Source organism: Actinoplanes sp. NPDC051346 (assembly GCF_040682215.1).
Classification (GTDB): Bacteria; Actinomycetota; Actinomycetes; order Mycobacteriales; family Micromonosporaceae; genus Actinoplanes.
Map to the genome: position 1 here is coordinate 60,824 of NZ_JBFBAJ010000004.1, position 56,447 is coordinate 117,270.

General features: G+C 71.8%; 55 protein-coding genes (1 of these 55 cut by a window edge). 33 read left to right on the top strand and 22 right to left on the bottom strand.

Annotation, left to right across the window (positions count from 1 at the left end; translation table 11 throughout):
* Positions 1–577: 577 nt before the first annotated feature.
* Together AB0M36_RS11590 and AB0M36_RS11595 are read right to left on the bottom strand one after the other, a co-directional pair.
* Positions 578–769: a DUF5703 family protein gene (locus tag AB0M36_RS11590; RefSeq protein WP_364155518.1), complete on the bottom strand. Its 192-nt coding sequence runs from the start codon at positions 767–769 to the stop codon at positions 578–580.
* Positions 770–773: 4 nt separating this feature from the next.
* Positions 774–1,790 carry an aldo/keto reductase gene (locus AB0M36_RS11595; protein WP_364155520.1) on the bottom strand — a complete coding sequence of 339 codons (1,017 nt, stop codon included), beginning with the start codon at positions 1,788–1,790 and terminating at the stop codon, positions 774–776.
* 166 nt (positions 1,791–1,956) lie between these two features.
* On the opposite strand from AB0M36_RS11595, the gene AB0M36_RS11600 reads away from it, so the two are divergent.
* The 5 genes from AB0M36_RS11600 to mshC all read left to right on the top strand — a co-directional run bounded on the left by AB0M36_RS11600 (position 1,957) and on the right by mshC (position 6,593).
* Positions 1,957–3,009 (top strand): LLM class F420-dependent oxidoreductase, encoded by a 1,053-nt coding sequence (locus tag AB0M36_RS11600; protein ID WP_364155522.1) that lies wholly within the window; start codon positions 1,957–1,959, stop codon positions 3,007–3,009.
* Positions 3,010–3,011: 2 nt separating this feature from the next.
* Positions 3,012–3,713, top strand: coding sequence for an MSMEG_4193 family putative phosphomutase (locus AB0M36_RS11605; RefSeq protein ID WP_364155523.1), 702 nt, complete (start codon positions 3,012–3,014; stop codon positions 3,711–3,713).
* Between the two features lie 150 nt (positions 3,714–3,863).
* Positions 3,864–4,460, top strand: a complete 597-nt coding sequence (locus tag AB0M36_RS11610; RefSeq protein ID WP_364155525.1) for a DUF3090 domain-containing protein — start codon at positions 3,864–3,866, stop codon at positions 4,458–4,460.
* A gap of 17 nt (positions 4,461–4,477) precedes the next feature.
* The gene (locus AB0M36_RS11615; protein ID WP_364155527.1) at positions 4,478–5,272 is read left to right on the top strand and encodes an SCO1664 family protein; all 795 of its coding nucleotides are present in this window, start codon (positions 4,478–4,480) and stop codon (positions 5,270–5,272) included.
* An 82-nt stretch (positions 5,273–5,354) separates the two neighbouring features.
* Complete coding sequence (gene mshC / locus AB0M36_RS11620; RefSeq protein ID WP_364155528.1) at positions 5,355–6,593, top strand: cysteine--1-D-myo-inosityl 2-amino-2-deoxy-alpha-D-glucopyranoside ligase; 1,239 nt, start codon at positions 5,355–5,357, stop codon at positions 6,591–6,593.
* Positions 6,594–6,783: 190 nt separating this feature from the next.
* Here mshC and AB0M36_RS11625 read toward each other — a convergent pair whose 3' ends face one another.
* Positions 6,784–7,575, bottom strand: a complete 792-nt coding sequence (locus AB0M36_RS11625; RefSeq protein WP_364155530.1) for a GntR family transcriptional regulator — start codon at positions 7,573–7,575, stop codon at positions 6,784–6,786.
* A 305-nt stretch (positions 7,576–7,880) separates the two neighbouring features.
* On the opposite strand from AB0M36_RS11625, the gene AB0M36_RS11630 reads away from it, so the two are divergent.
* Positions 7,881–8,234 (top strand): hypothetical protein, encoded by a 354-nt coding sequence (locus AB0M36_RS11630; RefSeq protein ID WP_364155532.1) that lies wholly within the window; start codon positions 7,881–7,883, stop codon positions 8,232–8,234.
* A gap of 51 nt (positions 8,235–8,285) precedes the next feature.
* Here AB0M36_RS11630 and AB0M36_RS11635 read toward each other — a convergent pair whose 3' ends face one another.
* Positions 8,286–9,155, bottom strand: a complete 870-nt coding sequence (locus AB0M36_RS11635) for a PAC2 family protein (RefSeq protein WP_364155534.1) — start codon at positions 9,153–9,155, stop codon at positions 8,286–8,288.
* A gap of 251 nt (positions 9,156–9,406) precedes the next feature.
* On the bottom strand, positions 9,407–9,955 hold the full coding sequence (gene hpt, locus AB0M36_RS11640) for a hypoxanthine phosphoribosyltransferase (RefSeq protein WP_364155536.1): 549 nt from the start codon (positions 9,953–9,955) through the stop codon (positions 9,407–9,409).
* A 439-nt stretch (positions 9,956–10,394) separates the two neighbouring features.
* On the opposite strand from hpt, the gene AB0M36_RS11645 reads away from it, so the two are divergent.
* From AB0M36_RS11645 to AB0M36_RS11655, 3 genes are all read left to right on the top strand, one after another.
* Positions 10,395–11,411, top strand: coding sequence for a CDP-alcohol phosphatidyltransferase family protein (locus AB0M36_RS11645; protein ID WP_364155538.1), 1,017 nt, complete (start codon positions 10,395–10,397; stop codon positions 11,409–11,411).
* A gap of 176 nt (positions 11,412–11,587) precedes the next feature.
* The gene (locus AB0M36_RS11650; RefSeq protein ID WP_364155540.1) at positions 11,588–12,295 is read left to right on the top strand and encodes a hypothetical protein; all 708 of its coding nucleotides are present in this window, start codon (positions 11,588–11,590) and stop codon (positions 12,293–12,295) included.
* An 8-nt stretch (positions 12,296–12,303) separates the two neighbouring features.
* Positions 12,304–12,849, top strand: coding sequence for a hypothetical protein (locus AB0M36_RS11655; protein ID WP_364155542.1), 546 nt, complete (start codon positions 12,304–12,306; stop codon positions 12,847–12,849).
* A 93-nt stretch (positions 12,850–12,942) separates the two neighbouring features.
* Here the strand turns inward: AB0M36_RS11655 and AB0M36_RS11660 are convergent, their stop codons facing one another.
* Positions 12,943–13,695: a DUF2071 domain-containing protein gene (locus AB0M36_RS11660; protein WP_364155543.1), complete on the bottom strand. Its 753-nt coding sequence runs from the start codon at positions 13,693–13,695 to the stop codon at positions 12,943–12,945.
* Positions 13,696–13,785: 90 nt separating this feature from the next.
* Between AB0M36_RS11660 and AB0M36_RS11665 the strand changes: the two genes are divergently transcribed.
* Together AB0M36_RS11665 and AB0M36_RS11670 are read left to right on the top strand one after the other, a co-directional pair.
* Positions 13,786–14,517: a neutral zinc metallopeptidase gene (locus AB0M36_RS11665; protein WP_364155545.1), complete on the top strand. Its 732-nt coding sequence runs from the start codon at positions 13,786–13,788 to the stop codon at positions 14,515–14,517.
* Positions 14,518–14,647: 130 nt separating this feature from the next.
* Positions 14,648–15,295: an HAD family phosphatase gene (locus AB0M36_RS11670; protein WP_364155547.1), complete on the top strand. Its 648-nt coding sequence runs from the start codon at positions 14,648–14,650 to the stop codon at positions 15,293–15,295.
* A gap of 201 nt (positions 15,296–15,496) precedes the next feature.
* Here the strand turns inward: AB0M36_RS11670 and AB0M36_RS11675 are convergent, their stop codons facing one another.
* The 4 genes from AB0M36_RS11675 to AB0M36_RS11690 form a co-directional block, all read right to left on the bottom strand.
* Entirely contained in the window at positions 15,497–18,043 is a 2,547-nt protein-coding gene (locus AB0M36_RS11675; RefSeq protein ID WP_364155548.1) for an ABC transporter permease, read from the bottom strand.
* Positions 18,043–18,828 (bottom strand): ABC transporter ATP-binding protein, encoded by a 786-nt coding sequence (locus AB0M36_RS11680; RefSeq protein WP_364155549.1) that lies wholly within the window; start codon positions 18,826–18,828, stop codon positions 18,043–18,045. The genes AB0M36_RS11675 and AB0M36_RS11680 overlap by 1 nt, the downstream gene beginning before the upstream one ends.
* Positions 18,829–19,041: 213 nt before the next feature.
* Positions 19,042–19,755: a response regulator transcription factor gene (locus tag AB0M36_RS11685; RefSeq protein WP_364155551.1), complete on the bottom strand. Its 714-nt coding sequence runs from the start codon at positions 19,753–19,755 to the stop codon at positions 19,042–19,044.
* 159 nt (positions 19,756–19,914) lie between these two features.
* Positions 19,915–21,057, bottom strand: a complete 1,143-nt coding sequence (locus AB0M36_RS11690) for a PD-(D/E)XK nuclease family protein (RefSeq protein ID WP_364155553.1) — start codon at positions 21,055–21,057, stop codon at positions 19,915–19,917.
* A gap of 77 nt (positions 21,058–21,134) precedes the next feature.
* On the opposite strand from AB0M36_RS11690, the gene AB0M36_RS11695 reads away from it, so the two are divergent.
* The 3 genes from AB0M36_RS11695 (at position 21,135) to AB0M36_RS11705 (ending at position 23,904) form a co-directional block, all read left to right on the top strand.
* Complete coding sequence (locus AB0M36_RS11695; protein WP_364155555.1) at positions 21,135–22,289, top strand: site-2 protease family protein; 1,155 nt, start codon at positions 21,135–21,137, stop codon at positions 22,287–22,289.
* Between the two features lie 15 nt (positions 22,290–22,304).
* Positions 22,305–23,243, top strand: a complete 939-nt coding sequence (locus AB0M36_RS11700) for a tRNA (adenine-N1)-methyltransferase (RefSeq protein ID WP_364155557.1) — start codon at positions 22,305–22,307, stop codon at positions 23,241–23,243.
* A gap of 70 nt (positions 23,244–23,313) precedes the next feature.
* Positions 23,314–23,904: a hypothetical protein gene (locus AB0M36_RS11705; RefSeq protein ID WP_170148562.1), complete on the top strand. Its 591-nt coding sequence runs from the start codon at positions 23,314–23,316 to the stop codon at positions 23,902–23,904.
* Between the two features lie 60 nt (positions 23,905–23,964).
* Here AB0M36_RS11705 and AB0M36_RS11710 read toward each other — a convergent pair whose 3' ends face one another.
* A complete protein-coding gene (locus AB0M36_RS11710) occupies positions 23,965–24,258 on the bottom strand; it encodes a ferredoxin (protein ID WP_364155558.1) in 294 nt (97 codons plus the stop codon).
* Positions 24,259–24,432: 174 nt separating this feature from the next.
* Here AB0M36_RS11710 and arc point away from each other — a divergent pair, with 174 nt between their 5' ends.
* The 8 genes from arc (at position 24,433) to AB0M36_RS11750 (ending at position 32,827) form a co-directional block, all read left to right on the top strand.
* On the top strand, positions 24,433–26,214 hold the full coding sequence (arc, locus tag AB0M36_RS11715; protein WP_364155560.1) for a proteasome ATPase: 1,782 nt from the start codon (positions 24,433–24,435) through the stop codon (positions 26,212–26,214).
* Between the two features lie 251 nt (positions 26,215–26,465).
* Positions 26,466–27,983 carry a depupylase/deamidase Dop gene (gene dop / locus AB0M36_RS11720; protein WP_364155561.1) on the top strand — a complete coding sequence of 506 codons (1,518 nt, stop codon included), beginning with the start codon at positions 26,466–26,468 and terminating at the stop codon, positions 27,981–27,983.
* A 105-nt stretch (positions 27,984–28,088) separates the two neighbouring features.
* Positions 28,089–28,304 (top strand): ubiquitin-like protein Pup, encoded by a 216-nt coding sequence (locus AB0M36_RS11725; RefSeq protein WP_023364349.1) that lies wholly within the window; start codon positions 28,089–28,091, stop codon positions 28,302–28,304.
* 168 nt (positions 28,305–28,472) lie between these two features.
* The gene (gene prcB / locus AB0M36_RS11730; protein ID WP_364155563.1) at positions 28,473–29,312 is read left to right on the top strand and encodes a proteasome subunit beta; all 840 of its coding nucleotides are present in this window, start codon (positions 28,473–28,475) and stop codon (positions 29,310–29,312) included.
* Between the two features lie 60 nt (positions 29,313–29,372).
* A complete protein-coding gene (gene prcA / locus AB0M36_RS11735; protein ID WP_364155564.1) occupies positions 29,373–30,206 on the top strand; it encodes a proteasome subunit alpha in 834 nt (277 codons plus the stop codon).
* A 329-nt stretch (positions 30,207–30,535) separates the two neighbouring features.
* On the top strand, positions 30,536–31,894 hold the full coding sequence (gene pafA / locus AB0M36_RS11740; protein WP_364155565.1) for a Pup--protein ligase: 1,359 nt from the start codon (positions 30,536–30,538) through the stop codon (positions 31,892–31,894).
* A gap of 26 nt (positions 31,895–31,920) precedes the next feature.
* On the top strand, positions 31,921–32,142 hold the full coding sequence (locus AB0M36_RS11745) for a hypothetical protein (RefSeq protein WP_364156639.1): 222 nt from the start codon (positions 31,921–31,923) through the stop codon (positions 32,140–32,142).
* Positions 32,143–32,176: 34 nt separating this feature from the next.
* Positions 32,177–32,827, top strand: a complete 651-nt coding sequence (locus AB0M36_RS11750) for a class I SAM-dependent methyltransferase (RefSeq protein WP_364155567.1) — start codon at positions 32,177–32,179, stop codon at positions 32,825–32,827.
* Here the strand turns inward: AB0M36_RS11750 and AB0M36_RS11755 are convergent.
* A complete protein-coding gene (locus AB0M36_RS11755) occupies positions 32,824–33,906 on the bottom strand; it encodes a DUF3866 family protein (RefSeq protein ID WP_364155568.1) in 1,083 nt (360 codons plus the stop codon). The two genes, AB0M36_RS11750 and AB0M36_RS11755, sit on opposite strands and share 4 nt — an antisense overlap.
* Positions 33,907–33,995: 89 nt before the next feature.
* On the opposite strand from AB0M36_RS11755, the gene AB0M36_RS11760 reads away from it, so the two are divergent.
* The 7 genes from AB0M36_RS11760 to AB0M36_RS11790 all read left to right on the top strand — a co-directional run bounded on the left by AB0M36_RS11760 (position 33,996) and on the right by AB0M36_RS11790 (position 38,919).
* Positions 33,996–34,991 (top strand): WYL domain-containing protein, encoded by a 996-nt coding sequence (locus tag AB0M36_RS11760; protein WP_364155570.1) that lies wholly within the window; start codon positions 33,996–33,998, stop codon positions 34,989–34,991.
* Complete coding sequence (locus AB0M36_RS11765) at positions 34,988–35,974, top strand: YafY family protein (protein ID WP_364155572.1); 987 nt, start codon at positions 34,988–34,990, stop codon at positions 35,972–35,974. Before AB0M36_RS11760 ends, AB0M36_RS11765 begins: the two co-directional genes overlap by 4 nt.
* Before the next feature lie 30 nt (positions 35,975–36,004).
* The gene (locus tag AB0M36_RS11770) at positions 36,005–36,256 is read left to right on the top strand and encodes a hypothetical protein (protein WP_364155573.1); all 252 of its coding nucleotides are present in this window, start codon (positions 36,005–36,007) and stop codon (positions 36,254–36,256) included.
* A 167-nt stretch (positions 36,257–36,423) separates the two neighbouring features.
* Positions 36,424–36,765 (top strand): Sec-independent protein translocase subunit TatA, encoded by a 342-nt coding sequence (gene tatA / locus AB0M36_RS11775; protein ID WP_364155575.1) that lies wholly within the window; start codon positions 36,424–36,426, stop codon positions 36,763–36,765.
* Between the two features lie 6 nt (positions 36,766–36,771).
* On the top strand, positions 36,772–37,722 hold the full coding sequence (gene tatC / locus AB0M36_RS11780) for a twin-arginine translocase subunit TatC (RefSeq protein WP_364155577.1): 951 nt from the start codon (positions 36,772–36,774) through the stop codon (positions 37,720–37,722).
* Positions 37,723–37,749: 27 nt separating this feature from the next.
* Positions 37,750–38,652, top strand: coding sequence for a diacylglycerol kinase family protein (locus AB0M36_RS11785; RefSeq protein WP_364155579.1), 903 nt, complete (start codon positions 37,750–37,752; stop codon positions 38,650–38,652).
* Positions 38,653–38,724: 72 nt separating this feature from the next.
* Positions 38,725–38,919 carry a hypothetical protein gene (locus AB0M36_RS11790; RefSeq protein WP_364155581.1) on the top strand — a complete coding sequence of 65 codons (195 nt, stop codon included), beginning with the start codon at positions 38,725–38,727 and terminating at the stop codon, positions 38,917–38,919.
* Between the two features lie 4 nt (positions 38,920–38,923).
* Here the strand turns inward: AB0M36_RS11790 and AB0M36_RS11795 are convergent, their stop codons facing one another.
* On the bottom strand, positions 38,924–39,661 hold the full coding sequence (locus AB0M36_RS11795; protein ID WP_364155583.1) for an HAD-IA family hydrolase: 738 nt from the start codon (positions 39,659–39,661) through the stop codon (positions 38,924–38,926).
* A gap of 98 nt (positions 39,662–39,759) precedes the next feature.
* Here AB0M36_RS11795 and AB0M36_RS11800 point away from each other — a divergent pair, with 98 nt between their 5' ends.
* The 4 genes from AB0M36_RS11800 to AB0M36_RS11815 all read left to right on the top strand — a co-directional run bounded on the left by AB0M36_RS11800 (position 39,760) and on the right by AB0M36_RS11815 (position 46,570).
* On the top strand, positions 39,760–42,543 hold the full coding sequence (locus AB0M36_RS11800; RefSeq protein ID WP_364155585.1) for a DEAD/DEAH box helicase: 2,784 nt from the start codon (positions 39,760–39,762) through the stop codon (positions 42,541–42,543).
* A 525-nt stretch (positions 42,544–43,068) separates the two neighbouring features.
* Positions 43,069–43,410 carry a hypothetical protein gene (locus AB0M36_RS11805; RefSeq protein ID WP_364155587.1) on the top strand — a complete coding sequence of 114 codons (342 nt, stop codon included), beginning with the start codon at positions 43,069–43,071 and terminating at the stop codon, positions 43,408–43,410.
* A 529-nt stretch (positions 43,411–43,939) separates the two neighbouring features.
* Entirely contained in the window at positions 43,940–45,892 is a 1,953-nt protein-coding gene (locus AB0M36_RS11810; protein ID WP_364155588.1) for an alpha amylase C-terminal domain-containing protein, read from the top strand.
* A 9-nt stretch (positions 45,893–45,901) separates the two neighbouring features.
* A complete protein-coding gene (locus AB0M36_RS11815) occupies positions 45,902–46,570 on the top strand; it encodes a GNAT family N-acetyltransferase (RefSeq protein ID WP_364155590.1) in 669 nt (222 codons plus the stop codon).
* A gap of 28 nt (positions 46,571–46,598) precedes the next feature.
* On the opposite strand, the gene AB0M36_RS11820 is transcribed toward AB0M36_RS11815, so the two are convergent.
* The 9 genes from AB0M36_RS11820 to AB0M36_RS11860 all read right to left on the bottom strand — a co-directional run.
* A complete protein-coding gene (locus tag AB0M36_RS11820; protein WP_364155592.1) occupies positions 46,599–47,039 on the bottom strand; it encodes a DUF1707 domain-containing protein in 441 nt (146 codons plus the stop codon).
* 57 nt (positions 47,040–47,096) lie between these two features.
* Complete coding sequence (locus AB0M36_RS11825) at positions 47,097–47,729, bottom strand: FHA domain-containing protein (RefSeq protein ID WP_364155593.1); 633 nt, start codon at positions 47,727–47,729, stop codon at positions 47,097–47,099.
* Positions 47,726–48,991 carry a VWA domain-containing protein gene (locus AB0M36_RS11830; RefSeq protein ID WP_364155595.1) on the bottom strand — a complete coding sequence of 422 codons (1,266 nt, stop codon included), beginning with the start codon at positions 48,989–48,991 and terminating at the stop codon, positions 47,726–47,728. Before AB0M36_RS11830 ends, AB0M36_RS11825 begins: the two co-directional genes overlap by 4 nt.
* A 10-nt stretch (positions 48,992–49,001) precedes the next feature.
* Positions 49,002–49,979: a PP2C family serine/threonine-protein phosphatase gene (locus tag AB0M36_RS11835; protein ID WP_364155597.1), complete on the bottom strand. Its 978-nt coding sequence runs from the start codon at positions 49,977–49,979 to the stop codon at positions 49,002–49,004.
* A complete protein-coding gene (locus AB0M36_RS11840; RefSeq protein WP_364155599.1) occupies positions 49,976–52,216 on the bottom strand; it encodes a tetratricopeptide repeat protein in 2,241 nt (746 codons plus the stop codon). Before AB0M36_RS11840 ends, AB0M36_RS11835 begins: the two co-directional genes overlap by 4 nt.
* A complete protein-coding gene (locus AB0M36_RS11845) occupies positions 52,217–53,383 on the bottom strand; it encodes a hypothetical protein (RefSeq protein ID WP_364155600.1) in 1,167 nt (388 codons plus the stop codon).
* Between the two features lie 4 nt (positions 53,384–53,387).
* A complete protein-coding gene (locus tag AB0M36_RS11850; RefSeq protein WP_364155602.1) occupies positions 53,388–54,344 on the bottom strand; it encodes a glutamate ABC transporter substrate-binding protein in 957 nt (318 codons plus the stop codon).
* The gene (locus AB0M36_RS11855) at positions 54,344–55,645 is read right to left on the bottom strand and encodes a hypothetical protein (protein WP_364155603.1); all 1,302 of its coding nucleotides are present in this window, start codon (positions 55,643–55,645) and stop codon (positions 54,344–54,346) included. The genes AB0M36_RS11850 and AB0M36_RS11855 overlap by 1 nt, the downstream gene beginning before the upstream one ends.
* A 150-nt stretch (positions 55,646–55,795) precedes the next feature.
* A protein-coding gene (locus AB0M36_RS11860) for a long-chain fatty acid--CoA ligase (RefSeq protein ID WP_364155605.1) crosses the window boundary here: on the bottom strand, positions 55,796–56,447 show its 3' portion. It continues 896 nt past the right edge of the window; the window shows 652 of its 1,548 coding nt (coding positions 897–1,548); its start codon lies off the right edge, out of view; it ends in the stop codon at positions 55,796–55,798.

A 56,447-nucleotide genomic window follows, 5' to 3' on the forward strand; every position in this document is an offset into this window, starting at 1 on the left:
CTGTCGGGCCACGTCCCTGTCGGGCCACGTCCCTGTCGGGCCACGTCCCTGTCGGGCCACGTCCCTGTCGGGCCACGTCCCTGTCGGGCCACGTCCCTGTCGGGCCACGTCCTTCTCGGCCGTGACGGCCCAATCACCTGATAACGGCCTCAACCCAAACCTGGTCTAACCGCAACCAAAGTCGCACTGCGCCCGTCGGTGTCGAGGGCGCCAAAACAGACAAGGCGTCCTTTGCCGTGGTCTGTTTTGGTGTCCTCGACACCGACCTGCCTTTGGGCGCAGTGCCGCCGTAGCGAAGCGGAGGCCAGCAGCTCAGCAGCCGCATGCAACCACCGCAACCCACGGGGGGCTTGGGCCACGGGGGGCTTGGGCCACGGGGGGCTTGGGCCACGGGGGGCTTGGGCCACGGGGGGCTTGGGCCACGGGGGGCTTGGGCCACGGGGGGCTTGGGCCACGGGGGCCTTGACCCACGGGGGCCTGACCCCACGGGGGGCTTGACCCACGGGGGCCTGACCCCACGGGGGGCTTGACCCCACGGGGGGATTGACCCCACGGGGGGCTTGACCCGCATGGGCTCCTATAAGAAGAGACCCGGCTGGGAAGATGTTCCGACCTTGCGGCGGAGCATCACCTGCCGGGTTCCGTCTCGGAAGAGCTGGACTCGTGCCAGCTCCCATCCGGAGAATTCCGCTGTGATGGCCAGTTGCGCCGTGGCGGCTAGGCGATCGACGTTCGACGGCAACCGGAGCGGCGCGTACTCGTAGTCCATGGTCCTAATATGCTTCAGCGCCGGGTGTGCCACCAGTCCCCGGGCCGGTCAGTCCCTCGCGTTCTGGGTAGCCGATCGGTACGGCGGAGACGTCGTCGAGGGCCGCGGCGATTTCGGCGGGCAGGGTGAGTTGTTCGCTGAGCAGCGCGCCTTGGAGTTGGCCGGCGGTGCGGGCGCCGAGGATGGGTGCGGCTACGCCGGGTCGGTCGCGGATCCAGGCGAGGGCTACTTCGAGGGGTTCGACGCCGAGTCCGGAGGCGGCGGTCACTACGGCTTCGACGATGCTGGAGCTGCGGGGTTCGAGGTAGGTCCGTACGAATGGTGCCAGGTGTTCGGTGGCGGCGCGGGAGTCGAGGGGCCGGCCGTTGCGGTATTTGCCGGTGAGGACGCCGCGGCCGAGGGGTGACCAGGGGAGTACGCCGATGCCGAGGGCTGCCGCGGCGGGTAGGACTTCGCGTTCGATGCCGCGTTCGAGGAGTGAGTATTCGACCTGGGTCGCCACGATGGGGGTGCGGCCGGGGAATGCCCGTTGCCAGGTGGCGACTTGGGCGGTCTGCCATCCGGCGAGGTTTGATACGCCGACGTAGCGGACCCGGCCGGTGTGTACCGCGTGGTCGAGTGCGGCGAGGGTTTCCTCGAGCGGGGTGTGCGGGTCGTAGCCGTGTAGTTGCCACAGGTCCACATAGTCGGTGCCGAGGCGGCGTAGCGACGCGTCGAGGGTGCGGAGCAGGTGTCCGCGGGAGCTGTCGCGGCGGCGGTGGGGCGTGTGGCCGAGTCCGGCCTTGGTGGCGATCAGCACCTGGTCGCGGGGCACGAGGGCGCCGAGCAGTGAGCCGATCACCGTTTCGGCGTCGCCGTCGCCGTACACATCGGCGGTGTCGATCAGGGTGCCGCCCGCGTCCAGGTAGAGCTTGAGTTGGGCGGCGGCGTCGTCGGGGTCGGTGTCGCGTCCCCAGGTCATGGTGCCGAGGGCGAGCCGGGAGACCGCCAGCCCGCTTCGGCCGAGCGGTCGTTGTTGCATGCATGAACCTTATTCAGGCTGGACCGTCGGCGAAACGTCTGTGGCAGGTCAGCGGGCTCGGTTTGCGTCGGGTAAGCGACCAAGTCTGGCGAAGATCACTGAGTGTGTTCGCCTAGGCTGGCTACCGCGGAGTATCGGTGCTCCGGCAGCAGGAACGGGAGGATCCGTGCGGCTCGGACTGAACCTCGGCTACCAGACCTCGTGGACCACACCCGCCGATCATCTGGCGATGGCTCAGGAGGCCGACCGGCTCGGCTATTCGGTGGTGTGGACGGCGGAGGCTTACGGCTCGGATTCGCCCAGCATGCTGGCGTGGATCGCCGGGCAGACCGAGCGGATCGAGCTCGGTGCCGCGGTCATGCAGATTCCGGCTCGTACGCCGGCGATGACCGCGATGACCGCCGCGACGATCGACTCGCTTTCCGGCGGCCGGTTCCGGCTCGGCCTGGGCGTTTCCGGCCCGCAGGTTTCCGAGGGCTGGCATGGCGTGCGGTTCGCCAAGCCGTTGGCTCGCACCCGCGAGTACGTCGATATCGTCAAGCTCGCCATCGCGCGTAAGCCCGTCGCCTATGACGGCGAGCACTACCAACTCCCGCTGCCCGACGGTGCCGGGAAGGCGTTGCGGCTGGGTTTTCATCCGCCTCGTAAGGCCGTACCCATCTATCTCGCGGCCGTGGGTCCCAGGAACCTGGAGTTGGCCGGCGAGATCTCCGACGGCTGGCTGGCGATTTTCTTCGCTCCTGACGCCGCGGAGGAGAGCCTGCAGCACATCCGGCGCGGGCGCGAGAAGGTCGGTGCGGGGCTCGAGGGCTTCGACGTCTGCGCCAGCGTGCCCGTCATGATCGGCGACGATGTGGCCTCGTGTGCCGATGTGATCCGCTTCTATGCGGCGCTCTATGTCGGTGGCATGGGCAGCCGTGAGCAGAATTTCTACAACAAGCTGGCCGTGCGGATGGGCTACGCGGATGAGGCCAGGACGGTTCAGGATCTCTATCTGGCCGGCAATCACCGTGAGGCGGCCGAGGCCGTGCCGCAGGAGTTCATCGAGCGTACGTCTCTGATCGGCCCGAAAGAGCGGATCACAGAGCGCATTCGTGAGTACGCCGCGGCGGGCGTGACCACGCTCTCGGTCAGCCCGTTCGTGCCCGATCGGGAGAGCGCTATCGAGAATCTGCGGGTGCTCGCCGAGGCTTTCGAGGCGTCCGGCGTGGCCGGGTAGCCGTGGCCACCGTCCTGCTTCTGCGCCATGGGCGTACCACCGCGAACGCGGCGGGCGGGCTCGCCGGCCGGCTGCCGGTCGAGCTCGACGACGCCGGCCGTGAGCAGGCCGTACGGGTCGGGGAGCGGCTGCGCAAGCTGCCGCTCGCCGCGGTGGTGACCAGTCCGCTGATCCGCTGCCGGCAGACCCTGGAGCTGGCTCTGCCCGACGCGGTTGCCGAGGTCGACGACGGGTTCATCGAGTGCGGGTACGGCGACTGGGAGGGCCGGCCGCTGACGGAGCTGGCCAAGGAGCCGCTCTGGCCGGTGGTGCAGCAGCACCCGAGCGCCGTCGTGTTTCCCCGGGGCGAGGCGATGGCGGCCATGTCGGCGCGCGCGGTGGCGGCGGTCCGGCGCTGGGACGCCCGGGTGACCGCCGAGCACGGCCCTGACGCGCTTTGGCTCGCCTGTAGTCACGGTGATGTGATCAAGGCGATCGTGGCCGATGCGATGGGGCTGCATCTGGACGAGTTCCAGCGCATCGTGGCGGATCCGGCGTCGCTGAGCGTGATCCGCTACACGGCTACCCGACCGTTCCTGGTGCGGCTCAACGACACCGCGGACCTGGCCGGGCTGGTGCCTCCCCAGCGCGCGGACGGCCAGCCGGTGGATCCGGCGGCGCAGTCCGACGCCGCTGTGGGCGGGGGTGCCGGCGGGGGAGTCTGAGCACCCGGCGTGATCGACGGGGCGCCGTCGTCCGGGGTTAGGCACCCAGCGTGATCGGCCTGTCACCGCCGGAGATGCTCGCGTTGCGCCCTCGGCGAACCGGCCCGGTGCGCTGCGCGCTCGCGCGCGCGGACGGATAGGGTCGTTGTCATGACCCACCAGGTGCATGCCTTCGAGCCGCCGGAGCGGTTCGTCGCCGGGACGGTGGGCGAGCCGGGCGACCGGACATTCTTCCTTCAGGCCCGTGGCGGCGGTCGGGTGGTCAGCGTGGCCCTGGAGAAGGTCCAGGTGACGCTGCTCGCCGAGAAACTCGAAGAGCTGCTGACCGAGGCCAGCCGGCGCTTCGGCGTGGAGCTGCCCGAGACGTCGCCGCTGTCGGCCAACGACAACGAGCCCCTCGACACCCCGGTCGACGAGGAATTCCGCGTCGGCACCCTCGGCCTCGCCTTCGACGTCGACACCACCACCGTCGTCATCGAGGCGATCGAGGCCGGCGAGGGCGACGCGGAGGCCGAGCTCAGCGGTGACGAGGACGACGAGGCACCGCTCGACGACGACGATGACGACGACGAGCCCGACGACGACCTCGACCGCCTGCGCGTGCGCCTCACCCCCGAGGCGACCCGGGCGTTCATCGACCGCGCCCGGCGTGTCGTCGCCGCCGGCCGGCCGCCGTGCCCGCTCTGCGGCCAGCCGCTCGACCCGGCGGGCCATCTCTGCCCCCGGCACAACGGCTATCACCGGTGACGACGGAGTCCACATCCGTGCTCGCCGTCCAGGACGCCCTCGAGCTGCTTACCCGAGGAACCATGGAGGTGGAGGGCCGGCTGGTCGACGCCTCCAACACGACGCTGCGGGCCGAGATCACCCTCGACGGTCTCACCCGCCGCTGTGTCTACAAGCCGGTGCAGGGCGAGCGTCCGCTGTGGGATTTTCCGGACGGCACCCTCGCCGGCCGTGAGGTGGCGGCGTTCCTGGTCTCCCAGGCCACCGGCTGGGGACTCGTGCCGCCCACGATCCTGCGCGACGGGCCGCTCGGCACCGGCGCCTGCCAGCTCTGGATCGACGAGCCGGCGGACGCGGAGGCGCTGATCGGCTTCGTCCCGGCGTATGACGTGCCGCAGGGCTGGTTCCCGGTCGCCGCGGCCCGCGACGAGGACGGCGACGCGTACGCGCTGGCCCACGCCGACGACCCCCGCCTGTCCCGCCTGGCCCTGCTCGACGCGGTGATCAACAACGCTGACCGTAAAGGCGGTCACGTCCTCTACGCCGCCGACGGCGGCGTCCACGGCGTCGACCACGGAGTGTCCTTCCACGTGGAGAACAAACTGCGCACGGTGCTGTGGGGCTGGACCGGCCAGCCGGTCCCGCCGGAGTCCCTCGAGGTGCTGCGACGACTGGGCGATGAGCTCGACGCGGAGCTGGGGGAGCGGCTCGAGGAGCATTTGACGGTCTCCGAGGTGCAGCACACGCGGTTGCGGGTTCGCAGGCTGGTGCGGTCGGGACGGTTTCCGACGCCGCCGCAGGAGTGGCCGGCCGTGCCGTGGCCGCCGATCTGAGCGCTCCCTCGCCCGTTTGAGGCGCTGAGTCTTTACTCACGCCTGTGCGGAAGTGTCGGGGGCGCTCGATAGGCTTTTGACCATGGACGCTTGGACCGGGCACGACGTGCCGACCCTGCCGGGAGAAGCCGCTCCGCCGGCCCTGTTCGACTCGGCCCGCCAGGAGATCGCCCCCACCACACCGGGCGACACGGCCACGATGTATGTCTGCGGCATCACGCCCTATGACGCCACGCACCTGGGTCACGCCGCCACGATGATCACATTCGACCTGATCCAGCGCGGTTGGCGCGACGCCGGCCTCGACGTGCGCTACGTGCAGAACGTCACCGACATCGACGATCCGCTGCTCGAGCGCGCCACCCGCGACGGCGAAGACTGGATCGTGCTGGCGATGCGCGAGACCGCCCTGTTCCGCGAGGACATGGAGGCGCTGCGGATCATCCCGCCCGCCCACTACGTCGGCGCGGTGGAGTCCATCCCGGCGATCGCCGAGCACGTGCGGGAGCTGGTCGCCGGCGGTGCGGCGTACACGCTCGACGACGGCACCGGCGACGTCTACTTCGCCGTCGAGGCGGCGCCGTCCTTCGGCTACGAGTCCCACCTGTCGCGCGACGAGATGCTCAAGCTGTCCGCCGAGCGCGGCGGCGACCCGGAACGCCCCGGCAAGCGCGACCCCCTCGACCCGCTGCTGTGGCGCGGCGCCCGCGACGGCGAGCCGGCCTGGGACGGCGGCGATCTCGGTCCGGGCCGGCCCGGCTGGCACATCGAATGCGCCACCATCGCCCTCGGTCTGCTCGGCACCACCATCGACGTCCAGGGCGGCGGCAACGACCTGCTCTACCCCCACCACGAATGCTCCGCGGCCCACGCCGAGCGCCTCACCGGCGCGGCCCCGTTCGCCGCGCATTACGTCCACGCGGGCATGATCGGCCTCCACGGCGAGAAGATGTCCAAGTCCAAGGGCAACCTCGTCTTCGTGTCCCGCCTCCGCGGCGACGGCGTCGACCCCATGGCGGTGCGCCTCGGCCTCATGGCCGACCACTACCGCACCAACCGCCAGTGGACCGACGACGTCCTCAAGCTCGGCCAGTTCCGCCTGTCCCGCTGGCGCATGGCGGCGGCCGCGTCGTCCGGCCCGTCGGGCGACGGCCTGCTCGCATCGGTCCGCGAAGCCCTCCACAACGACCTCGACACCCCGGCGGCGCTGGCATTGGTCGACGCGTGGGCCGAGGCGGCCCTGTCGGGCACCGGCGACGACCCGGGTGCGCCGGCACTCATGGCGAAGACGGTCGACGCGTTGCTTGGGGTTCGTCTGTAGCCGCGCTTTCGCGGTTGCGTGGCCGGGTGGGGCCTGGGTCGGGCCTTCGCGGTTGGGCGATGAGTCGGGCTTTCGCGGCGGTGCGGCGGGCCCGCGTGGTCGTGCGGTGCGAGTCCGGCCTGTGCGGTCGTGCGGCGGGCTTGCGTGGCCGTGCGGCGGGCTTTCGCGCTCGCGCGGGTGCCGCGGTGCTCTACGCGAGGCTGAGGCCGGGATCCGGGTCCGGGTCCGGGACGGGCGCCGGGATTCGGTACTCCTCGGTAAGCGTCGTCATCGGGCCGGGCCAGGTTGCCTGCGCCACCTCGATCGGCTTGCGTGTCTCGTCGAAGGCCACGTGCACCAGGTGCAGCACCGGAGTGTCGGGCCGGATCTGCAGGATCTCCGCCTCCTCCCGGCTCGGCTGGCGCGCGCTGATCGTGTCCGTCGCCGAGGCGTACCGGCGGCCGATCGCCTCCTCGGCCTCCTGGTAGAGCGGGCGCCCGAAGGCCTCCGCGCGTTCCAGGGAGGTGCCGGTCGCGTCGGTCACCCGGAACCAGGAGGCGCCGACCTCGACGGTCGCGTCCTCGGCCCGGACGACGTGGCGCCGTACCAGCATCTCGGTGCCGTCCCGGACGCCGAAGGCGTCGGCGACCTCCGGCGGGGCGGCCTCGCGGCCGACGCGGGTGAGCTGCTGGCGGTACCGGGCGGCGAGGTCGGCGTGGTAGCCGCGATGTGCGCCGTAGCGGCCGCGGGAGAGCCGGTTGAGGCGGCGCCGGGTGCCGCGGACGTACGTGCCGGAGCCGGGTTTGGTGATCAGCACGCCCTCGACCCGCAGCTGGTCGACCGTCCGTTGCACCGTCTGTTTGGCGACGCCGAACATCTCGGCCATGGCGGGGATCGACGGCAGCCGCTCGCCGGGCTGCCAGTCGCCGCGCCGGATGCGCTCTTTCAGCTGGGCGGCGATCTGCCGATGCGGAAACTCGGCGGCGCCGGGATTGATCGTCATGCTCCGACCTCCAGACCCTAGGTTCCTAGGATGCGCTACGCGGTGTGCGCGGGCCGGCATCGACACGCCGGACGCTGCGACACGGTTCGCGCGTTCCCGCGGGGACAACCCAGCCTGGTTCGCGGGAGACAGCCCGGTCCGCGCGAGACAACCTGGACGGAACACGAGACGGCCTGGACGGAACACGAGACGGCCTGGACGGAACACGAGACGGCCTGGACGGAACACCTGCCGCCACCAGGGCATCGGTCAACTGGGCACCTGCCGGGCGTTGCCACTCCGGGCGACCACTAGGCTGTCTCGCCATGGAGGCTCTGCGGTTGATCCTGCGCTATGCGCACCTCGTCGGCTTCGCCCTGCTGCTCGGTGGTGCGATCGTCCAGTTTGTCTCGGGCAAGCTGCGGATCAACCCGGCCATGCTGTGGGGTGCGGTCATTCAGGTGCTGACCGGCCTTGCCCTGTCCGCCCCGCTGCGCGGTGGCGGCGACGCGGAGCCCAGCCCGGCCAAGCTCGCGGTGAAGCTGGTCATCGCGATCCTGATTTTCGTGATGGTGTTCGTCCCGTGGCGGCGTAAGCGCGAGGATGTCGCGCGGGGTCATTTCATCGGGATCGTCGCCATGACCTTGATCAACGCCGCGGTCGCCACGTTCTGGCGCTGACGGCCTGGACCGCTGTGGCCCCGCGAGAGCAGGGGCCACAGCGGACACGGTCTACCAGGATCCGGCGGTCGGTCCGGCGGATCCGCCCCGCCGCCGTAGGTACTTCTCGAACTCGCTGGCGATCTCGTCGCCGGTCAGCGGCTTGATTCCCTCGTCGCCGACGCGTTCCTCCAGCTCGCGGACGTATTCGCCGAGCTCGGCGTCCTGTTCCGCGGCGGCACGTACGCGCTTTTCCCACTCGTCGGCCTCTTCGGCGAGGTCCGCGAGTGGCACCGGCAGGTCGAGGACGTCCTCGAGGCGGCTGAGCAGGGACAGCGTGGCCTTCGGGCAGGGCGGGTTGTTCGCGTAGTGGGGGACGTGCACCCAGAAGGACAGGGCGTCGAGCTGTGCGCGCCCGGCGGCCTCCTGGAGCACGCCGACGATGCCCGTGGGGCCGTCGTAGCGGGTCGGCACGACTTTGTATTTTTCCGCGACCGCCTTCTCCGACGCGGTGCCGCTGATCGGCAGGGGCCGTGTGTACGGCACGTCCGCCAGCAGCGCTCCCAGCAGCACGATCCGGTCGACCTCCAGGCTGTGGCAGACCTCGAGGATCTGCTCGCAGAAGGTGCGCCATTTCATGCTGGGTTCGATGCCCCGGATGAGCACGACGTCACGTTCGGTGCCGGGCGGGCTGGCCACGCTGAACCGGGTGGTCGGCCATTCGATCTTGCGGGTCTCGCCCTCCGCCATGGTGATGGTCGGCCTGCTGACCTGGAAGTCGTAGAACTCCTCCGGGTCGATGGTGGTGATCTCGCGGGCCTGCCATACCTGCTCGAGGTGCTCCACCGCGGCCGTCGACGCGTCGGCGGCGTCGTTCCACCCTTCGAAGGCGGCGATCGCCACGGGGGAGCGAAGCAGGGGGAGGCCGTCGAACTCTGTCACGATGCCAACCTTTCGTACCTCAGTACCCAGAGCCTACGTGGCGTCACCGAATCCCACTCGGCGGCCGCGCCGTGCCGGCGCCCGGGGCCCGGGGCGCGGGGGCCCGGGGCGCGGGGGCGCGGGGGCCCGGGGCGCGGGGGCCCGGGGCGCGGGGGCCCGGGGCGCGGGGGTCGCGGAAGCGGATCAGAACGCGGGGTCGCGTGAGGAGCGCCGGAACGGCTCCGCGAGCGCGGAACTGGCGGGGGACCGCCTCACCGGACGGCGTGTGGTGCCAGGACGGCGGCGCAGCGCAGGTTGCGGTAGTGGCCGCGGTAGTCCAGGCCGTAGCCCACGATGAGGCCGGGGTCGACGTCGAAGCCCACGTACGTCTCGACGTCGAACGCGGGGCTGTGCGGCCGCCGCAGCAGTGCGCAGACCGCGAGGGACGCGGGTCGGCGCTGGTTCAGGCTGGCGATCAGCCACGACATCGTCAGGCCCGTGTCGATCACCGTCTCCGCGATGATGACGTCGCGGCCCTCGATGTCCAGATCAAGATCTTTGAGCAGGCGTACGGAGCCGGAGCTGCGCTTGCTCGTCGTGTACGAGCGCATCGCCATCCAGCCGATCTCGATGCGGCTCTCGCACGCCCGGGCCAGGTCGACGGTGAAGGTCGCCGCACCGCCCAGCACGCCGACGAGGACGATGTCGCGTCCGGCGTAGTCCTTGTCGATCGTGCGGGCGAGTTCGCCGACGCGCAGGAGGATCTGGTCCTCGCTCAGCAGCACCGATTCCAGGTCGCCCGCCACGTGCTCGGCGTCCACTCGATCTCCCTGCAGAAGGCAGCCGGCCGGTCCTGCGGGCATCCTGACACGCGCCCAACCCCTGGGCCAACAGGCGTGTCGCCCGGACGGCTGACGTACCGGTGCGTCGACACGCCGTAGCAGGCCGCGATATCGCGTCCCGGAGATCGGTGACCTTTGTCACGGGCCTCGAATGTGCGGCGTCCAGCGTCGGCGGGCACCGCCGGCTCAAAGGCCTGTTCCCGGCCTGTTCGCCACGGGCGCGGCGAGCGGCGGAACCGCAGTTCCGCGTGGGTGCGCGGCTCACTTTTGCCCGCGCGTTCACCACCGCCGGACCATAAGGCGGACCTTTACATCGTTTGTCTAGGTTCTCGGCCTGGCCTTTATGCTGCGAAACGCTCTCCGGTAAGGTCCGCGCGTCTCAGTATTCAGGTATTCATCACCACGGTGGAGTTGTGGCATGGCACAGCGGTTCCCGCTCAGCGAGATCCGGACCCGCACGTACAAGGATCGCGACGCCTGGTGGACCGTCTGGCTCGTCGATCCCCTCGCGTCGCGGCTGGTCTGGCTCGTGGCCCCGGTGCGGTGGATCACGCCGAACCTGCTGACCATGGGTGCCTTCCTGCTCGGCATCGTGTGCGCGGCGTGCTTCCTCGTCGGTGACTACCCGTGGCTGGTGGCCGGAGCGGTGGTCTTCCACCTGAGCTTCGTGCTGGACTGCATGGACGGCAAGATCGCTCGGCTCAAGGGCACCGGCTCGGTCTTCGGCTCGTGGCTCGACTACGTCTTCGACCGCCTGCGCGTGGTCGTCTGCGCGGTCGCCCTCATGGCCGGGCAGTACGCGCAGACCAACAACATCTACTACCTGGTGATGGCCGGCGTGGTCATCTTCCTGGACGGCTTCCGCTACCTCAACGCCCTGCAGATGGGCAAGGTCAAGAGCCTGATGCGTCGCCGCCTGGAGGCGGCTCAGGGCGAGGGCGCGGCCGAGCCGATGTTCGTCGAGGAGGCCGACGTCGAGCACCCGGTGGGTGCGGTGACCACGGCGACGACGGCCACCGACGGTACGGGTGCGGAGCGGCCCGTGGTCGACGTGTACGGCGACTTCCGGACCAAGTTCAGCGCCTTCGTGCGCCTGCGCAACATGCTGGTCCGCCAGCGGATCCGCGCGCACCTGTTCAGTGGCATCGAGTTCCAGATGTTCGTCTTCATCATCGGCCCGCTGACCGGCCAGATCATCCCGGTCACCATCGCGAGCGCGGTGCTGCTGACGGCGTTCGAGCTGCTGCTGATCTACAAGCTGTGGACGGCGACCCGCAGCTACACCCGGCAGATGGCCGCGATGGGCGTGACCTCGGAGGCCCAGGCGGACGCGGTCGCCGCCGCGGCCGGCGTCGAGCCGCTCGAGCAGGTGGACGACATGGAGCAGTTCGGCACCGACACCGTCACCCTGCGCACGATGCCCACCCGCCACTGACCCCACGCCCGCGGCGGCTACCGCTGCTTCGCGTCATCACCGGCCGCCCGCGTCCACCGCGGGCGGCCGTGTCGTATGTCCGCTCCGGCCGCCGACCGGCCACTGCCCGCCGCCGCGGCCTCGTCGTGACCGGCCGCCGCACCGCGGGCGGCCGGGGCGTGGCAAGCTGTCCGGCCATGGACGCACTCGTGATCCCGGGCGGGCTGGGCCTGTGCCTGGCCGCCGTGGTCGCCCTCGTGGTCCTCGGCGTGGTCGCCGGTCGCCGGCGCGAGCGGGAGCGCCGCGAGGCGCTGCACCGCTGGGCGTCCGCCCGGGGCTGGACGCTTCAGGACCGTCCGGCGGTCGACTGGAGCTCGCGCCTGCCGGGCCGCAACCGCCGGGGCGTGACCCTGGCGCTGACCGGGCCGCTGTGGGGTCGGCGTGCCAGCGTCGCCGACTACTCCTACACCGAGACGACCACGACCAGCACCTCGGACGGCCAGGGTGGCACGACACATGGCACGCGTTCGACCACCCACCACTTCACGGTCCTCGTCGTGCACCTCGACCGGCCGTCGCCCTATCTGGGGGTCCAGCCTCGCGGCACGCTGGCCAAGTGGGGCAGGGCGCTGTTCGGCGCCGGTTCGACGCTGGGCAACGAGCAGTTCGACAAGAACTTCCGGGTGGTCGGCGAGCCCGGCTCCTCCCCGTACCCGTTGAGCCCGGCCCTGCTCGCCGCCCACGTGGACGGCGCCGCGCCGGCCTGGACGTTGGACGGCACCGACCTGATGACCTGCACGCCGGGCCGGCTCAAGGATCCGGAGTCGATCCCATACCTGTTGGGTTCGCTCTACCGGGTGGCGGATCTGCTGACCGGGCGTGCGCCGGTCGCCGGGCCGCAATAATCCTGGGTGTGCGCGATCATCCACTGGAGGTCGGTGAGGACGCCACCACCTTCTTCCAGCCCCGGGCCATGGTCTTCGTGACGATGCTGTGGGTGATCGCCCTGGGCTGGCTCGCCTGCGGTGTCCTGATCCTGCTGGTGGCTTTCGTCCTCGGGGTGCGACCGTCCGTCGGCGACCTCGTGCTGGCGCTGGAGTCCCTGCTCATCGGACCGCCGGTCGTCGCGGGCGTGATCCTGCTGGTCGCGTGGCGCCGGCTCGGCTGGCTCAAGAGCTCGGTGCGGGGACTGGAATTCGGCGCAACCGGCCGGCGCGGCGTGCACATGCCCTGGCGCGTGGTGGCGTCCGTGGGTCTGCGCCGTTGGGGGCCGTTCACCGAGCTTGTGATCACTCCGACGTCCCTGAACGAGGTCACCGAGCTGCCCGGGCGGGGCCGGCGTCCCCGGATGCTGCGCCGCGACGCGGGCCCGGCGTTTCTCGTCGACGTGGGGTTGATGTCTCCTGGGCGGGAGACGCTGCTGGCCGAGCTGCACCGCCGGATCCCCAGCCGCGTGTGAGGCCCTTGGATCCGCCTGCCGGCCAGGTTAAGGTCTCCGTTCCAGCAGCCTGTGCGCCGAGCCTCTGCGGGAGGCCACGGCCTGGATGGAGCATTACCGCCGGTTCTGGGACGACTCCGCCACGCCGGGAGCGCCGAAGGTGACCGGCACGCCGGGCGAATAGAGCACGCTGGCCGGCGGGCCGGCCAGCGCCGGCAGGCCCGCCGCCTGGATCAGATCATCGCGGACCTCCAGCGGCTCGGCCCGGAACAGCGGCCAGCGCGGATGCTCGTTCGGCAGATGCACCGTACGGCCCCAGGCCCGCGTGTGCAGCCCCCAGCGGGCGGTCAGGAAGTGCTCCAGCGGCGACGGTTCGTCAAGGGGCGCGCCGACGCGAATGGAGAACGCCGTGGCGGCACCCCGCGGGCCGGGCCAGCGGCGCCCGCTGGCGTACCGGAGAACCCCGTCCTGCTTCTCCAACGACATCCTCGACCATTTGTACGGCAGCCGCAGCAGCGCCTGCGCCGTCACCACCGGAAGCAGCCGTTCGGCGTCCAGCGACAGGAACACCACCGCCCGCCGCCCCCGGGCGTCGACGCTGTAGAGGCGCACATTGGTTTCGAGGAACGTGCCCAGATAAGGGATTCCGGGACCGCGCAGCAGCCCCAGCCCGACCATGCGGAAACCGATGAGGCCCACGTACGTGACGCCGTCGAGGGTGTCCGGCACGGTCCCGGGCGGCAGGAACGGCGCGACGGTCGCGGGTGGCACCGCCCAGTGCAGGAACGCCAGATCCTCCCAGCGCTGCACCAGCCAGGGCCGGCGCACCGGCCGCGAGGTCTCGGGTGTGACGTCCTCTATCCGCACCCGTTCATCATGGCCGGGTCTGCCAAGCGCCCTGGGGCCTCCGTATCGTGGAGATGCTCCCGGTCGCTCGCCCCCCTCGGAGGACCCCGCATGCCGGTGCCGCGCAACCGCCTTGTCATTCCGGCCCTGTGCGTGGCCGCGCTCGTCGCCCTCGGATGCGTCGCGGCCCCGCAGACCCCGTCCGGTCAGCCGCAGCGTCCGGCACGGACGCCGATCACGGCGGCCTCGGACCGCCCGGACATCGACGGTACGGACACCGTCGAGGAGTTCCGGGCCGACGTCGAGGCCGCCCGGGCCCTCGCCGAGGAGTACTGGACGAAGGAGTTCGACTCCTCCGGCCTGACCTTCCAGCCGGTCGCCGAGCTGATTCCGTACGCCGAAGAGGGCGAGGTGGCCTGCGGCGGCCAGGCACTCGGGCTGAACAACGCGGCCTACTGCTCGGCGGGGGACTTCATCGCCTATGACATCGACTGGGCGTTCACGGCGTTCCGGCGCGTCGGCGACGCGTTCATCTTCTATCTGCTCGGCCACGAGTACGCCCATGCCATCCAGCGGCGGCTGCGCATCCAGCAGCAGTTCACGATCGAGCAGGAGTTGCAGGCCGACTGCATGGCGGGGGCGTACATCGGCGATCTGGAGAAGGCCGGCCGGCTGCGGCTGGACGACGGTGACCTGGAGGAGCTCGCCGCCGGCCTCGACGCGGTGGGCGACGAGCCGGGACAGCCGTGGTTCGCCGAGGGCGCGCACGGCACGCCCAAGCAGCGCACCCGCGCGTTCAGCAACGGCTACAACCGCTCGCTGGAACCCTGCAACCTGTCCTAGCTGGGCTGTCACCGCGGTCACACCCTTTCGCGCCGCGCCACCGCCGTGTTGGTCGGCGGGCGACAATGGCGGCGACCGATCGACGGCCGCGGCGCGGGAGGCTCCCCTGACATCACGACAACCGGCAGCGGTGCTCTTCGACATGGACGGCACGCTGGTCGACAGCGAGAAGGTCTGGGACGTCGCTCTGCACGCTCTGGCCGAGCACGCCGGCGGCTCGCTGTCCGAGCCGGCGCGGCTCGCCATGATCGGCACCAGCATGGCCGTCTCGATGCGGATCCTGCGTGACGACCTGGACCAGCCGCACCGCGACGAGGCCGCCGATGTCGCCTGGCTGGAGCGCCGGGTCGAGGAGCTGTTCGCCGGCGGCCTGGTCTGGCGCCCCGGTGCGATGGAGCTGCTGCGCGCCGTCCGCGCGGCCGGGCTGCCGACGGCGCTGGTGACCTCCACCGGGCGACGCCTCGTCGAGGTCGCCCTCGACACCCTCGGCCGGGAGAATTTCGACGCGATCGTCTGCGGCGACGAGGTGTCGGCGCCGAAGCCCGACCCGGCGCCCTATCTGACCGCCGCCGAACTGCTCGGCGTGCCCATCGCCGAGTGCGTGGCGATCGAGGACTCGCCCACCGGCATGGCCAGCGCGGTCGCCTCCGGCGCGGCCGTGCTCGCGGTGCCCGCCGAGCTGGAGCTGCCCCCGACCGACGGAGTCCACCTGCGCGACACCCTGGTCGGCGTCGACCCGGCCTATCTCGCGGGCCTCTTCCGCCGCGTCACGACCTGACCCGCATCGGCCGCACCCGCCTCACGACCTCCACGACGGGACCGAGCCCGCCGCCCGGTGTTTCTCGCGCGGAGCGCGGGGCCCATTTCACCCATGGGGAGACGGCGGAGTGTGCCCGCCTCCCAATTCACCGTGGGCGGTGACGGAGCCGGCGCGACGGCCGCCCCGCCACTGTGGTGACGGAGCGGGCGCGCCGCGCGTTCAGTCGTGGGCGATGGCGCCCAGGACGTTGAGGCGGGCCGCCCGGATCGCCGGCAGCACCGCGGCGATCACGCCGACCAGGGCGGCCAGGACGAGGTAGGTGCCCATCCGGCCCCAGGGCAGGACCAGTTCGGTGATGCCGTCGCTCTTCAGGGCCCGGGTCACCGCCGTGCCCAGACCGGCGCCGACCGTCACGCCGAGCAGGGCGCCGAAGACGGAGATCACCACCGCCTCCACCGTGACCATGCGCATCGTCTGCGCCCGGCCCAGGCCGACCGCGCGCAGCAGGCCCAGTTCGCGGGTGCGTTCCAGGACCGACAGCGCCAGGGTGTTGACCACGCCCAGGACGGCGATGAGGATCGCCAGGGCCAGCAGGACCTGGATCATCGTGATGAGCGTGTCGAAGGTCGCCGCCTGCTGGTCCACGAACGCGGCCGCGTCCGTCGCCGACACTTCGGGGCTGTCCGCCACCAGCGCCTTGACCTGCGGCAGGACCGCCGAGACGGGTACGCCGTCGTCGAGGCGCACGAACCCGAGGACCGGCTGCGGGATACCGAAGTCCTTCGTGGCCGCCGCCGGCAGCATGATCTTTCCGGGAAGGGCGTCCTCGGCGTACGTGGCGGCCACGGTGTAGGAATGCGCCTGGCCCCGGGACGCCTGCACGGTCACGGTGGTGCCGACCTGCCAGCCGCGCTCGGTGGCCGTCGGGACGCTCACCGCGATCTGGTCGTCCCGCAGCGTCGTCAGTGCGCCGCCGGTGGCGGTGGCACCGTACGTCTGCGCCAGCGCGGCGAGGTCGTCGGTGGCGTTCACCCACTCCTTGCCGCCGTTGATGAGCACCTGGTCGTTCCAGAGGCCGGCCGCCGCCCGTACCCCCGGGATTTGTTTGGCCCGGTCCACGACGGCCGGATCGTACGTCGGCGGCCGCGGCCCGTTCTGGTCGCCGCTGATCATGATCTGGGCCTTGAGGACCCGGGCGGCCTCGGCCTTGAGGCTGCTCTTCGCGGAATCCATGATCACGGTGACGCCGGTGACCAGCGCGATGCCCACCATGAGCGCGGCCGCCGTGATCGCCGTGCGACGCGGGTTGCGTCCGGAGTTGAGCCGGCCCAGCCGCCCCGGCAGCGACCAGGAGAACAACCGGCCCAGCAGCGCCACGACCGGGCGGCTGATCAGCGGAGTGAGCAGGGCGACGCCGACGAACGACACGAGGACGCCGCCGAGGATCAGCCACAGCTCGTTGCCGGCGTCGCCGAACAGGCCGAGCCCGAGCGCCGCGGCGCCGAGGGAGGTGACCACCCCGCCGGCCACGCTGATCTTCGTCAGCGGGCGGTCCGGCGTGGCGACGTCCTGCATGGCCGCGACCGGTGCGATCCGCGACGCCCGCAGGGCGGGCAGCACCGCGGCGACCACCGTGACCAGGACGCCGACGACGAAGGCACTGATCACGGCGGCGGCGGGCACGCCGATCGGGGCCAGCTCCAACCCGCCGGCGAAGTTGCCGAACAGGTACGCGAGGCCCGCGCCGACCCCGACCCCGGCGGCGAGACCGAGCACCGCCGCCACCAGTCCGATCGCGACGGCCTCGACCAGCACCGAGGTGATGACCTGCCGGCGGCTCGCACCCAGCGCCCGCATCAACGCCAGCTCGCGGGTGCGCTGCGCCACGATGATCGAGAAGGTGTTGAGGATGAGGAACACGCCGACGAACAGCGCGACCCCCGCGAAGCCCAGCAGGATCTGCCCGAAGAATCCGAGGCCCTCCTCGAAGGCGGCGGCGGTCTCCTCGGCGAGCTGATCGCCGGTCTTGACCACGTAGTCGGCGCCGAGCGCGGCACCGACCCGGTCGCGCAGCACCTCCGGCGTCACGTCGTCGGCGGCGTCGACGCGCACCGAGCTGTAGACCCCGGTGCGCCCGAGCATGAGCTTCTGCGCGACGGGTTCGGTGAACGCGACCTCCTGCACGCCGCCGAGGCTGTCCCGGTCGCCGCTGTAGCCGTAGACACCGACGAGCGTGAAGTCCTTCCTCGGCGCCAGGGTCAGCACGCCGACCCGGTCGCCCACCTTGAGCCCGGCGCCCTCGGCCACCGTGACGTTCACCGCGATCTCGTCGGCGGCGGACGGGCCACGGCCCTCGCGCAGGCGCACGAGGTCGTCCTCACCGGTCCAGGCGACACCCATCCGCGGCGGACCCACCGACGTCAGGACCTTGCCGTCGCTGCCGATCACCCGGGCGCCGTCGGCCTCCACGAGACCGGCGGCCGACCGTACGCCGGACACGGTCTTGATCTGCTCAACGGTGTTCGCCGGCAGGGGCGCGGCGACCTGCTCGCCGTCGAACTCGGAGATCTCGACCTTGGGCTTGGCGGCGACCCGCACGTCCGTGGTCGAATACGCGCTGGCGAAGACCGCGTCGAAGGACCGGCTCAGCGTGTCGGTGACGACGAACGCCCCGGACACGAACATGACCCCGAGCACGACGGCCAGTCCCGACAGGATCAGCCGCAACTTTCGCGCCAGCAGGCTCTTGAGGGTGGCGCGCAACATCAGAGCATCACCGGTTCGGCGTGCGTGTCCAGCCGCTTCATCGTGTCGAGCACCCGGTCGGCGGTCGGCTCGGCGAGCTCGTCGACGATCTGCCCGTCGGCGAGGAACACGACCCGGTCGGCGTAGCTCGCCGCGACCGGGTCGTGGGTCACCATGACGATCGTCTGGTGGTGTTCGCGGACGCTGGACCGCAGGAACGACAGCACCTCGGCGCCCGAGCGGGAGTCCAGATTGCCGGTCGGCTCGTCGGCGAAGATGACGTCCGGGCGTCCGATCAGCGCCCGCGCGCAGGCGACCCGCTGCTGCTGGCCGCCGGACAGCTGGCTGGGCCGGTGCGTCAGCCGGTCCCGGAGCCCGACCGTGTCGATGACGATGTCCCACCACTGCGGATCGGGCTTACGCCCGGCGATGTCGAGCGGCAGCCTGATGTTCTCCTGCGCGCTCAGCGTCGGCAGCAGGTTGAACTGCTGGAAGATGAACCCGATCCGGTCCCGGCGCAGGCGGGTCAGCGCCTTGTCGCCGAGCTTGCTGATCTCGGTCCCGCCGACGTGCACGGTGCCGCGCTCGATCGTGTCCAGCCCGGCGAGGCAGTGCATGAGCGTCGACTTGCCACTGCCGGAGGGGCCCATGATGGCCGTGAACCGGCCCTGGGCGAACTCCGCGCTCACCCCACGCAGCGCGACGACCTGCGCCTCGCCCGAGCCGTAGGTCTTCCACACCTCGTCGGCGCGTGCCGCCGCCGGTCGCTCGGCATTCGTCGCTGCCACTGTTCCCCCTGGGTCCATCTGTCTGGGTCCGTCTGTCGTCGTGGTCCGGCCGGGCGCTGCCAAGCTCGGAACCGGGCCGGTCGCCCGGCCGGCTGAACTAGTCTCGGGGCGCGCCGGGGCCAGGGCGTCCGCCTCCCGGCGTAGAGCGACGCGGAGATTTCGCTGCGGGTCGCCACCTAGGCAGGCTCAGGGTTACCCCTGACCCGCCGCCGCGCGCTCGGGACCGAAGCCCTAGCCGCCCGGGCGGACCAGCCCCGTTTCGTATGCCAGCACGACGGCCTGCACGCGGTCGCGCAGCCGCAGTTTGGTGAGCATGTGGCCGACGTGCGTCTTGACCGTCGTCTCGCTCACCAGCAACGCCCGGGCGATCTCCGCGTTCGAGTGACCCTTGGCGACGTGGACGAGCACCTCCCGTTCGCGGTCGGTGAGGGTGTCCAGCACGGAAGCCGCGGCGGTGGTCTCGGCGGCGGGGAGGATCTCGGCCATCCGGGTCAGCAGCCGGTCGAGGATGCGCGGGGCGACAACCGCGCCCCCGGCGGCCACCGTACGGATGGCGGCCACCAGTTCCCCGGCCGGCACGTCCTTGCACAGATAACCGGAGGCGCCGGCGGCGACGGCGCCGAGGACCCGCTCGTCGGTGTCGTCGGTGGTCAGGACCAACACCCGCACGGCGAGCCCGGCCTCGACGATGCGACGGATGACGCTCAGCCCGTCGAGCCGGGGCAGCCGCAGGTCCATGACGACCACGTCGGGAAGCAACCGGCGGGACAGGTCGACGGCCTCGACCCCGTCACCGGCCTCGCCGACGACCGCGAGCCCACCGGAGCCGGCCAGCGCCGCCTTCAACCCGGACCGCAGCATCGGCTGATCATCGGCGAGCAGCACCCGGACGGTACGCCCGGCAGCCGGGCCGGCGCCCGCACCCACCCCGTCACCCGCCGACACCCGCCAGCCTCCCTCACCCGACTCCGGCGCTCACCCTAGGCGATCGGCATCCCCCCATTGATGACCCCGCCCCCACGGGCGCCCGCCTCAGCGCCGGCGCGGTCGAAGGTGGCCGCGCTGACCTGTCTCGCGTGGCACATCCGGGGCGGGACGGCTTTGTCAGGGCCGGCGCGGTGCCGGCATGGGAGCCTCGCCGAGGCTGAAGGGTGCTGGGGCCGCCTGTGCGGGTGGTGGCGCGGCGGCCTGTGCGGGCAGTGGGGCAGCGTAGGCGGGCAGTGGGCCCGCCGCGTGCGTGGCCGGCGGGACGTCCGGGTGAGGTGTCGCCGCCGCGTCGTCGGACGGCCGGTCCGCCGGGGGCTCGGGATAGGGCGGCGGGGTGCCGCCGAACTCCGGGCAGAAGCTCTGGTGCCCGCACCACCCGCAGAGGCGGCTCGGCTTGGGCCGGAAATCCCTGTCGCGCTTGGCCCGTTCGATGGCCTGCGACAGCGCCACCAGGGTGCGTTCGAAGCGTTCGAGCTCCTCCGCGTCCGGGGCGTAGTCGCAGATCTCGGCGTCCTTGAGGTAGAGCAGGCGCAGCACGCGGGGGACGACGCCGCGCGTGCGCCACAGCACGAGGGCGTAGAACTTGAGCTGGAACAGCGCCCGCCCTTCGAACGCCTCGCGGGGGGCGCCGCCGGTCTTGTAGTCCACGACGCGCAGGTCGCCGCTGGGGGAGATGTCGAGGCGGTCGATGTAGCCGCGGATCAGCAACTCGTCGTCGACGAGCGTCGAGACCAGGCTCTCGCGCTCGGCGGGCTCGAGGCGCTGGGGGTCCTCGACCGCGAAGTAGCCGTCGAGCAGGTCGCCCGCGCTGGCCAGGAAGTCCGCCAACCGGGTGGCCTCATCCGGCTCGGGCATGCCGGGCAGTGCGTCGGCGGGGGCCGCCGGGCTGGGCAGATCGGCCGGGACCTCCGCGACGACGACGGCGTCGTCGTTCTCGCCGAACAGCGCCGACAACTCCGGCTCCTCCGCCACCAGGCGCTCCCACTGGGGGGCCACCAGCGCCGCCGCGGCCCGCGGGGTGCGCTCGGGCGCCGGCAGGTCGAAGAGGCGCTCGAGCACGGCGTGCACCAGCGTGCCCCGCAGCTGGTCGGCGGTGGGTCGCTCCGGCAGCCGGTCGATGGTGCGGAAACGGAACAGCAACGGGCAGGTCTTGAAGTCGGCCGCCCGCGACGGCGACAGCGACGGCCCGGTGGGCCGCTCCCGGCCAGGCTGCGAGGGAGAGCCGGGCGGCGAGGGGGACAGGACCAGTTCTGCCGTCATGGGGGTAAGGCTAGGGGAGGGGTACGACGAAACCGGCGAGGTGGGGTTCTTCAGGCTCACTCCGTAGCATCGACGCCGTGGACGACACGAAGCGCCGGACCCGGGGCGGCGGGTGGACGGTCGGGCGGGTGCTCGGCATCCCGATCTTTCTGAACGCCTCGGTGCTGCTGCTCGCACTGCTGGTCACCGTCGTGTACGGCGGGTACGCCGAACGCCAGCTGGGCCTGCCCGCCCTGCTCGCGTACGCGGTTGGCCTGGGTTTCGTGGGGTGTCTGCTCGGTTCCGTGCTCCTGCACGAGCTCGGCCACGCCGTCACGGCACGGCGCTACGGGATCGGTGTGCGCGGCATCACCCTGGAGCTGCTCGGCGGCTACACCGAGATGGACCGCGACGCCCCGACGCCGCGGGTCGACGCGCTGGTGTCGCTGGCCGGGCCGGCGGTCTCCCTGGTGCTGGGCGGGGTGGCCACCGCCGCCGCCGTGGCGCTTCCCGACCGTACCCTCGCCGGCGAGATCGCGTTCCAGCTCGCCGCGAGCAATGTCATCGTGGCGATCTTCAACGTGCTTCCGGGCCTGCCGCTCGACGGCGGCCGGGCGCTGCGGGCGGCGCTGTGGGCGCTGATCCGCGACCGTGACCGGGCCACCGAGCTGGCCGCCTGGGCCGGGCGGGGCATCGCCCTGGTCACCGCTCTGGCCGTCTTCACGCTCTACCGGTTGCAGGTGCTCACCCTCTTCGGGCTGCTCTTCATCCTGCTCGTCGCGTTCACGCTCTGGCAGGGCGCCGGCCAGTCGATCCGGCTGGCCCGGATGACGCGGCGATTCCCCCTGGTCGATCTGGCGGCGCTCGCCCGCCCGCTGGTCGCCGTACCGTCGGGAACCTCGATCGCCGAGGCGCAGCGCCGTGCCGGCCTGGCGGAGCCACGGCGCGCGGGCCTGGCCGTGGCCGATTCCAGCGGCCGGCTCGTCGCCCTGGTCGACGGCGCCGCCGTCGCCGCGGTGCCGGTCGACCGGCGGCCCTGGGTCACCGTCGACACCGTCTCCCGGGACCTCTCGCGGGTGCCGGCCATGCGGGTCGAGCTCACCGGCGAGCAGGTGGTCCGGGCGGTGCAGGCCCACCCGGGTGCGCAGTACGTGGTGACCTCAGGCGAGGATGTCGTCGGCGTGTTGCACGTCGCGGACCTGGCCGACGTGCTGGAGCCGCGCCGCTCGGCCCGCCGCGCCGCCGTGAGGTAACCGAGAGAGGGATCCGTGACCGTTCAGGAAGAAGCCGTGCCCGTGTCCACCCATCGCGGACCGTTCCGCCCGGGCGACCGTGTGCAGCTCACCGATCCCAAGAACCGCATGCACACCATCGTCCTGGAGCACGGCAAGGCGTTCCACACGCACCGGGGCGCGCTGGAGCACGACGCCCTGATCGGGCTGCCGGACGGCAGCGTCGTGACGTCCAGCGGCGGCACGCAATACCTGGCGCTGCGCCCGCTGCTGGCGGACTACGTGCTCTCGATGCCGCGCGGCGCGCAGGTCATCTATCCGAAGGACGCCGCGCAGATCGTCGCGATGGGTGACGTCTTCCCCGGCGCCAAGGTGCTGGAGGCGGGCGTCGGGTCGGGCGCGCTGACCTGCTCGCTGCTGCGGGCGGTGGGTGAGGGCGGCGAGCTGCATTCGTACGAGCTGCGGGAGGACTTCGCCGGGATCGCCCGCAAGAACGTCGAGTCGTTCTTCGGTGGCCCGCATCCGGCCTGGCACCTGCACCATGGCGACGTCGCGGGCAACACCGAGACGGGTTTCGACCGCATCGTCCTGGACATGCTGACCCCGTGGGAGGCCCTCGACATGGTCGAGCGCTCGCTGATCCCCGGCGGCGTCTTCATCGGGTACGTGGCCACGACGCCGCAGCTCTCCGAGCTCGTCGAGGCGCTGCGCGAGCGGGGCGGCTGGACCGAGCCACGGGCGTGGGAGTCGCTGGTCCGCGACTGGCACGCGGAGGGCCTGGCGGTGCGCCCGGACCACCGCATGATCGCGCACACCGCGTTTCTCGTGTCGGCCCGTCGCCTGGCGCCGGGTGTCACGGCACCGCCGCGGCGGCGCAAGCCGAGCAAGGGCGCCGAGGCGTACGCGGCGCGCAAGGCCGCTCGGGAGGCCCTGCACGCCCAGCAGGCTGAGACGACGGACGATCCCGGGGTGTGACGCCCGGCCGCGCATCCGGTAGTTTCCGTCGCGGGTTCGATGGGGCATGGGGAGGGAACGGGTGGGCGCGATGAGTTCTCCGCCGTTCGGTGGCAGTAACGAGATGCCGGCGGTTTTCCCGGACTGGTCGCCATATGAGGATCTGGACTCGGCCGCCCGCGCCTATCTGCGCGATCCGGAGGTCGCGCTGGACGCCCTCTTCGGGGTGCTGCGCGGGGCGTCGGTGCTCTGCTTCACGCTGGAGCGCTTCGTCAACGAGGTCAACGGCGTCTGGCAGGAGGTCGTGATCTGTGACGGCAGCCGGCTGGTGTTGTGGCACGGTGAGGATGTGGCGCCCGGTGACGGCCCGGTCGGCTCGATGACCTCGTCGCTGCGGGTGGTGCCGTTGTCGACAGTGACCGAGGTGGGCTGCCGGCGGCGCCTCACCCGGACCTCGAGCGGTCAGGCGCGGGTCGACAGCATCGACGTCTATCTGCTGCTCAGCTCGGTGGACGACGCGGTGCCGCCGCCGGGGATGGCCGAGGAGGAGGGCCGGGCGGCCCTGCGGCACGACGCGTTGCGCTTCGGCAAGACCCTCGACGACGGCGGGCCGGGGCAAATCGCCCGCTTGGAGGAGTTTTCCCGGATTGTCGCATCTTTGGTCGGCCGTCCGACACTGTGACATTTTCCGCCGGGTGACACGCGGGAATACGGGCCTCGAACGAGGCCCGTATTCGTCGGATCAGTCCGCGTCCGGACCCGCGACTTCGACGCCGTCGGAGGAACGCACGACGTGGATGCAGTCGCCCGGGCACTCCTTGGCCGAGTCGATCACCTCGAGGCGCAGCCGGGCCGGGATCCCCGTGCGCGCGCCGGGATCCTGCAGCAGCTCACCGCCGCTGTCCTTGACGTACGCGAGGCCGTCGACGTCGAACTCGAAGACCTCCGGGGCGTACTGCACACACAGCCCGTCGCCGGTGCACAGGTCCTGATCCACCCAGACCTCGAGTTCGTCAGTTCCGGTCTGTGCGGACACCGAGCACCTCCCATGTTTCGCCCGCACCGACCGTACCCGACAGGTCTGACCGCCTGGCGTGCCCACCTGACCCAATCGATCAAGGTTCAGTGACGAGGGTGTTGCATGGGTCGAAATCCGCGCCGCAGCGGTTAGTGTTGTCTCAAGACGTTCGAGCCCCCGGGGAGGTGGGACGTGGCACGTAGCGACGAGGCGGATTCACGCGCCGCACGTTGGGAGAAAGAGGCCAACGATCTCTCCAGCCAGGTTGCGTTCCTGCAGGAGGAACTCGCTCTGGTACGGCGCAAGTTGACCGAAAGCCCCCGACACGTCCGGCAGCTTGAGGAACGGCTTGCGGCGACGCAGGCGCAGCTGGCCCGGCTGACCGAGAACAACGACCGGCTCGTGGCGACCCTCAAGGAAGCCCGGGCTCAGATCGTCACTCTCAAGGAAGAGATTGACAGGCTCGCCCAGCCGCCCAGCGGCTACGGCGTTTTCCTGGCCGCCCACGAGGACGGCACCGTCGACGTCTTCACCGGCGGGCGCAAGCTGCGCGTCGCCGTGTCCCCGAGCCTCGAGGTCGAGGAGCTCAAGCGGGGACAGGAGGTCCTGCTCAACGACGCGCTCAACGTCGTGGACGCGTTCGGCTACGAACGCGTCGGCGAGGTCGTCCTGCTCAAGGAGGTCCTGGCCGGTCCCGACGGCGAGCGCGGCGACCGCGCCCTGGTGGTGTCGCACGCCGACGAGGAGCGGATCGTCCATCTGGCCGACTCGCTCGAGATCCCGAAGCTGCGTGCCGGCGACTCGCTGATGATCGAGCCGCGCTCGGCGTACGCGTACGAGCGCATCCCCAAGAGCGAGGTCGAGGAGCTCGTTCTCGAGGAAGTGCCCGACGTCGACTACACCGACATCGGCGGTCTGCACTCGCAGATCGAGCAGATCCGCGACGCGGTGGAGCTGCCGTTCCTGCACGCCGACCTCTTCCGGGAGCACCAGCTGCGCCCGCCGAAGGGCATCCTGCTCTACGGCCCGCCCGGCTGCGGTAAGACCCTGATCGCCAAGGCGGTCGCCAACTCGCTGGCGAAGAAGATCGCCGAGCGGCGCGGCGAGGAGAAGCACACCAGCTACTTCCTCAACATCAAGGGTCCCGAGCTGCTCAACAAGTACGTGGGCGAGACCGAGCGGCACATCCGCCTGGTCTTCCAGCGGGCGCGGGAGAAGGCCGGCGAGGGCACCCCGGTCATCGTGTTCTTCGACGAGATGGACTCGATCTTCCGGACCCGGGGCTCCGGCGTCTCCTCCGACGTCGAGAACACCATCGTCCCGCAGTTGCTCAGCGAGATCGACGGCGTCGAGGGCCTGGAGAACGTCATCGTCATCGGCGCCTCCAACCGGGAAGACATGATCGATCCGGCGATCCTGCGGCCCGGTCGACTGGACGTGAAGATCAAGATCGAGCGTCCCGACGCCGAGGCGGCCAAGGACATCTTCGCGAAGTACATCCTCGCGGGCCTGCCGCTCAGCGCGGAGGACCTGGCCGAGCACGGCGGCGACGCCGACGTGACGGTCGCGGCCATGATCGAGGCGGTCGTGCTCCGGATGTACACGGAGTCCGAGGAGAACCGCTTCCTGGAGGTCACCTACGCCAACGGTGACAAGGAGGTCCTGTACTTCAAGGACTTCAACTCCGGCGCGATGATCCAGAACATCGTCGACCGCGGCAAGAAGATGGCGATCAAGGAGTTCCTCACCTCCGGCAAGAAGGGGCTGCGCCTGCAGCACCTGCTCGACAGCTGCGTCGACGAGTTCCGCGAGAACGAGGATCTGCCCAACACCACCAACCCCGACGACTGGGCCCGGATCTCCGGCAAGAAGGGCGAGCGGATCGTCTACATCCGTACGCTCGTCTCCGGCGGCAAGGGCGCCGAGGCCGGCCGTTCCATCGAGACGGCCAGCAACACCGGTCAATACCTGTAACAGACGCGTGCGGACGCGGGCGGAGGTTTCCTCCGCCCGCGTCTTCTCATCTCATTTCACCCGTTATCGTCGCTCTCCGTGGTTTTGGCCAGCGGCGCCCCGCCTGTTCGGCGGCCCGTTAACCCCCGATTGTGACGAAAGATCGCCACTGAGAGTGGCGTGACGCGTACGGCCCGAGGCGAGAACCGATACGGAAGCGTCTAGGCTCGATACATGGGCAACGGCAGCACAGTGGCGGGCGGAGTGGTCGCATGAGCGTTCGGCGGATTATGGGCACCGAGGTCGAGTACGGCATTTCCGTGCCCGGACAGCCCGGCGCCAACCCGATGGTCACCTCTTCCCAGGTCGTCAACGCCTATGGCGCCCGGCCCGAGCTCAACCGTGGCGGCCGGGCCCGGTGGGACTACGAGGAGGAGTCGCCGCTGCGCGACGCCCGCGGCTTCACCTACTCCGGCGCGGCGTACGACCCGGCGGACGCGCTGGCCGACGAGGACCTCGGGCTCGCCAACGTGATACTCACCAACGGCGCCCGGCTCTACGTCGACCATGCCCACCCCGAGTACAGCACCCCCGAGTGCACCAACCCCCTGGACATCGTGCGCTGGGACAAGGCCGGCGAGCGCGTCATGGCCGAGGCCGCCCGCCGCGCCGCCACGATTCCCGGCACCCACCGCATCCAGCTCTACAAGAACAACACCGACAACAAGGGTGCTTCGTACGGCTCGCACGAGAACTACCTCATGCGCCGGCAGACCCCGTTCGCCGACATCGTCGCCCACCTGACGCCGTTCTTCGTGACCCGGCAGATCTTCTGTGGCGCCGGCCGCGTGGGGATCGGCCAGGACGGGTCCGGCTCGGGCTTCCAGATCTCCTCGCGCGCGGACTTCTTCGAGGTCGAGGTCGGCCTCGAGACCACCCTCAAGCGGCCGATCATCAACACCCGCGACGAACCGCACTCCGACGCCGACAAATACCGCCGCCTGCACGTCATCATCGGCGACGCGAACCTCTCCGAGATCGCCACGTACCTGAAGATGGGCACCACCGCGCTGATCCTCAACATGATCGAGGAGAAGGTCTTCACCGGCGAGCTCGGCGTGGCCGATCCGGTCTCCGAGCTCAAGGCGGTCAGCCACGACCCCTCGCTCAAGCACCTCATGCGGTTGCGGGACGGCCGCCGCCTCACCGCGCTGGACCTGCAGTGGGCGTACTACGAGCGCGCCAAGGCCTTCGTGGAGGAGCGGTACGGCGCCGACGTCGACGAGCAGACCGCCGACGTGCTGCGGCGCTGGGAGGACGTGCTCGACAAGCTCGGCCGGGATCCGATGACCTGTTCCGACCAGCTCGACTGGGTCGCCAAGCTGCGGCTGCTCGAGGGCTACCGCGAGCGCGAGAGCCTGCCGTGGTCCTCGCCGAAGCTCCAACTGGTCGATCTGCAGTATTCCGACGTTCGCCCGGAGAAGGGCCTCTACCACCGGCTGGTGGCCCGGGGCTCGATGAAGACGCTCCTCGACGCCGAGGACACCGCCCGCGCGATGGTGGAGCCGCCCGAGGACACCCGGGCGTACTTCCGCGGCCAGTGCCTGGCCCGCTACGCGTCCGAAGTGGTCGCCGCGAGCTGGGACTCGGTCATCTTCGACGTCGGCCGCGAGTCGCTGGTCCGGGTTCCGATGATGGAGCCCGAACGCGGCACGAAGAAGCACGTGGGCGCGCTGTTCGACAAGTGCGACACGGCCAAGGACCTGCTCGAGGTGATCACCAGTCGGTGACCCGCTTCGCTGCTCGAGAAACACGCGGACGGGCAGGCGTTTTCGTCGTACCCGCAAGGTAGGTTTTTCCCAACCCGAACGGTTGGGTCTTGAAGGGGGACACGGATGGCAACGCGAGACACCGGCGGTCAGTCGCAGTCCGGCAAGGGCAAGCGCGACGAGGAGATCGAAGACGTCACCACCGAGGCCAACCCGGAGGTTGCCGAGCGCCACGCCGAGATCACCGAGGATGTCGACGATCTGCTCGACGAGATCGACTCCGTCCTCGAGGAGAACGCCGAGGAGTTCGTGCGCGGGTATGTGCAAAAAGGCGGAGAATAAGGCCCTAGCCGGCTAATCAGACATTCGCGTCGTCGGGTCGACACGTTGATCGTGATCATCGCGTCGACCCCACGTGCGCGATATTGTGCTTCAACTGCGACGGCGGCACATGGTTGCGGGACGGCCCGGAACCCCTCGCCGCCGCGATCACGTTTCGAGAGGAACCACGTGGCAGCGGGCTTCGATCCATCCGGGCGTCTTCCCGATGTGTTCACCAACGCGGGGACGTCATCCTTCACGCAGTTCCTGAGCCAGGCCGCCCCGGAGCTGCTGCCCGGGCGCCGGCCGTTGCCGCCGGGTCTGTCGGCCGACATCGCGCCGCACGGCACCACCATCGTCGCCATCGCCACCACCGAGGGCGTCGTGATGGCCGGTGACCGCCGCGCGACCATGGGCAACCTCATCGCCAGCCGGGACATCGAGAAGGTGCATCCCGCCGACGCGTACTCGCTGATCGGCATCGCGGGCACCGCGGGGATCGGCATCGAGCTCATGCGCCTGTTCCAGGTGGAGCTCGAGCACTACGAGAAGATCGAGGGCGCCATGCTGTCCCTCGACGGTAAGGCCAACCGGCTGGCCGCCATGGTGCGCGGAAACCTGGGCGCCGCCATGCAGGGCCTCGCCGTGGTGCCGCTGTTCGCCGGCTTCGACCTGTCCCCGGCCGACCCGGCCCGGGTCGGCCGCATCTTCAGCTTCGACGTCGCCGGCGGGCTCTACGAGGAGACCGGCTACGACGCGATCGGCTCCGGTTCGCTGTTCGCCAAGTCGGCCCTGAAGAAGAAGTACCGCCCGGGCATCAGCACCCCGGAGGCGATCCGGCTCGCGGTCGAGGCGCTCTACGACGCCGCCGACGACGACACGGCGACCGGTGGGCCGGACCTCACCCGCAAGATCTACCCGGTGGTGATGACCGCGACCGCGGACAGCACCCACCGGCTCACCGAGGCCGAGATCAGCGCGGTGGCCGAGGCAGTGGTCGCCGGACGGATGGAGAACCCGGGCGGCTGAGCCCACGCCGCATCCTCTCGACGTAACCACCAGCGAAGGTCATCGAAGGAGTAACCACCCGTGGCCATGCAGTTCTACGCCTCACCCGAGCAGGTCCAGCGGGACCGCTCGGAGTACGCCCGTAAGGGCATCGCCCGCGGTCGTTCCGCCGTCGTGCTCACGTACGAGGGCGGCATCCTGCTGGTCGCCGAGAACCTCACCTCGCTGCGCAAGATCAGCGAGCTGTACGACAAGATCGGGTTCGCGGCCGTCGGCCGCTACAACGAGTTCGAGAGCCTGCGTCGCGCGGGCGTGCGGATGGCCGATCTCAACGGCCTGGCCTACGACCGGCGCGACGTGACCGGCCGCGCGCTGGCGAACGCCTACACCCAGACGCTCGGCGCGATCTTCTCCGAGACGCAGAAGCCCTACGAGGTGGAGATCTGCGTGGCGCAGGTCGGCGCCTCGCCGGAGGCCGACGAGCTGTACCGCATCACCTACGACGGCTCGGTCATGGACGAGCCCGGCTTCATGGCGATGGGCGGCTCGGCCGAGGCCATCTCCACCGTCCTCAAGGAACGCCACGACGTGACGGCCGACCTCCCGACGGCGTTGGCGCTGGCGGTCAAGGGACTCGGCAGCGTCGGCGGCGAGAACGGCGCCCCGCGCGAGCTGGGCGCCTCCCAGCTCGAGGTCGCCGTCCTGGACCGCAGCCGCAAGGGCCGCGCCTTCCGCCGGATCGCCGGCGCGCCGCTGGAAACCCTGCTGAGCGGTGGCAAGGACCAGCCGGAGCCCGAGGTGGGCGAGGCGGGCGACTCCGCCCCGCCGGCCCGCGCCGACGACAAGCCGACGATCTCGGCCGCCTCGGTAGACCTCGAGGGCAACGCCGAGGAGCCCGGCGACGACAAGTCCTGATCCCACGTGCGGTGGCGCGGGGGACCGACCTGGACGGTCGCGTCCCCCGCGCAACACCGACCTGGACGGTCGCGTTCCCTACCCGTGACACCGAGCCGGACGGTCGCGGGAACCGTGACGTGCGCGCCTTTCAGACCCGGCTGTGTCGGTCAGAACGGCGTGCGCGCACGCCGAGCCGATGAAGCCGGCGCCGCGATGACCGGAAGTTTCCCCGGGTGTGCCGTGTATCCGCAGGTCCCGGCCCTGAGTTCGGGCGCGCCGCGCGGAACGCCGGTGAAAGGCGGAGATGTCCCTGCCCCGGGAAGCCGTTGTACGGCTAGTGTTTCGTCATGGAACGGCGAATTTTCGGCCTCGAAACCGAGTACGGAGTCACGTGCACCTACCGGGGACAGCGGCGGCTGTCGCCCGACGAGGTGGCCCGCTACCTGTTCCGCCGAGTGGTGTCCTGGGGACGCAGCAGTAACGTCTTCCTTCGCAACGGTGCCCGCCTCTATCTCGACGTCGGTTCCCATCCGGAATACGCGACCCCCGAGTGCGACTCCGTCACCGATCTGGTGGCCCACGACCGCGCCGGTGAGCGCATCCTCGAGGGGCTGCTGGTCGACGCCGAGAAGAGGCTGCACGACGAGGGAATCGCCGGAGAGATCTATCTCTTCAAGAACAACACCGATTCCGCCGGCAACTCGTACGGCTGCCACGAGAACTATCTGGTGTCGCGGCACGGCGAGTTCGGCCGCCTCGCCGACGTCCTCATCCCGTTCCTCGTCACCCGGCAGCTGATCTGCGGCGCCGGCAAGGTTCTGCAGACGCCGCGCGGCGCGGTGTTCTGCCTGTCGCAGCGGGCCGAGCACATCTGGGAGGGCGTCTCCAGCGCCACCACGCGCAGCCGGCCCATCATCAACACCCGGGACGAGCCGCACGCCGACGCGGAGCGCTACCGCCGCCTGCATGTGATCGTCGGCGACTCCAACATGAACGAGGTCACCACGCTGCTCAAGGTCGGCAGCGCCGACATCGTGCTGCGGATGATCGAGGCCGGCGTGGTCATGCGCGACCTCACCCTGGAGAACCCGATCCGGGCCATCCGGGAGGTCAGCCACGACGTCAGCGGGCGGCGCAAGATCCGGCTGGCGAACAACAAGGAGGTCAGCGCCCTCGAGATCCAGCAGGAATACCTCGCCAAGGCGACCGAGTTCGTCGAGCGCCGGGGCGGCGACCAGACCGCCAAGCGCGTCGTCGAGCTGTGGGGGCGGGTGCTGTCGGCGATCGAGAGCGGCGACCTCGACCCGGTCTCGCGCGAGATCGACTGGGTGTCCAAGCTGAAGCTGATCGAGCGCTACCAGGCCAAGCACGAGATCCCGATGTCGCACCCGCGGATCGCGCAGCTCGACCTCGCCTACCACGACGTGCGGCGCGGCCGAGGCCTGTACGCGTTGATGGAGAAGCGCAAGCAGGTGGACCGCATCTCCAACGACCTGGAGATCTTCGAGGCCAAGGAGACGCCGCCGCAGACCACCCGGGCGCGGCTGCGCGGCGAGTTCATCCGGCACGCCCAGGAGAAGCGCCGCGACTTCACCGTCGACTGGGTGCACCTGAAGCTCAACGACCAGGCGCAGCGCACCGTGCTCTGCAAGGACCCGTTCCGGGCGTACGACGAGCGGGTGGAGCGCCTGATCGCCAGCATGTGACCGGCGACCGCTAGGCTGGTCGGGCTATGACACAGCCGTCGCACGAGCCCGACCAGCGGCCGCCCGGGGACAAGCCCGAGCGGACGGTCGAGGACGTCATGTGGTCGCGCGTCGAACGCCGCCGCGAGCGCATCCGCAGCCAGATCCAGCGCAACCGCGAGGGCGGCCACAAGGTTCCCACCTGGGTGCTGGCCACGATCCTCGGCCTGCTCCTGCTCGGCTGGCTCTACTTGATCATCTTCGACTGACGACAGCCGCCGGATTTTCCGCGATGCTGTCGGCATGCCCGACATCATCGATCCCGCGATCAGCGACTACCTGTTGGCCCATTGCACGCCCGCCGACGACATTCTGCGCGATTTGGCCGCCGAGACCCGGGCGAGGTTCCCGGACGACGTCGTCATGCAGATCTCCCACGACGAGGGCGAGCTGCTCACGATGCTGGTCCGGCTGACCGGGGCGCGCACCGCCGTCGAGGTCGGTGTCTTCACCGGCTACTCGTCCGTCTGCATCGCCCGGGGACTGGCCGACGGCGGCCGCCTGACCGCGTGCGACGTCTCCGAGGAATTCACCGCGCTGGCCCGCGGCTACTGGAAGCGTGCCGGAGTGGCGGACCGCATCGACCTGCGGATCGCCCCTGCGATCGAGACCCTGCGCGCGCTGCCCACGGACCCGGTGGTCGACTTCGCCTTCATCGACGCCGACAAGACCGGCTACCTCGGCTACTACGAGGAGCTCGTGCCGCGGCTGCGTCCCGGCGGCCTGATCGTGCTCGACAATGTGCTGCAGGCGGGACGGGTGGTGGCCCATGGCCCGCAGTCCGAATCCGTCGTCGCGATCCGGGAAGTCAACGACCGGGTGGTGGCCGACGAGCGGGTCGAGTCGGTGATGCTGCCGGTCCGCGACGGCGTGACGCTGATCCGCCGGCGTTAGACGCCGAGGAGGGCGGCGGCGTGCCGGCCGGCGGCGGCCGCCGCCACGAAGTAGGCGTGGTCCTCGGTCAGGCCGCGGCCCATCGTCGACAGCGTGACCGGGCTGGCCTGCAGGGCCGCGTCGAGGCCGTCGGTCGCGACCTCGACGATCCGGTGCAGGGTGGCCAGCGGCGCCAGCGCCTCGGCCACCTCCCTGGCCAGGTCGACGCCCAGATCGGCGGGCACCGGCAGGTCGGCGGGGACCAGCGCCACTTTCCCGTACGCGGTGAGGCTGTGGTGCGAGACCCCACGGTGCCGGGGCCGGCGGTCGGCGTCCGAGACGCGCAGCGAGCCGACGGGGCGACCGCCGAGCGCCACCACCGCGTTGACCGCCTCGCCGAGGGCCACGCCGGAGAAGCCCCACGGCGAGCCCGTGCCCAGGTTGCCCGGCCCCTGAGCGACGATCGTGACGTCCGCGTGCAGCACGTGCCGGGCGGCGAGCAGGCCGGTGTGTACCGTGCTTGCCTCCAGGTCGCCGCCGAAGGCCTGACCCGTGGTGACCGTGCCCGCCAGGTGGTCGCGTAGGCCGGCGAGAGTGCGGGAGAACCAGGCCGGGAGCGCGCCGCCGTCGGTCATCACGTACGCCACCCGGGCGTCGGGGCGGTCGGCGTGGATGCCGGCGAGGATCGCGGGCAGCGCCGAATGCAGGTCGGCGGTGACGACCGGCATGCCGTCGACGCCGTCCGCCGCCATCGCCTCGCGGTGCGGCGACGCGTCCTCGTCCACCCCGAGCAGGATGGGCTGCAGGGGCGTGTAGCGGGCCTTGACCAGGTGGCCGGCGTCGCGGGTGGTGCCGTCGGTCACCGGATCCGGGGGCAGCCGGTCGGGCAGCGCCACCACCAGGGCGTACCCGCCGGTGCCGAGGCCCATCACCAACGCGCCCACGTTGAGCAGGACGCGGTCGCCGGGGCGGGGCGCGCCGGTCAGCTCGGGGTAGGCGAGCGCCTTGAGCGGGCCGTCGTCGGTGTCGACCTCCAGCTCGACGGCTCCGCGCCACTCGCGCCGTACCGAAGAAACGAGTCCCGACCGCCAGCGCACCATGGCGGCGACCCTATCTCCGGCGGGGGTGGTGTGCCCCGGCAGGTCGACGCGTGCCGCCGTCGCGTCGTCGGGCTGCTAGCGTTTCGGTCGTGTCGCGGACCCGTACCGAACGCCTGGTGAACCTGGTGATCTGTCTGCTGTCCACGCGACGGTTCCTGACCGCCGCGCAGATCGCCGCGACCGTGCCCGGTTACGAGCACGACCCCGAGGACCCGCGCGACCACGAGGCGTTCCAGCGCAAGTTCGAACGGGACAAGGCCGAGCTTCGCGAGCTGGGCGTCCCGCTGGAGACGGGCCTGGCGAGCGCCTTCGACACCGAGCACGGTTACCGCATCGCCCACCGCGAGTACGCGTTGCCCGACATCCCGCTCGAACCGGACGAGGCCGCCGCCGTGGGCATCGCCGCGCGGCTGTGGCAGCACGCCGGGCTCGCCGCCGCGGCGTCGTCCGGGCTGGCCAAGCTGCGTGCGGCCGGCGTCGAGGTCGACCCCCAGGCCACGCTCGGCGTGGAGCCGGTGGTGACCGTCGACCCGGCGTTCGGCCCGCTCACCGGGGCGGCGCGGGCCCGCCGGGCGGTGACCTTCTCCTATCGCGTACCCGAGGTCGACGAGCCGTCCACCCGCCGGCTGCAGCCGTGGGGCGTGGTCTGCTGGCAGGGCCGGTGGTATGTGGTCGGCCATGACCGTGACCGCGACGCCACCCGCTGCTTCCGGCTGTCGCGCATCGTCGGCCAGGTGCGCGGCGTCGGCCCCGAGGGTGCGTACACCCCGCCGGAGGATGTCGATCTGATCAGTCACGTCGCCCGCTGGTCCGGCCCGGTGGAGCACACCGGCCGCGCCACCGTCGTGGTCCGGCCCGGTCGGGCCGCCGGGCTGCGCCGGCTGGCGGTGGAGACGGTGCCGGGTCCCGGGGGCGACCGGCTGACGATTCCGTACGCCGACGTCGAGTGGCTCGCCTCGCGGCTGGTCGGGTACGGCGCCGACGTGCGCGCCGACGGGCCACCCGAGCTGCGGGAGGCCGTCATTCAGCAGCTCAAGGAGGTCGTGGCCCGGCACGAGCCGGCCGGCGCCGAGGTGCCGTCGTGACCCCGCAGCAGCGCGGCGCGGCGAGCCGCAACTCGGCCGACCGGCTCGGGCGGCTGCTCAACCTCGTGCCCTACCTGCTGGCCCGCCCGGGGATCGCCGTGGCGGAGGCCGCCGCCGACTTCCGGATCACCGAGCGTCAGCTGCGCGAGGATCTGGAGCTGCTGTGGGTCTGCGGCCTGCCCGGCTACGGACCCGGCGACCTCATCGACATGGCCCTCGACGGCGACCGGGTGACCATCACCTACGACGCGGGCATCGACCGGCCGCTGCGTCTCAACCCGGACGAGGCCCTCGCGCTGGTGGTGGCGTTGCGGATGCTCGCCGAGACGCCCGGCATCGGCTCGCGGGACGCCATCGAGCGGGCGCTGGCCAAGATCGAGAGCGCGGCCGGGGACCTGGGCGACGCGCCCGTGGCGGTGCGGCTGCCGGCCGGCACCGAGCGGCTCGACGCCGTCCGCGACATCGTCGAGCGCCGCCGGGCCATGCGCATCACCTACTACACCGCCGCCCGCGACGAGACGACCGACCGCGTCGTCGACCCCATGCGGGTGCTGATGGTCGGCAACCGCGCCTACCTGGAGGCGTGGTGCCGGCGTGCCGAGGGCACCCGCCTGTTCCGCCTGGACCGCATCGATGCCTTCACCGAGCTGGACGAACCGGCCGCGCCGCCGGCGACGGCGGTGCCCCACGACCTGCGTGACGGCGTCTTTCACCCGGGCCCCGGCCTGCCGCTGGTGACGCTGCGGGTGGGCCGCGGCAGCCGCTGGATCACCGAGTACTACCCGTGCGAGGAGGTCCGCCGCGACGGCGACGAGTGGGTCGTGACGATGCGCGTGACCGATCTCGGCTGGGCACAGCGCTTCCTGCTCGGCGTCGGACCGGACGTGACCGTGGTCGGGCCGGCGGCGCTGGTGCACCAGATCAGGGCGCAGGCCACGACGGCGCTCGACCAGTACGCCGCCCCCGGCCCCACGAGCGCTTAGCGGGCCTGTCCGGCCGATATGCTGTCCGCCATGGTCTTGTGGATCGCGCTCGCGGTGGTCGTCGTTGCCCTGATCGTCCTGGTCGCGGCGGTCACGCCCGTGGTGGGACGGCTGTCCGGTCTCGACCGGGCGCTGCGCCGGCTGCTGCGCCGGCAGGAGCAGGCGGCCGCGTTGCAGCAGCGGGTGGCCGTGTTGCAGGAGTCCGTCGCCGGCCTCCAGCAGCGCGCCGAGGCGGCTCAGGACCATGTCGCGGTCATCAAGGCCGGGCGCGGCGCCTCCTGACCGCGCGGCGAAGCCGCAGGTGGCACGCGGGGTTCCCGCCCCGTTGTCCGAAAATTTCTCGGCTCGGCAGACAAACAAGCGGATCCGGCACGGGCCACTCATAGTGTGCCCACGTACGATGGACCCCGCACCATCGACGAACCACCCTGATCCGACCGGAGTCTTGAATGAACGCCATCAAGCCATGGCACCTCATCGTTGTCGTTGTCGTGCTCGTGCTGTTGTTCGGCGCGAAGCGCCTCCCGGACGCCGCCCGGTCGCTGGGCCGGTCGCTGCGGATCATCAAGGCCGAGACCAAGGGCCTGGTGGACGACGACAACGTCGCGGAGAAGGCCGAGCCGCAGTATTCCCGCGAGCCGCTGCACCCGAACGAGATCCACCACCCGGGACAGCAGCCGCCCCAGGGCTACCAGCAGCAGCCCGGTTATCAGCAGCAGCCGGGTTACCAGCAGCAGCCGCCGCCGGCGCAGCCGTACGTCGACCCGGTGCAGCGCACGAACGACCGCTGACGCACCGTGGCTTTCTCCCTGCGTCGCCGGGGGCCGAGCAAGTTCGAGCAGGCCGCCGACGGCTCGATGACCCTGATCGAGCATGTCCGGGAGCTGCGCAACCGCCTCTTCTGGGCCTCGCTCGCCATCGTGGCCGGCCTGATCGTCGGCTTCTTCATCTCGCAGCCGGTCTTCGACGTCCTGAAGGCGCCCTACTGTGTGCTGCCGAGCTCGAAGAATCTGTCCGGCGGCTGTGAGTTCATCACCCTGGGCGTCGCGGACCAGCTGATCCTGCGGCTCAAGATCGCCCTGTGGGTCGGTCTGATCGTCGGCGCGCCGGTCTGGCTCTACCAGCTGTGGGCCTTCATCGCCCCCGGCCTGCACCGGCACGAGCGCAAGTGGGCGTACATCTTCGTCGCCATCTCGGCGCCCCTGTTCATCGGCGGCGTCACCCTGGCGTACACCGTGATCGGGCACAGCCTGGCGTTCATCATGGAGTCCGGCATCCTCGGCGAGGCGACCAAGCTCGAGGTCACCTCCTACGTCGGCTTCGTGATGAACATGCTGCTGATCTTCGGGGCGGCGTTCGAATTCCCACTGGTCCTGCTGATGCTCAACTTCACCGGCCTGGTGACCGCCAAGCGCCTGCTGGGCTGGTGGCGGATCGTGATCTTCCTGTCGTTCCTGTTCGCGGCGATCGCCACGCCGGACCCCGGGCCGTTCGGCATGTCCCTGCTCGCGGCCTGCATGACCCTGCTCTACTTCATCGCCGTCGGGGTGGCCGCGCTCAACGACAAACGCAAGGGCCGGGGCAAGGAGATGTACGCCGGCCTGGACGACGACCAGGTCTCCCCGCTGGAGGAGGAGCGCACGCCGGTGTCGGTGTCGGACCGCGTCGACGGCCCCGAACCGGTCGAGGCGCCGGCGCCCGTGTCGAAACCGTTGCCGTTGGAGAGCCGCTTCGACGATATGACCTGAGCCCGCGGCCGAGTACATTTCGCGGCTGTGAGCGCCCACGACGACATCGCGGTGTTGGCCAATCCCTCAGCGGGACGCGGCCGGCACCGCGGTCTGCTGTCGGCGGTGCTCGACCGGCTCGGTGCCGGCGGCCGGTCCGTGCGGCTGCTGGAGGCGGGCAGCGCCGAGGACGCCGAGAAGGCCTGTCATCGCGCCGTCGACGAGGGGATCGGCTCTCTCGTCGCGGTCGGCGGAGACGGCACGGTGCATCGCGCGCTGCAGGCCGTGGCGGGCACCGGCGTCGGCTTCGGCGTGGTCCCCGTCGGCACCGGCAACGACTTCGCGGCCGGCACCGGCTCACCGACCGATCCGCTGCTCGCCGCCGAGGAGATCGCCGCGGCGCATCGTGACGGACGGCACCATGCGGTGGATCTTGCCCGCATCGGCACCGGGCGGGACGACGTGCGGTGGTTCGGCGCCGTGCTCGCCGCCGGCTTCGACGCGATCGTCAACGAGCGCGCCAACCGGATGCGGTGGCCCCGCGGGCCGCGCCGCTACGACCTGGCGATCATGCTCGAGGCCGCCCGGCTGCGCCCGCGCCGCTACACGCTCGAGCTCGACGGCGTCGACCACAGCTTCGCGGGCGTCCTGGTCGCGGTCGGCAACTGCCCCAGCTACGGCGGGGGCCTGCGGATCTGCCCGGCCGCCGACCCCACCGACGGGCTGCTGGACGTGGTCGTCGCCGCGCCCCTCGGGCGGGTCGCGCTCGCGCGGCTCCAACCCCGCGTGCGGCGCGGCACCCACGTCGAGGATCCGTTGATCACCAGCTACCGGGCCCGCGAGGTGCGGATCGACACCCCCGGGATCATTGGGTACGCCGACGGCGAGCGGGTCGCCGCGTTGCCGCTGATGATCGGCTGCGTTCCGGGTGCCGTGCGGTTGCTGCGCTGACTTGGCGGTCAGCGACCTCAGGGTCGGGCCGAACGAGAGAGGTGAAGCCGCAGATCTTCCTCAGGAGGCAGTATGTCGGTCGGTTCGCTCAGCTCCAGCACGGTCTCCAACCCGTACCTGGCGTCCGCCGACGCCGGCTCGGCGAAGAAGGCGCAGGAGTCGGGCGACGGCGCGACGATCGCCGACCACGTGGCCGCTCTCGACGAGCAGCAGCCGATCCGCAGCGCCACTTCCACTCAGGGCACGCTGGTAGACACGTACCTCTGAGCTCTCAGGAGACCTCGCAGCCGGCAAGGGCGAGCGTCGCACCCAGGCCGTTGCTGCGGCCCGGCTCGGCCGCCGGCAGCACCAGCGCCGCGCAGCCGGCCTGCACCGCCCCCGCGTCCGCCGGGCTGTCGCCCACCATCAACGTGCGCTCGGGATCCACGCCCAGCATGCCGCACGCCCGCAGGAAGATCGCCGGGTCGGGCTTGGTGCGGCCCACCTCGAACGACAGCGCGAACGCGTCCACCAGGTCCGTCATGCCCCAGGCGGCCAGATGCGGGCGGATGTCGAAGCCGATGTTGCTCACCACCCCCACCTTCACCCCGGCCTCGTGCAACGAGCGCAGCGTCGGCAGGGTGTCCGCGTAGGGCAGCCAGCCGTCCGGCCCCAGCAGCCGGTCGTAGAGCGCGTCGGCGAGGCCCTCCACGTCGCAGCTCACCGTCTCCGCGAGGCCTGTGTACGCGGCGCGGTGACTGTGCTCGTACAGGTCGCGGTCGGCCCAGTGCTCGGCGAGGTGGATGGGCACCCGGTGCGGGAGCGGACCGCCGGCGCGCCCGGCGGTGACCAGCCGGTCGGCCAGGATGGTGGCCCGGCCCCGGTCCAGCGCCGTGCCGCAGGCGGCCGCCGCGGCGACCACCCAGGCGACCGGCTCCTCGACCTGGGCGAGCGTGCCGTGGAAGTCGAAGAGCACGGCGTCGACCTGACGGCGCGACGGGAAGGCGGTCGATTCGGCGGCATCCGGCACGCCGTGCACCTTACCGAGGCGGCCCGACCGGCCCGCCGGCAACCGCCCGGCGAGCCATGACCCTCGCTGTGTCACACCCACGCATTAGCCTTGTGGTCATGACTACCCCCGCCGAACGCTATGCGCAGTCGAGAAGGCGGGCGGCCCGTGTGGCCGAGTTCCCGGCGCTGGACGACTTCATGCTGGACGTCGGCTTCGACCTGGACGATTTCCAACGGCGGGCGTGCGAGGGCCTGGAGCGCGGCAGCGGCGTGCTGGTCTGCGCGCCCACCGGCGCCGGCAAGACGGTCGTCGGCGAGTTCGCCGTGCACCTCGCGTTGCGCGCCGACGGCTCCGGCACGCGGCGTAAGTGCTTCTACACGACCCCGATCAAGGCGCTCTCCAACCAGAAGTATCACGACCTCGTCGAGCGTTACGGCGCGGCGCATGTGGGGCTGCTGACCGGCGACAACGCGATCAACGGCGACGCGCCGGTGGTGGTGATGACCACCGAGGTGCTGCGCAACATGCTCTATTCGGGCTCGGCGAGCCTGAAGGGCCTGGCCTACGTGGTGATGGACGAGGTGCACTACCTCGCCGACCGCTTCCGCGGCGCGGTCTGGGAAGAGGTGATCATCCACCTGCCCGCCTCCGTGACCCTGGTTTCGCTCTCGGCCACGGTGAGCAACTACGAGGAGTTCGCCGACTGGCTCGTCACCGTCCGCGGTGAGACCGAGGTGGTGGTCAGCGAGCACCGGCCGGTGCCGCTGTGGCAGCACATGCTCGTCGGCAAGCGGATGTTCGACCTGTTCCACGACGCCGACGCGGCCCGCAAGCACGACGTGCACCCCGAGCTGCTGCGCTACACCCGGGAGATGCTGCGCCGGCTGGAGCTCACCGAGCGGACGGCCGGGCCGGGCTGGCAGGGCCGCGGTGGGCGCCCGCGCCGCTGGCAACCGCCGCCGCGGGCCGAGGTCGTCGACCGGCTCGACCGGGCCAACCTGCTGCCCGCGATCCTGTTCATCTTCAGCCGGGCCGGCTGCGACGCCGCCGTGCAGCAGTGCCTGGCCGGCGGGCTGCGCCTGACCGACCCGGAGGAACGGGCCGCGATCCGCGACATCGCGCAGGCCAAGGTGGCGGGCATCCCGGCCGAGGACCTGTCGGTGCTGGGCTACTGGGAGTGGCTCGAGGGGCTCGAGCGGGGCGTCGCCGCCCACCACGCGGGCATGCTGCCCGCCTTCAAGGAGGCCGTCGAGGAGTGCTTCGTGCGCGGCCTGGTCAAGGCCGTCTTCGCCACCGAGACCCTGGCGCTGGGCATCAACATGCCGGCCCGCTGCGTCGTGCTCGAGCGCCTGGTGAAGTTCAACGGCGAGGCGCACGTCGACCTCACCCCGGGGGAATACACGCAGCTCACCGGCCGCGCCGGGCGCCGCGGCATCGACGTCGAGGGCCACGCGGTGGTGCTGTGGAGCCCCGAGGTCGACCCGCGGCACGTCGCCGGGCTCGCCTCCACGCGGACCTACCCGCTGCGGTCCAGCTTCCGGCCGTCCTACAACATGGCGGTCAACCTGGTCGGCTCGGTCGGCGCGGAGAAGTCCCGCGACCTGCTGGAGTCCTCGTTCGCGCAGTTCCAGGCGGACCGCTCGGTGGTGGGCCTCGCCCGGCAGGTGCAGCGCAACCTCGACACCATGCAGACGTACGGCGACGACTCCACCTGCCACCACGGCGACTTCGACGAGTACTTCGCCATCCGCGTGGCGATCGCCGACCGCGAACGCGCCGTGGCCCGCCAGGGTGCCTCCCAGCGCCGCGCCGCGGCGGTGTCGTCGCTGGAGAAGCTGCGCGTGGGCGACGTGATCCGGGTGCCGCAGGGCCGCCGCGCGGGCCTCGCGGTGGTGCTGGAGCCGCCGACAGGTGGGTTCGGAGAGCCGCGCCCCCTGGTGCTGACCCAGGACCGCTGGGCCGGCCGGGTCAGCCCCGCCGACTTCCCCGGCGCCGTCGAGGTGCTCGACCGCATCCGCGTGCCGAAGCACTTCAACCCACGCTCACCCGCGGCCCGACGCGACCTCGCCGCCCTGGTGAGCGCCACCGGCCTCGACCGGCACGCGGGAGCGGCCGGCGGGCGCCGGGGCCGCAACCGTGGTATTCCCGGCGAGGATCCCGAGGTCGCCCTGCTCAAGGTGCAGATGCGCCAGCACCCGTGCCACGCCTGCCCGGAGCGCGAGGACCACGCCCGCTGGGCCGAACGCCGCCACCGGCTCCAACGCGACACCGACGCCCTGCGCGACAAGGTGGCCGGGCGCACCGGCTCCCTGGCGCGCACATTCGACCAGGTCTGCGCGGTGCTCACCGAGCGCGGCTACCTCTCGCCGGACGGCGAGGTCACCGACGCGGGCCGGATGCTCGGCCGCATCTGGACGGAGGCCGACCTGCTGGTGGCCGAATGCCTCCGCCAAGGCGTCTGGGAAGGCCTGGAACCCGAGGAACTAGCCGCAGCCGTGTCCATGGTGCTCTACGAATCCCGCCGCGAGGGCGACGAACGCGCCTCAGTGCCCAAGGGCGCCACGACGGCCGCGGTCGACGCCTGCCAGAAGCTCTGGGCGGAGATCGAGTCGCAGGAGGCGGAACACAGCCTCGCCCTGACCCGCGAACCGGACGCGGGCTTCGTCTGGCCGATGTACCGCTGGGCCCGAGGCGAACCGCTGGCCCGGGTCCTCGCCAGCGGCCACAACTACGACTCCGACATGCCGGCGGGCGACTTCGTACGCTGGGCCCGCCAGGTCCTCGACCTGCTCGCCCAGCTCAAGGACGCCTCAGCCGCGTCCCCCACCGTCCGCGAAACGGCCCGCAAGGCGATGTCAGCGATCAACCGGGGGGTGCTCGCCTACCAGACAGCGTTGTGACGGCGTGCCCTCGCTCGACCTGGTCGGACCGCAGACTCGACGTGGTCGGACCGCAGCCGGGCCACCGGCCTGACCCGCGCGGTCCACTCGACACGCGGCTTACGCGGTGCGCGGCTTACGCGGTGCGCGGCTTACGCGGTGCGCGACTCACGCGGTGCGCGACTCACGCGGTGCGCGACTCACGCGGTGCGCGACTCACGCGGTGCGCGACTCACGCGGTGCGCGACTCACGCGGTGCGCGACCGCGTTGGTGTCACCGGCCGCGTGGGTGTTCGGCCGCGAGGCGGTCGAGCACCGGCAGTTTCCTGAGCCGAGTCACGCCGTGCCGGTTCCTGAGCCGAGTCACGCCGTGCCGGCAAGGCCGTGCCGCGGACGTCCTCATTTCGGCAGGGTCCTGCGGCGGGGCTCCGCGTGCTGGCAGGGCCGTGGCGTGGGGGCTATCGTGCCGGCAGTGAGTCTCGCACCCGCCACCCGCACGGGCATTACCGGATGCGGCGTTGCTCCCCGGTGGTTAGCGTCGCCACGGTGACGAACGAGATGCCGCGCGGGTATGAGATCCGCATCGCCGGTTGCGCCGACGTCGACACTGCTGTGGACCTCCAGGAGCGGCTGGCCCGGATGCTCTGTCCCGTCGAGAACCATGATGGGCCGTGCCCGGTGCCGTGGACCTTCACCATCACCGGCGACGACGTGGGGCCGCAGGACCTGCTGATGCTCGTGTGGACCACCGCCGACACCGCCGCCACGATCACAGCGGAGGTGCGGAAGCGGGTCGGCGGCCGGCAGACGGTAACAGCCGCCCCAGGCGAGGGCGAACAGTTCGACGTCGTGGCCGAGCAGTACCGCATCGAGCACGAGGCGGGCTGACAGATCGGGTGTGGCGCGGCGCCGTGCTGGCCACCACGGTCCCCTCGGCGCTGACGCGGGGGTGTGGCGTGGGCTGGCAGCTCGGGTGCGGCGTGGGCTGACGCCTGGCGTGCGGCGTGTGCTGGTAGCTCAGGTGCGGCGTGGGCTGACGCGGGGGTGTGGCGTGGGCTGACGCCGGGCTGGCGCCCCTGGGCTGGCGCCCCTGGGCTGGCGCCCCTGGGCTGGCGCCCTGTGCTGGCGCCCTGTGCTGGCGCCCCTGGGCTGGCGCCCCTGGGCTGGCGCCCCTGGGCTGGCGCCCCCGGGCTTGCGCTTCAAGCACGGCACGGTGACATCGGCCGTTGGCGGGCGTTCCGTGGGCCGGTTGCGGGCGTTGTCGGGGATCTGCCTGGTCAGAAGTCGGGGATCGGGCAGCCCAGCGGCGACGAAAGCCCTACCGTCGGCGTGGCGGGTGGCGCTCACGGACGAGACGCACGGCACAGCACGGCGGCCGGCGCCCGCCCGGATCATGTCCGGTCGAGGAGGCGCCGCCATGCCCGCAGTGCAGGATCACATCACGTCGCGGACCCCGATGGGAGCGACGCGGGTGGCCGACGGCGTGACCGTCCGATTCTGGGCTCCCGCCGCCGAACGCGTTCACGTCGCCTTCGGTGGTGCCGTCGGGTACCGGCCGCGCCCGCAGGACGAGTTGGTGCGTGATCCCGGCACTGGTCACTGGACCGGATTTTTTCCCGGCGTCGGTGCGCGCACCAAGTACCGCTTCCTCGTCCAGGGACGTGGCGGCACCGGCTTCAAGCGCGATCCTTACGCCCGGGAGCTCGAGCGTTACGGCTACCCCGACTGCGACTCGATCGTTGTCGACGGCGACGCCTACCCCTGGCACGACGCGGGGTTCCGTACCCCAGCATTCTCGGATCTGATCGTCTATCAGTTCCATGTCGGAGTGTTCCATGCCGTCGACGCCCAGGGCGGCGACATCCGGGCCAAGCGGGTCGCGAAGCTGCTCGACGCCGTGCAGCGCGTGCCCTATCTCGCCGAGCTGGGGGTGACGGCGGTCCAGCCGCTGCCCGTCGTCGAGTTTCAGGGCGAGTGGAGTCTCGGCTACAACGGCACCGACCTGTTCTCGCCGGAGATGGACTACTGCGTCGCTCCGGAGGAGTTGGGGCCGTATCTGGCGGTGGTGAACGGGCTGTTGGCGGCACGGGGTGCCGGGGCTGTGACCGCCGAGCAGCTCGCCGGGCAGGTGAGCCAGCTGAAGGCCTTCGTGGACATCTGTCATCTGTACGGGATCGCGGTGCTGATCGACGTCGTCTACAACCATGCCGGCGGCGGCCTTGACGCGCAGAGCCTGGACTACATCGATCTGCCGGCCGATCCGGGGCCGGACAACAACGCCTACTTCTCCGCTGAGGGTTGGGCGGGCGGCCGCGTCTTCGGGTACGGCCGGGAGGAGGTCCGCCGCTATCTGATCGACAACGCCACCATGTTTCTCGAGGAGTATCACGCCGACGGGTTGCGCTTTGACGAGGTGTCGGTGATGGACGCGAAGGGCGGCTGGTTCCTCTGCCAGGAGCTGACCGAACAGCTGCGCAGGCGTAAGCCGGGGGCGGTGCAGATCGCCGAGTACTGGGGCGGGCATCGCTGGCTGGCCGTGCATCGGCCGCCCGCTGGCATGGGCTTCGACATCGGATACTCCGACGCCCTGCGCGACGCCGTGCGGGCGACGCTGGCCGAGGCGGCGGCCGGCGCGCACGTCGAGGTGGGTATCGGCCGGATCGGTGCGGCGCTGCGGCCGCCGTGGGGTTTCGAGCACGGCTGGCAGGCGTACCAATGCCTGGAGAATCACGACCTCGTGCTGGACGCGGACGACCACCGTGAGCCACGACTGGCCGCGCTGGCCGGCGGCGGCGACGCCCGGTCCTGGTACGCCCGCAGCCGGTCCCGCGCCGCGACCGGCGTCCTGCTCACCGCCCCCGGCGTCCCGATGCTGTTCATGGGCCAGGAGTTTCTCGAGGACAAGCTCTGGTCGGACAGCCCGGACCGTCCCGACCGGCTGATCTGGTGGGACGGGGTGGACGGCGCCGATCGGCACATGGCCGACTTCCGGCGGTGCGTCCGCGACCTGATTCACCTGCGGCGAACGTTTCCGGCGCTGCGGGCCGACCCGATCCACGTCTGGCAGCCGGGGGAGCGGGTGCTCGCCTGGCAGCGCTGGGTCCCGGGTGAGGGTCGGGACGTGGTGGTAGTCGTCAGCCTGTCGGAGTCGACGGCCGACGGGTTCGCGCTCGGATTTCCGCGGTCCGGCCGCTGGCGCGAGGTCTTCAACAGCGACTACTACGACCATTTCCCCAACCCTTGGGTACGCGGCAACGCCGGCGGCGTCGACGCGGACGGGCCGCCCCGGCAGGGATTCGCCCAGTCGGCCGTCCTGACCCTGCCGGCGAACAGCATCCTCGTGTTCACCAGGGACGAGTCCCTGGCATGATCGGGTGTCGTGCAGCCCCTCGACAACCCGGTCTGGGCCGCGTTGACGGGTCCGCAGGCGGGTCTCGCCGACCGGCACGGCCGCGCCGCCCGTTTCCACCCCGACGTCAGCCCGTTCGCCGCCCTCGCCGATCCGTCCGACCGTGAGGCCTGGAACGACCTGCGTACGCTTCTCGGTCCGGGCACCGGCGCGTTGGTCGTCGGCCTCGTCCTGGACGCCCCGCCGAGTTTTGACGCCCGCCCCGGCGTGCCGGGAGTGCAACTCGTCGGGCACGACTACCACGGCGCGCCGGACCCGGAGGCGCGCGAGCTGACCGCGGCCGACCTGCCCGAGGTTCTCGACCTGGTGGCACGCACCCGTCCCGGCCCGTTTCGCGAGCGGACCGTGGCCCTCGGCACCTATCTGGGCATCCGTCGCGGCGGCGCGCTCGTGGCCATGGCCGGGGAGCGGATGCGCCTGCCCGGCCACACCGAGATCAGCGCGGTCTGCACCGACGACACGCATCGCGGCGCCGGCCTGGCCACCCGGTTGGTGGGGGCGGTGGCCGCGGGCATCCGTGCGCGCGGCGAGGTGCCGTTCCTGCACGTCGCCGAGACAAACACCGGCGCGATCCGGCTCTACGAGCGGCTGGGCTTCGTCCCGCGCACCCGGATGGCGTTCGCCTGGGCCACCGGCTGACGGGTCCGTCAGGAGCGGGCCATGAAGTTCAGGAGCGGGCCATGAAGATCAGGGCGCCGACCGCACCGAGCGACAGCGCGATGCTCGTGATGCCCAGCACCCGCCCGATCAGCGCCGGTCCGACCCCGTGCGCACCGCGCCCGCGGGTGCTCAGCACGATGGCGGCGATGCCGAGGATTCCGCCGATCAGGCAGAAGGACAGCGGCACGGAGATGAGGCCGAGGGCGAGCGCGCCCTTTCCGGCGTTGGAGTCCGGCGGGGTCGGCGGTGCCGCGTTGCGGGGATCCCATTGCAGCCGGGGCGGGAGGTCCTGGACCTGGGCGAGCAGGTCGGAGGCGTACGTCGCGGTGCTTACCGCCACGATCCTCAGGTCGTAGGCAGGCTCGGCCAGATGGCCCTCGGCGAGCGCCTGGTTCAGCAGGTCGATCACCTGGGTGCGGTGCACCGCACCGATGCGCTCGTCCTTCATCGCGGGCTGACCGTATCGCGCCCGCGGCCCTGGCCGGGCGGATATCGACGAGGTCGCCTAGGACACGCCCTGGGGCGCGTGCAGCGTGATCGTGGTCCAGGCGCCGACGTGCACGCGGTCGCCGTCGGCGAGGGTGCGGATGCGGCCCTCCGGCAGCGGCTCCGGTTCGTCGTTGAGGTAGGTGCCGTTGGTCGAGCCCAGGTCGCAGAGCAGCCACTCGCCGGCCACGCTGAAGGTCAGCAGGGCGTGGTGGTGCGAGACGCCGGGGTCGTCGTCCGCGAGGTCGATCTCCGGCTCGGTGCCCTTCGAGGTGCTGCGGCGGCCGATGCGCAGCTGCGGCGGCGGCAGGTTCACCGTGCGGGTCCGCGTCTCGGTGGGGAAGTCCGCTCCCTCGACGGCGTTGGCCTCGAAATACTCCCGGTCGGCGGCGATCGTCGCCGTCCAGGCCGCCGGGGCGGGGACGGGCGCAGCAAGCGCGGGAATCTTGCCGGTGAGGTGGTCGAGGCCGCAGTCCTCGCAGAACCGGCCCGACCCGGTCCGCGGCGCGCCACAGTGCGGGCAGGCTTCACGAGGGTCGGGCGATGCCACCACCGCGGGCGGCGGGGTCCCGCCGGTGACCCGGGCACCGCAGGTGTCGCAGTAGTCGTCCGTCGTGGAGGCGTGACCCTTGGGGCAGGCGTACGTGGTCACCGGGCGCGTCCCACCCGGACCGTCTTCGTCGAGCGGGTGTCCAGCGCCATCTCGTCCGCCGCTTCCACCCTGCGGCGCAGCCGTACCGTGCCGGTTGCCGCGTCCTCGATTTCCACGACGGTCGCCAGGAGCTGCTCGGTGGCGGTGTTGCCGCTCGCGTGCGCGAGCTGGGCCGCCCGGCCGAACTTCAGGGTGGCGGTGTGGTCGTCGCCGGCCTTGCGGGCCTCGATGCCGGCCTGGATGACGTCGGCCAACTCCGCCTGCCCGGTGTAGTGGGCGACCTGGCGGTCGATCCGGGCCGACAGCGCGGCGTCCTCGGTCCACACCGCGCGGACCAGGCACTGGGCGAGCGCTTCCTCGCCCTCCACGACCGACACCCGGGCCGCGAGCATCTCGTCGCCCGCCGCGCCCGCCGGCACGTCGACGCAGATCTGATAGTCGCGGCTCTCCGCGCCCCAGGCGCCCAGCGGATAGCGACCGGCGCGGGGGCCGTCCGGCGTACGTTTGCCGGTCAGGTCGACCATCTGCGGCTCGACCTGCTTGACGAGGCGGATGGTCGAGTTCACCGGGGTCCAGATCTTGAGCTGCACGTCGGCGCTGGTCTTGCCCATCGCCGTGGTCATCATCTGGGTGAAGGCCGCGGTCAGGTCCCGCGGGTGGGCCACGATGTCGGCGGTGCCGAGCATCGCCGTGGCGATCTTGCGCAGCTCGGCGACCTGCCAGTTGGTGCCCACGCCGCGGCAGTCGCAGGTGAACGAGCCGCCGATCTCCCGCAGCACGCTGTCCAGGTAGCCCTTGTACTCGCCGTTTTCGCCGTCGGTGAGCAGGATGGCGTGCTGGATGTCGCCCGGACGCTGGGCGAACAGCTGGTGTGCGAGCTTGAGCCAGGCGCCCATCGCCGTGCCGCCGTTGGCCTGGAGCCGGTCGATGGCGCGGACCGCGTCCGCGCGGGTCCGCGGGGAGGCCACGGCCAGCTGACCCGGGGCGGGGAACAGCTGCTGTGCCGTACTGACCCCCGCGACGATGGCGAAGCGCACCCCGTCGTCGATGCAGCCCACCGCGGCCTTCGCCGCCTGCCGGGCGGCGACCATGCGGCCCTCGGCCTGCATGGAACCGGAGCAGTCCACGATGATGATCTCGGTCGCCCCGGCCGTACGCCGCCCGTCGGCCGCACCGGACGACGTCACGGTGACGATCGCGTTGACCTCGGTCGCGCCCAGGGCGAGGAACTCGTTCTGGAACGCCTCGGCGGTGTATGCCATGGGCTCTCCCTCAGTTGATCGGTACGAGGACGACGGTGATGTTGTCGGCGCCGCCACGCTCGTTCGCGAGGGCGGTCAGCGCCCGGGCGGCGCGGAGCAGATCGGATTCCTTCCGTACGGCGCCGCGGACCGTCGCGGCGAACTCAACCGGGTCGCTCAGGTAGTTCCACAGGCCGTCGCTGCACAGCACCAGCAGCCCGGGCTGTTCCGGCCGCAGCGTCGCCGTGTGGGGTTCGACCGGGCCGGCGTCCGCGCCCAGCCACGCGGTGATGGCGTGCGCGCGGGGGTCGACGGCGGCGGCCCGCGGGTCGATGCCGAGCCCGATGGCGTGGGCGGCCCACGAGTCGTCCTCGGTGAGCTGCTCGGCGTCACCCTCGTCCGGGATCCAGTACGCGCGGCTGTCACCGACCCAGCCGTACCCGATCTCCCGCCCCCGGACGCAGGCGGCGACGATCGTGCACGCGGGGTTCGAGGCCGCCCGGCGCGGATCGCCGGTGGAGGCAAGGGCGGCGACGGCGGCGCCGGCGACGGCGATCGCGGCGCCGACCCGCGCGGCCAGGCCGCCCGGCGAATCGGCCGGCACGCCGGAAGCGAGCACCCGGCCCGCGGCCTCGACGGCGACCTCGGAGGCGATGTCCGGGTCGAAGGAGGCGGACACGCCGTCGCAGACCACCGCGTCGACGTCGGCGTCCCGGGCAGCCAGCCACATGGCGTCCTCGTTGCGGTGGTGGCGCAGCCCGCGGTCGGTCACCGCGGCGGCCACCGTCGCGACGGCGGTCTCGGCGTGGTCGCGTGGCCGCACGACGAGCCGGCCGCAGTGGCCGCAGTATCCGTCGGCGCCGACGGCGTCGGTCGTGCCGCAGGCGGGGCAGTCGGCGCCGGCCGCCGGTGGCGTGCCGGTGGCGAGCGTCCTGCCGCAGCTCTCGCAGAACGCCGCGCCGGCCGCCCGCTCGTCGCCGCACGAGGCGCACCCCGTGACCACGCTCATGTGCGGGTCCTCGGCCGGGAGACGTTGGCGAGGTCGACGAGCCGGATCTTCTCGTCGCCCTGGGCGGCCCGGGCCATCTCCCGGTACGCGGCCTCCAGGGCGAACCGCAGGTCCCGTTCGGAGGCGACACCGTCGCCGGCGCCGCCCAGCACCGCCGCCGGCACCTGGGCTCCGCCGCGCAGCACGGTGAGCGCCTGGTCGAGCAGTTCGGCCCGCAGGGCGGCGAGCGCGGCGGCCTCCAGTTCCAGGCGGTTGATCAGCGCGGCCGCGGTGGTCAGGGCGGCGACCGCGGGCGGCGCCGACGGATGCGGCCGGACCAGAGCGCGTACGGCGCCGACCTGGGAGCCCCGGTACGCGGCCGACGTGCCCGGCACCCGGTGGTACGCCTCGACCGCCCCGTCGCGGTCCCCGGCGGCGAGCCGGCACCGCGCCAGCCCCGCCGCGGCGGTGGTGTACGCCGGATCGGTGCGGCTGACCACGTCGTAGTACCTGGCCGCCTCGGTGTGCCGCCCGGCCCGTTCGAGGCCGAACCCGAGCGCGAGCTTGGGCGCGAGCTCGCCGGGCAGCGCCGAGTAGACGGCGTCGAACCGTTCCCGGGCCCGGTCGAGGTCGCCGGCTGCCAGCCCGAGTACCCCGTCGTACCAGGCGATCCGCCAGTCGTCCGGGAAGGTGGCCGATGCGTCGCGCAGCCGGGTGGCCTCCGCGAACCCGTCCGTCCCGAGGTCGAGGTACGCCCGCAGCGCCCGCAGCCGCACCTCGACCGTGTGCTCGGGTGCCCGCCCGAGCAGGGTGAGCACCTGCCGGGGGTCGGTGACGGTCACCGAGGCGAGGAACGCCGCCGCGGGATCGGTGAGGTCGATGAGCGGCGCCGGCAGGAACCGCCAGTCCGGCTCGTCGACGCGGGTGTCGGTGCGCAACTCGCCGGTGAACAGGCGGGAGGTGGCGGGATGCGGCTCACCGCCGGCGGCCAGCACCTCGCGCAGCACACCCAACATCTGTTCGGACATCTCGGCGGCGTCGGTGAACCGCTCGGCGGGATCGGGGTGGGTGGCCCGCCGCAGCAACCGGTGGAACGAGTCGTGTTCGCGGTAGGCCGCGAACTCGCCCGCGTCGGGCAGGCTTTCCTTGAACGTGGTCTGGTAGCCGCGGAAGTCGGTGGTGAGCACGGCCAGGGTCCGGCCGACGGTGTAGAGGTCGCTCTGGACCGACGGTCCGGCGTGCGCCAGTTCCGGCGCCTGGTAGCCGACCGTGCCGTAGAGCGCGGCGTCGTGGTCGTCGACGTGCACTACGCCGCCGAGGTCGATGAGCTTGACCTGGTCGCCGGTCTGGATGACGTTGTCCGGCTTGAAGTCGCAGAAGATCAGGCCCCGCTCGTGCAGGTAGCCGAACGCCGGCATGATCTCCAGGACGTAGGCCAGCGCCTGGTCGACGCCGAGCGGGTCGGGGGCGCCCTTGGCGGCCCGCCGGTCCTTGAGGATGTCCTTGAGCGAGTCGCCGCCGACGTACTCCATGACGATGTAGCCGGCGCCGTCGTGCTCGACGAAGTTGTAGATCCTGACGATGTTGGGGTGCTCGACCTCGGCGAGGAAGCGCCGCTCGGCCACCGCCGCCGCCAGCGAGTCCCGGTCGCCGGAGTTGAGGATGCCCTTGAGCACCACCCACCGGTCCGAGACGCGTTTGTCGACGGCCAGGTGGATCCAGCCGAGGCCGCCGTGGGCGAGCGCGCCGACCACCTCGTACTGGCCGCCGACCAGGTCGCCCTTGTCGAGCTTGGGGGCGAAGTCGAAGGCCGCGCCGCAGGAGGAGCAGAAGCCGGAGGTTCGCCCGGGCCGGTCACCGCGGGCGCGTCCGACGGGTTGGGCGCAGGCGCCGCAGTGCCGCCGGTCCTCGGGCACCTCGGCGACGGCCATGACGGCGGTCGCCGGGTCCCGCGGCGGCAGCGGGGCCACGTCGACCAGTCCGCCGCCGAACCGGCGCCGCCGGGTGCCGGTCCGCGCGCTGCCGGTCCGCGCGCTGCCGGTCCGCGCGCTGCCGGTCCGCGCAGATGCACCCGTCCGCACGGACGCGGCGACCGACGGCGCGGTCCGGACCGACGGCGTGGTGGGGACCGACGGCGCGGTGGGGACCGACGGGGCGGTGCGCTGTGGCGGCGCCGTGCCGGGCCGGGGCGGCGCCATCCCGCAGGTGTCGCAGTACCCGTCCTCGATCGTGCCTGGACAGTCGCGCGGGCAACCCATCTACCGGCCCTCCCTCGGGGTCGTCAGCGCGGAGACCGCCTCCTGGTACGCCGCCACGGCCGCCCGTGCCGCGTCCAGGTCGCAGGGTGCGGTGTAGAGCGCGGCGTGCGCCTCCTCCGCGAGCGGCAGGAGCGTGGCCTCCTCGGCGAAACCCCGGCTGCCCGCCTTGGCCCGGTACGCGTCGAAACGGCCCCGCAACTCGTTGCGCCCGGCCAGGAGCGCGGTGTTGCGTGCCGCGGCGGCCTCGAGGGCGGCGAGCCGATCCCGGGCGTCCCTGTTCCAGGCGGCGAGCCGCGGGCTGATCAGCGCCCACTGCCCGGCCGCCGCGAGGGCGTCGATGGCGACCAGGTCGGGGCGCGGGTCCGAACCGGGCACGGCGGCGATGTCGGCGTCGGCGAACCGCCCGGCGACCGATTCCTCGGCGGCCTCGGCGGTGCGGGCCGCGTCCGCGACCCGGCCCGCGAGGGCCCGCGCGTCGGCGAGCCGCTGGGTCAGCGCCTCCCGCAGTTCGGCGGCCGAGGTGCGTTCCGCGTCGGCCCGCTCGACGAGCGCGCGCACCGCGTCGAGCGCGCGTGCGTCGCAGCCCAGCGGGTCGGTCGCCAGCGCCGAGGTGAAGTCGCCGAGCCGCCGGTCCGCCTCGTCGAGGGCGGCCGAGCGGGTCAGCGTCCGCAGGTGCGCGACGCGGGCGGCGGCGTCCGCGGCGGCGGGCGTCAGCCGGTGCCACACGTCGGCCGCCCTGGCGGCCACCGCCACCGCGGTCCGGAAGGCGGTCTCCATCGCGGACAGCAACTCGGCGGGGGAGCAGGTGGTGGCGACCCGGCCGGGGCCGAGCAGTCCCCGCTGGGCGAGCGGGACGGTGGTCGTGGAGAGCGTGATCGACCGCCCGAGCACCTGGTCGACGTACGCCGCGCGCTCGGCGTCGCCGAACCGGCGCTGGCCGCGCGCCGCCCGCGCCGAGGTGATCAGCGTGGTCAGCAGGCCGTAGCCCTCCCACAGCCGGGTCAGCGCGGCGGAGGCGTCGGCCCAGGCGGCCGCGGTCGCGCCGGTGAGCGGACCCCGGTCGAGGTCCTTGCGGGCCTCGTTGTCGTCGAGCTCGACCAGGTTGGTCGCGATCACGGCGGCGGCGGACTCCAGCCGGGAGAGTTCGGTGTCGGCGCGGGCGATCATCGGGTCAGTCCCGGTATCGCGCGACCGGCGGCCGCGGCGCCGCCGGACCGACGTCGCCGAGCCACCGCTCGTAGGTCCGCTTCCAGGTGCCGTTCGCGCGGTTCTTCTCCAGGACCGCGTTGACGAACCGGGTGAACTCGGGGTGCTTGTTCGAGATCGCCAACCCGTACGGCTCCTGGGTCAGGGGCAGTCCGACGACCTTCGCGTACGGGTCCTGCGCGGCGAGCCCGGCCAGGATGGTGTCGTCGGTGGAGATGGCGTCGACCTCGTTGCGCTGGAAGGCGACGAGGCAGGCGCCGAAGCCGGGCCGCGCCACGGCGATTGGCTTGCTCCGGGCGGCGGCGATGGTGTCGAACGAGGTGGAGCCCTCGGCGGCGCAGACGCTTCTGCCGGCGAGGTCGTCGAGGCTGCGGGCGTCCGAGGTGGAGGAGACGAGCACCTTCTGCCCGGCCTCGTAGTAGATCGAGGAGAAGTCGACGTCCTTCCACCGGGAACAGGTGGCGGTCATCGTGTCGGCGACGATGTCGACCGGGTTCTCGGCGTCGACGGCCTCGACGCGTTCGTCGTACCCGATGACCCTGATCTGGATCTTGTCGGGGTTGCCGAAGATGGCCTCGGCGATCTGCCGGCCCATGTCGACGTCGAAGCCCTCGATTTTGCCGGTGAACGGGTTGCGCGAGCTGAACAGCAGCGTGTCCTGGCTGGTGCCGATGATCAACCGGCCCCGGTCCTGGATCGCGCGCATGTGGCTGCCCGCGGGCATGGCCCCCGGCTTCGGCAGGGCTCCGGACGGGCGCCGGCTGGCACGCGGGTCGCAGGAGGTGTCCGCGGCGGTTCCCGGGCCGGCCGTCGCGGCCCCGGCGGACGGGCCGGACACCGGCCGTCGCGACGAGTCGCCGGAGCATCCGGCCACGGCCAGCAGGGTGAGCGCGGCGGCGACGGCGGCGGCGCGGGTGCGCATCAGCGGTACTCCTCGAGGCGGGCGCGGATGCCGGCGGCGGCGAGCGCGCAGACGGCCAGGGCGAGCAGCGGGCCCAGCACGGTGAGCAGACCCAGGCCCTGCCCGGCGGCGGCGATCTCGTGGGTAAAGACGTCCTTGCGGCCGTCCAGCGCGCGCCCGAGGCCGTCGGTGAGCCCGGCGAAGGTCCGCGTCGTCGTCGCGCCGATCGCCAGCTTGACCGCGCCCTCGTAGTTGCCGCCGTTGTCGAGCGCGCGCACCTTGTCGTGGGCGATGACGTAGTCGCCGCGCTCTCGCACCGCGGCCTCGACGTCCACCTCCCGGGCGAGGTCGTCCAGCAGGGCGCCGAGCTTGCGGTCGGTCTCGTCGAAGTCCGTTTCCAGAGAGCCCTCGCCGGCGCGGGCCGCCAGGGTCAGGGCCTCGTCGCCGCGTTCGCGCAGTGCCAGGATCCGCGCCTCGGCGAGCATCGCGACCGGTCGCGATCCCTGTTCGCCGGCGCTGGACAGGTGTGCGCGCTGTCCGACGAGAACCGTCGCGGTCGCCAGGGTCAGCAGGAGCGTGCCGCCGGTGGCGGCGACCAGCGGCACGTTGAAGGTGCGCCGGGTGGTGCGGCTGAGGTGACGCTGGGCGAGCACGAGCGTCACGAGCAGGGCGAGGAGCAGGACCACGAGCAGCGCCGTCCAGGCCGTGCTGCGCGCGCGGGAGTAGCCGTCGTCGACCTCGGCCTGGGCGCTGCGGAAGAGGAGCTGCGCGTGCGGCTGCAACGAGTCGCGGCTGAGCTGGGAGGCGGTCGACAGGTACGCCGCGCCGACCGGCAAGCCCTGGCGGTTGTTGGCCCGGGCGCTGGCGACCAGCGCCGCATAGCGCGGGATGTCGGCCGACAGCGTGCGGATCGCCGCCGCCGCGGCGCCGTTCGCGGGCGTACGCCGGGCCGCCGAGGTCAGCGCGGTGGTGGCCCGGACCAGGTCGGCTTCGTAGCGGCGGGTCAGCTCGGCCGGCTCCAGCCCGCCGGCCAGGAACGCCTGCGCGGCGGTGGTGTCGGCGTCGGCCAGCGCCGAGTAGACGGTCTCCGCCTCCACGAGCAGCGGCTGGGCACGACCCTCCAGGTCGTCGGTGCCGGCCCGGGCCGACGCGGCGGTGAGGCCGGCCACGAGGCCGGTCAGCAGGCCCAGGACGACCAGCGCGGCCAGGATCAGCCGGAGCCGACCGGGGGAGGTGTGCCTGAGCTGGCCCACCCGGCGCAGGACCCTGCTCGTCGCCGGGAGCACGGTGCTCTCCGGCCGGTCGAGCTGGGCTGTGCTCAAGCTTCCTCCGTCGATGCAACGCGTGGTGGGACGCTCACCGGAGACACTGTGCCGCACCGGCGCAAACGATCTTCGCCCGCCGCGGATCGACAGATTCTATGCACCCGGACGGGCCCGCGGGATCACCCTGCGGGCCCGTCCGGGTAAGGATCAGGTAAGGGCGCGCTTGAGCAGCTTGCCGGTGGCCGTCATCGGCAACGAATCCACGAAAGTGATGACGCGCGGGTACTTGTAGCTCGCCATCTGCTCCTTGGCCCAGGCGCCGAGTTCCTCCTCGGTGACGGTGGCGCCCTCCTTGCGGATGACGTACGCCTTGATCTCCTCGCCGTGGCTCGGGTGGGGCACGCCGATGACCGCGGCGAGCGACACACCCTCGTGGGTCAGCAGGATCTCCTCGATCTCGCGCGGATAGACGTTGAAGCCGCCCCGGATGATCATGTCCTTGGCGCGGTCGACGATGTAGTAGAAGCCGTCCTTGTCGCGCCGGGCCAGGTCGCCGGTGCGGAACCAGCCGTTGTTCATGACCTCCGCGGTGGCCTCCGGGCGGTTGTAGTAGCCGCGCATGATGTTGTGGCCGCGGATGGCGATCTCGCCGATCTCGTCCACGCCCTCGACGGTGTTCCAGGACTCGTCGACGAGCCGGACCTCGACGCCCCAGATGGGGATGCCGATCGAGCCGGGGCGGGGCTCGCTGTCCGGATCGCTGAAGGTGGCCACCGGCGAGGTCTCGCTCAGGCCGTACCCCTCGAGGATCTGCACCCCGAAGCGGGCCTTGACCTCCTTGATGATCTCCACGGGCAGG

Excerpts from the sequence above, each read along its gene's own strand:
- AB0M36_RS11590 (WP_364155518.1), bottom strand. The coding sequence starts at position 769 with ATGGACTACGAGTACGCGCCGCTCCGGTTGCCGTCGAACGTCGATCGC.
- AB0M36_RS11595 (WP_364155520.1), bottom strand. The coding sequence starts at position 1,790 with ATGCAACAACGACCGCTCGGCCGAAGCGGGCTGGCGGTCTCCCGGCTC.
- AB0M36_RS11610 (WP_364155525.1), top strand. The coding sequence starts at position 3,864 with ATGACCCACCAGGTGCATGCCTTCGAGCCGCCGGAGCGGTTCGTCGCC.
- mshC (WP_364155528.1), top strand. The coding sequence starts at position 5,355 with ATGGACGCTTGGACCGGGCACGACGTGCCGACCCTGCCGGGAGAAGCC.
- AB0M36_RS11625 (WP_364155530.1), bottom strand. The coding sequence starts at position 7,575 with ATGACGATCAATCCCGGCGCCGCCGAGTTTCCGCATCGGCAGATCGCC.
- AB0M36_RS11630 (WP_364155532.1), top strand. The coding sequence starts at position 7,881 with ATGGAGGCTCTGCGGTTGATCCTGCGCTATGCGCACCTCGTCGGCTTC.
- AB0M36_RS11645 (WP_364155538.1), top strand. The coding sequence starts at position 10,395 with ATGGCACAGCGGTTCCCGCTCAGCGAGATCCGGACCCGCACGTACAAG.
- AB0M36_RS11650 (WP_364155540.1), top strand. The coding sequence starts at position 11,588 with ATGGACGCACTCGTGATCCCGGGCGGGCTGGGCCTGTGCCTGGCCGCC.
- AB0M36_RS11665 (WP_364155545.1), top strand. The coding sequence starts at position 13,786 with ATGCCGGTGCCGCGCAACCGCCTTGTCATTCCGGCCCTGTGCGTGGCC.
- AB0M36_RS11675 (WP_364155548.1), bottom strand. The coding sequence starts at position 18,043 with ATGTTGCGCGCCACCCTCAAGAGCCTGCTGGCGCGAAAGTTGCGGCTG.
- AB0M36_RS11680 (WP_364155549.1), bottom strand. The coding sequence starts at position 18,828 with ATGGACCCAGGGGGAACAGTGGCAGCGACGAATGCCGAGCGACCGGCG.
- AB0M36_RS11690 (WP_364155553.1), bottom strand. The coding sequence starts at position 21,057 with ATGACGGCAGAACTGGTCCTGTCCCCCTCGCCGCCCGGCTCTCCCTCG.
- AB0M36_RS11705 (WP_170148562.1), top strand. The coding sequence starts at position 23,314 with ATGAGTTCTCCGCCGTTCGGTGGCAGTAACGAGATGCCGGCGGTTTTC.
- dop (WP_364155561.1), top strand. The coding sequence starts at position 26,466 with ATGAGCGTTCGGCGGATTATGGGCACCGAGGTCGAGTACGGCATTTCC.
- AB0M36_RS11725 (WP_023364349.1), top strand. The coding sequence starts at position 28,089 with ATGGCAACGCGAGACACCGGCGGTCAGTCGCAGTCCGGCAAGGGCAAG.
- pafA (WP_364155565.1), top strand. The coding sequence starts at position 30,536 with ATGGAACGGCGAATTTTCGGCCTCGAAACCGAGTACGGAGTCACGTGC.
- AB0M36_RS11745 (WP_364156639.1), top strand. The coding sequence starts at position 31,921 with ATGACACAGCCGTCGCACGAGCCCGACCAGCGGCCGCCCGGGGACAAG.
- AB0M36_RS11750 (WP_364155567.1), top strand. The coding sequence starts at position 32,177 with ATGCCCGACATCATCGATCCCGCGATCAGCGACTACCTGTTGGCCCAT.
- AB0M36_RS11755 (WP_364155568.1), bottom strand. The coding sequence starts at position 33,906 with ATGGTGCGCTGGCGGTCGGGACTCGTTTCTTCGGTACGGCGCGAGTGG.
- AB0M36_RS11770 (WP_364155573.1), top strand. The coding sequence starts at position 36,005 with ATGGTCTTGTGGATCGCGCTCGCGGTGGTCGTCGTTGCCCTGATCGTC.
- tatA (WP_364155575.1), top strand. The coding sequence starts at position 36,424 with ATGAACGCCATCAAGCCATGGCACCTCATCGTTGTCGTTGTCGTGCTC.
- AB0M36_RS11790 (WP_364155581.1), top strand. The coding sequence starts at position 38,725 with ATGTCGGTCGGTTCGCTCAGCTCCAGCACGGTCTCCAACCCGTACCTG.
- AB0M36_RS11800 (WP_364155585.1), top strand. The coding sequence starts at position 39,760 with ATGACTACCCCCGCCGAACGCTATGCGCAGTCGAGAAGGCGGGCGGCC.
- AB0M36_RS11810 (WP_364155588.1), top strand. The coding sequence starts at position 43,940 with ATGCCCGCAGTGCAGGATCACATCACGTCGCGGACCCCGATGGGAGCG.
- AB0M36_RS11820 (WP_364155592.1), bottom strand. The coding sequence starts at position 47,039 with ATGAAGGACGAGCGCATCGGTGCGGTGCACCGCACCCAGGTGATCGAC.
- AB0M36_RS11830 (WP_364155595.1), bottom strand. The coding sequence starts at position 48,991 with ATGGCATACACCGCCGAGGCGTTCCAGAACGAGTTCCTCGCCCTGGGC.
- AB0M36_RS11835 (WP_364155597.1), bottom strand. The coding sequence starts at position 49,979 with ATGAGCGTGGTCACGGGGTGCGCCTCGTGCGGCGACGAGCGGGCGGCC.
- AB0M36_RS11840 (WP_364155599.1), bottom strand. The coding sequence starts at position 52,216 with ATGGGTTGCCCGCGCGACTGTCCAGGCACGATCGAGGACGGGTACTGC.
- AB0M36_RS11845 (WP_364155600.1), bottom strand. The coding sequence starts at position 53,383 with ATGATCGCCCGCGCCGACACCGAACTCTCCCGGCTGGAGTCCGCCGCC.
- AB0M36_RS11850 (WP_364155602.1), bottom strand. The coding sequence starts at position 54,344 with ATGCGCACCCGCGCCGCCGCCGTCGCCGCCGCGCTCACCCTGCTGGCC.